The 57,671-nt window shown below is 43.4% G+C and carries 47 protein-coding genes (1 of these 47 only partly in view); 37 read left to right on the forward strand and 10 right to left on the reverse strand.

All coding sequences use genetic code 11. The features are described from left to right. Window positions 1–192: 192 nt before the first annotated feature. The 4 genes from tpx to HMPREF2832_RS01770 form a co-directional block, all read right to left on the reverse strand. The gene (gene tpx, locus HMPREF2832_RS01755) at window positions 193–687 is read right to left on the reverse strand and encodes a thiol peroxidase (RefSeq protein WP_013904526.1); all 495 of its coding nucleotides are present in this window, start codon (window positions 685–687) and stop codon (window positions 193–195) included. Between the two features lie 77 nt (window positions 688–764). After that, window positions 765–1,694 carry a metal ABC transporter substrate-binding lipoprotein/fibrin-binding adhesin FimA gene (fimA, locus tag HMPREF2832_RS01760; protein ID WP_013904527.1) on the reverse strand — a complete coding sequence of 310 codons (930 nt, stop codon included), beginning with the start codon at window positions 1,692–1,694 and terminating at the stop codon, window positions 765–767. A gap of 11 nt (window positions 1,695–1,705) precedes the next feature. Then, window positions 1,706–2,548 (reverse strand): metal ABC transporter permease, encoded by an 843-nt coding sequence (locus tag HMPREF2832_RS01765; protein ID WP_070505336.1) that lies wholly within the window; start codon window positions 2,546–2,548, stop codon window positions 1,706–1,708. Then, window positions 2,545–3,267 (reverse strand): metal ABC transporter ATP-binding protein, encoded by a 723-nt coding sequence (locus HMPREF2832_RS01770; protein WP_070505337.1) that lies wholly within the window; start codon window positions 3,265–3,267, stop codon window positions 2,545–2,547. The genes HMPREF2832_RS01765 and HMPREF2832_RS01770 overlap by 4 nt, the downstream gene beginning before the upstream one ends. A gap of 148 nt (window positions 3,268–3,415) precedes the next feature. On the opposite strand from HMPREF2832_RS01770, the gene HMPREF2832_RS01775 reads away from it, so the two are divergent. Beyond that, window positions 3,416–5,311: a M13 family metallopeptidase gene (locus HMPREF2832_RS01775; protein ID WP_061604404.1), complete on the forward strand. Its 1,896-nt coding sequence runs from the start codon at window positions 3,416–3,418 to the stop codon at window positions 5,309–5,311. Window positions 5,312–5,715: 404 nt separating this feature from the next. Beyond that, window positions 5,716–6,807: a glycerol dehydrogenase gene (locus HMPREF2832_RS01780; RefSeq protein ID WP_070505338.1), complete on the forward strand. Its 1,092-nt coding sequence runs from the start codon at window positions 5,716–5,718 to the stop codon at window positions 6,805–6,807. A gap of 58 nt (window positions 6,808–6,865) precedes the next feature. On the opposite strand, the gene HMPREF2832_RS01785 is transcribed toward HMPREF2832_RS01780, so the two are convergent. Beyond that, window positions 6,866–8,188, reverse strand: a complete 1,323-nt coding sequence (locus HMPREF2832_RS01785) for a DUF1958 domain-containing protein (protein WP_070505339.1) — start codon at window positions 8,186–8,188, stop codon at window positions 6,866–6,868. Between the two features lie 165 nt (window positions 8,189–8,353). On the opposite strand from HMPREF2832_RS01785, the gene HMPREF2832_RS01790 reads away from it, so the two are divergent. The 3 genes from HMPREF2832_RS01790 to HMPREF2832_RS01800 all read left to right on the forward strand — a co-directional run bounded on the left by HMPREF2832_RS01790 (window position 8,354) and on the right by HMPREF2832_RS01800 (window position 13,628). After that, on the forward strand, window positions 8,354–10,330 hold the full coding sequence (locus HMPREF2832_RS01790; RefSeq protein WP_070505340.1) for a peptide ABC transporter substrate-binding protein: 1,977 nt from the start codon (window positions 8,354–8,356) through the stop codon (window positions 10,328–10,330). A 123-nt stretch (window positions 10,331–10,453) separates the two neighbouring features. Then, window positions 10,454–12,955 carry a leucine--tRNA ligase gene (leuS, locus tag HMPREF2832_RS01795; protein WP_070505341.1) on the forward strand — a complete coding sequence of 834 codons (2,502 nt, stop codon included), beginning with the start codon at window positions 10,454–10,456 and terminating at the stop codon, window positions 12,953–12,955. A gap of 259 nt (window positions 12,956–13,214) precedes the next feature. After that, window positions 13,215–13,628, forward strand: a complete 414-nt coding sequence (locus HMPREF2832_RS01800; RefSeq protein WP_049498072.1) for a YjdF family protein — start codon at window positions 13,215–13,217, stop codon at window positions 13,626–13,628. A gap of 55 nt (window positions 13,629–13,683) precedes the next feature. On the opposite strand, the gene HMPREF2832_RS01805 is transcribed toward HMPREF2832_RS01800, so the two are convergent. The 3 genes from HMPREF2832_RS01805 to cbiM are packed head-to-tail and all read right to left on the reverse strand — an operon-like array spanning window position 13,684 to window position 16,186. After that, a complete protein-coding gene (locus tag HMPREF2832_RS01805; protein ID WP_049491035.1) occupies window positions 13,684–14,409 on the reverse strand; it encodes an energy-coupling factor ABC transporter ATP-binding protein in 726 nt (241 codons plus the stop codon). 12 nt (window positions 14,410–14,421) lie between these two features. Then, entirely contained in the window at window positions 14,422–15,210 is a 789-nt protein-coding gene (locus HMPREF2832_RS01810) for an energy-coupling factor transporter transmembrane component T (RefSeq protein WP_070505342.1), read from the reverse strand. After that, entirely contained in the window at window positions 15,203–16,186 is a 984-nt protein-coding gene (gene cbiM, locus HMPREF2832_RS01815; RefSeq protein WP_070505343.1) for a cobalt transporter CbiM, read from the reverse strand. The genes HMPREF2832_RS01810 and cbiM overlap by 8 nt, the downstream gene beginning before the upstream one ends. 256 nt (window positions 16,187–16,442) lie before the next feature. Between cbiM and HMPREF2832_RS01820 the strand changes: the two genes are divergently transcribed. From HMPREF2832_RS01820 to glmS, 7 genes are all read left to right on the forward strand, one after another. Next, window positions 16,443–16,892 carry a MarR family winged helix-turn-helix transcriptional regulator gene (locus tag HMPREF2832_RS01820; protein WP_049491032.1) on the forward strand — a complete coding sequence of 150 codons (450 nt, stop codon included), beginning with the start codon at window positions 16,443–16,445 and terminating at the stop codon, window positions 16,890–16,892. Between the two features lie 18 nt (window positions 16,893–16,910). Beyond that, complete coding sequence (locus tag HMPREF2832_RS01825) at window positions 16,911–17,765, forward strand: SDR family oxidoreductase (RefSeq protein WP_049491031.1); 855 nt, start codon at window positions 16,911–16,913, stop codon at window positions 17,763–17,765. After that, window positions 17,758–18,486: an ABC transporter ATP-binding protein gene (locus HMPREF2832_RS01830; protein WP_049491030.1), complete on the forward strand. Its 729-nt coding sequence runs from the start codon at window positions 17,758–17,760 to the stop codon at window positions 18,484–18,486. Before HMPREF2832_RS01825 ends, HMPREF2832_RS01830 begins: the two co-directional genes overlap by 8 nt. Then, window positions 18,479–19,999 (forward strand): ABC transporter permease/substrate-binding protein, encoded by a 1,521-nt coding sequence (locus HMPREF2832_RS01835; protein WP_049498070.1) that lies wholly within the window; start codon window positions 18,479–18,481, stop codon window positions 19,997–19,999. Before HMPREF2832_RS01830 ends, HMPREF2832_RS01835 begins: the two co-directional genes overlap by 8 nt. 178 nt (window positions 20,000–20,177) lie before the next feature. Further along, window positions 20,178–20,873, forward strand: coding sequence for a gamma-glutamyl-gamma-aminobutyrate hydrolase family protein (locus tag HMPREF2832_RS01840; protein WP_049498069.1), 696 nt, complete (start codon window positions 20,178–20,180; stop codon window positions 20,871–20,873). 134 nt (window positions 20,874–21,007) lie between these two features. Then, complete coding sequence (locus HMPREF2832_RS01845) at window positions 21,008–22,393, forward strand: glycoside hydrolase family 1 protein (protein WP_049498068.1); 1,386 nt, start codon at window positions 21,008–21,010, stop codon at window positions 22,391–22,393. Between the two features lie 380 nt (window positions 22,394–22,773). After that, window positions 22,774–24,582 carry a glutamine--fructose-6-phosphate transaminase (isomerizing) gene (gene glmS / locus HMPREF2832_RS01850; protein WP_049498067.1) on the forward strand — a complete coding sequence of 603 codons (1,809 nt, stop codon included), beginning with the start codon at window positions 22,774–22,776 and terminating at the stop codon, window positions 24,580–24,582. 203 nt (window positions 24,583–24,785) lie between these two features. Here the strand turns inward: glmS and HMPREF2832_RS01855 are convergent, their stop codons facing one another. Continuing rightward, window positions 24,786–25,643: a 5'-nucleotidase, lipoprotein e(P4) family gene (locus HMPREF2832_RS01855; RefSeq protein WP_003004374.1), complete on the reverse strand. Its 858-nt coding sequence runs from the start codon at window positions 25,641–25,643 to the stop codon at window positions 24,786–24,788. Between the two features lie 427 nt (window positions 25,644–26,070). Between HMPREF2832_RS01855 and HMPREF2832_RS01860 the strand changes: the two genes are divergently transcribed. From HMPREF2832_RS01860 to HMPREF2832_RS01925, 14 genes are all read left to right on the forward strand, one after another. Continuing rightward, the gene (locus tag HMPREF2832_RS01860) at window positions 26,071–27,081 is read left to right on the forward strand and encodes a uroporphyrinogen decarboxylase family protein (protein WP_371585269.1); all 1,011 of its coding nucleotides are present in this window, start codon (window positions 26,071–26,073) and stop codon (window positions 27,079–27,081) included. A 17-nt stretch (window positions 27,082–27,098) separates the two neighbouring features. Next, the gene (locus tag HMPREF2832_RS01865; protein ID WP_070505345.1) at window positions 27,099–27,299 is read left to right on the forward strand and encodes a hypothetical protein; all 201 of its coding nucleotides are present in this window, start codon (window positions 27,099–27,101) and stop codon (window positions 27,297–27,299) included. A gap of 98 nt (window positions 27,300–27,397) precedes the next feature. Further along, window positions 27,398–28,399, forward strand: coding sequence for a uroporphyrinogen decarboxylase family protein (locus tag HMPREF2832_RS01870; protein ID WP_070505346.1), 1,002 nt, complete (start codon window positions 27,398–27,400; stop codon window positions 28,397–28,399). Window positions 28,400–28,427: 28 nt separating this feature from the next. Next, window positions 28,428–29,306 carry a transporter substrate-binding domain-containing protein gene (locus HMPREF2832_RS01875; RefSeq protein WP_049474424.1) on the forward strand — a complete coding sequence of 293 codons (879 nt, stop codon included), beginning with the start codon at window positions 28,428–28,430 and terminating at the stop codon, window positions 29,304–29,306. A 66-nt stretch (window positions 29,307–29,372) separates the two neighbouring features. Then, entirely contained in the window at window positions 29,373–30,065 is a 693-nt protein-coding gene (locus HMPREF2832_RS01880) for an amino acid ABC transporter permease (protein ID WP_023919543.1), read from the forward strand. 3 nt (window positions 30,066–30,068) lie between these two features. After that, window positions 30,069–30,755: an amino acid ABC transporter permease gene (locus HMPREF2832_RS01885; RefSeq protein WP_070505347.1), complete on the forward strand. Its 687-nt coding sequence runs from the start codon at window positions 30,069–30,071 to the stop codon at window positions 30,753–30,755. A 19-nt stretch (window positions 30,756–30,774) separates the two neighbouring features. Then, window positions 30,775–31,539, forward strand: a complete 765-nt coding sequence (locus HMPREF2832_RS01890; RefSeq protein WP_070505348.1) for an amino acid ABC transporter ATP-binding protein — start codon at window positions 30,775–30,777, stop codon at window positions 31,537–31,539. A gap of 357 nt (window positions 31,540–31,896) precedes the next feature. Further along, window positions 31,897–34,026, forward strand: coding sequence for an AAA family ATPase (locus HMPREF2832_RS01895; protein WP_023919529.1), 2,130 nt, complete (start codon window positions 31,897–31,899; stop codon window positions 34,024–34,026). A 225-nt stretch (window positions 34,027–34,251) separates the two neighbouring features. Beyond that, complete coding sequence (locus HMPREF2832_RS01900) at window positions 34,252–34,497, forward strand: hypothetical protein (protein ID WP_003009969.1); 246 nt, start codon at window positions 34,252–34,254, stop codon at window positions 34,495–34,497. A 156-nt stretch (window positions 34,498–34,653) separates the two neighbouring features. Further along, window positions 34,654–34,980, forward strand: a complete 327-nt coding sequence (gene yajC / locus HMPREF2832_RS01905) for a preprotein translocase subunit YajC (protein ID WP_003004444.1) — start codon at window positions 34,654–34,656, stop codon at window positions 34,978–34,980. Between the two features lie 154 nt (window positions 34,981–35,134). Then, complete coding sequence (locus tag HMPREF2832_RS01910; protein WP_049498060.1) at window positions 35,135–35,884, forward strand: isoprenyl transferase; 750 nt, start codon at window positions 35,135–35,137, stop codon at window positions 35,882–35,884. 9 nt (window positions 35,885–35,893) lie between these two features. After that, window positions 35,894–36,697 carry a phosphatidate cytidylyltransferase gene (locus tag HMPREF2832_RS01915; RefSeq protein WP_023919527.1) on the forward strand — a complete coding sequence of 268 codons (804 nt, stop codon included), beginning with the start codon at window positions 35,894–35,896 and terminating at the stop codon, window positions 36,695–36,697. 36 nt (window positions 36,698–36,733) lie between these two features. Further along, the gene (rseP, locus tag HMPREF2832_RS01920) at window positions 36,734–37,993 is read left to right on the forward strand and encodes an RIP metalloprotease RseP (RefSeq protein ID WP_049482393.1); all 1,260 of its coding nucleotides are present in this window, start codon (window positions 36,734–36,736) and stop codon (window positions 37,991–37,993) included. 15 nt (window positions 37,994–38,008) lie between these two features. Continuing rightward, window positions 38,009–39,859, forward strand: a complete 1,851-nt coding sequence (locus HMPREF2832_RS01925; protein WP_003009975.1) for a proline--tRNA ligase — start codon at window positions 38,009–38,011, stop codon at window positions 39,857–39,859. A 53-nt stretch (window positions 39,860–39,912) separates the two neighbouring features. On the opposite strand, the gene HMPREF2832_RS01930 is transcribed toward HMPREF2832_RS01925, so the two are convergent. Beyond that, the gene (locus HMPREF2832_RS01930) at window positions 39,913–40,473 is read right to left on the reverse strand and encodes a hypothetical protein (RefSeq protein WP_049498059.1); all 561 of its coding nucleotides are present in this window, start codon (window positions 40,471–40,473) and stop codon (window positions 39,913–39,915) included. A gap of 486 nt (window positions 40,474–40,959) precedes the next feature. Between HMPREF2832_RS01930 and HMPREF2832_RS01935 the strand changes: the two genes are divergently transcribed. The 11 genes from HMPREF2832_RS01935 to HMPREF2832_RS01985 form a co-directional block, all read left to right on the forward strand. After that, complete coding sequence (locus HMPREF2832_RS01935) at window positions 40,960–41,247, forward strand: WXG100 family type VII secretion target (RefSeq protein ID WP_049498058.1); 288 nt, start codon at window positions 40,960–40,962, stop codon at window positions 41,245–41,247. Window positions 41,248–41,378: 131 nt separating this feature from the next. Continuing rightward, window positions 41,379–44,402, forward strand: coding sequence for a type VII secretion protein EsaA (gene esaA, locus HMPREF2832_RS01940; protein WP_049498057.1), 3,024 nt, complete (start codon window positions 41,379–41,381; stop codon window positions 44,400–44,402). Then, a complete protein-coding gene (gene essA, locus HMPREF2832_RS01945) occupies window positions 44,399–44,854 on the forward strand; it encodes a type VII secretion protein EssA (protein ID WP_049498056.1) in 456 nt (151 codons plus the stop codon). Before esaA ends, essA begins: the two co-directional genes overlap by 4 nt. Further along, the gene (locus tag HMPREF2832_RS01950) at window positions 44,855–45,097 is read left to right on the forward strand and encodes an EsaB/YukD family protein (protein ID WP_003013697.1); all 243 of its coding nucleotides are present in this window, start codon (window positions 44,855–44,857) and stop codon (window positions 45,095–45,097) included. It begins immediately after the preceding gene. Between the two features lies 1 nt (window position 45,098). Beyond that, entirely contained in the window at window positions 45,099–46,388 is a 1,290-nt protein-coding gene (gene essB / locus HMPREF2832_RS01955; protein WP_049498055.1) for a type VII secretion protein EssB, read from the forward strand. Between the two features lie 3 nt (window positions 46,389–46,391). Next, window positions 46,392–50,801 carry a type VII secretion protein EssC gene (essC, locus tag HMPREF2832_RS01960; RefSeq protein WP_070505349.1) on the forward strand — a complete coding sequence of 1,470 codons (4,410 nt, stop codon included), beginning with the start codon at window positions 46,392–46,394 and terminating at the stop codon, window positions 50,799–50,801. 63 nt (window positions 50,802–50,864) lie between these two features. Continuing rightward, window positions 50,865–51,545 carry a hypothetical protein gene (locus tag HMPREF2832_RS01965; RefSeq protein ID WP_049498053.1) on the forward strand — a complete coding sequence of 227 codons (681 nt, stop codon included), beginning with the start codon at window positions 50,865–50,867 and terminating at the stop codon, window positions 51,543–51,545. Beyond that, on the forward strand, window positions 51,542–54,124 hold the full coding sequence (locus tag HMPREF2832_RS01970) for an SA1320 family protein (protein ID WP_049498052.1): 2,583 nt from the start codon (window positions 51,542–51,544) through the stop codon (window positions 54,122–54,124). Before HMPREF2832_RS01965 ends, HMPREF2832_RS01970 begins: the two co-directional genes overlap by 4 nt. Window positions 54,125–54,320: 196 nt before the next feature. After that, the gene (locus tag HMPREF2832_RS01975; protein WP_239681864.1) at window positions 54,321–54,686 is read left to right on the forward strand and encodes a hypothetical protein; all 366 of its coding nucleotides are present in this window, start codon (window positions 54,321–54,323) and stop codon (window positions 54,684–54,686) included. Between the two features lie 9 nt (window positions 54,687–54,695). Continuing rightward, window positions 54,696–55,235, forward strand: a complete 540-nt coding sequence (locus HMPREF2832_RS01980) for a DUF3592 domain-containing protein (protein WP_070505350.1) — start codon at window positions 54,696–54,698, stop codon at window positions 55,233–55,235. 195 nt (window positions 55,236–55,430) lie between these two features. Beyond that, window positions 55,431–57,671, forward strand: partial view of a PolC-type DNA polymerase III gene (locus HMPREF2832_RS01985; RefSeq protein ID WP_070505351.1) — the 5' portion only. It continues 2,154 nt past the right edge of the window; only the first 2,241 of its 4,395 coding nucleotides appear in the window; it begins with the start codon at window positions 55,431–55,433; the stop codon falls past the right edge of the window.

Below are 57,671 nucleotides of genomic sequence, written 5' to 3' on the forward strand. Positions count from 1 at the left end.
AAAAGATAAGTTTTCCTAGAATCAAAAGATTCTGTGTCAAACTTCCTATTTTGACTTTATTCGCGAACGCCCTTTGTATCTTGCTAAGTCATGGAACTTCCTAGAAGTTCGCTGACGTCCGTACTCACTTAAGGAAAGGTTCTGAACAGATTTTGTAGATATAGAAAAGAGGTCGCAGACCTCTTTTTTCGTTTATCCAAGTACTTTGACGGCTTCGATTGCAGCGTCGTAATTTGGTTCGCTGTTGATGTTGTCTAGGTATTCAACGTATGTGACCTTGTTATCTGCATCTAGGACCAAAACAGCGCGCGCAAGCAAGTGCCACTCATTGATCAAGAGGCCGTAGGCTTTTCCGAAGGAATGGTCGTAGTAGTCTGAGAGCATGATAGCATTGTCGATCCCTTCAGCAGCACACCATTTACCTTGAGCGAAAGGAAGGTCGACAGAGACCGTCAAGACGACAGTGTCTTCCAAGTCCGATAAGGTCTTGTTGAAGTGACGTGTTTGCATCGAACAGATCCCTGTGTCGATGGATGGGATGATGCTGAGGACTTTTTTCTTCCCAGCAAAATCAGCTAAAGATTTCTTCTCCAGAGCTGGAGTAATCAATGAAAAATCATGGGCCATTTCCCCTACTTGAAGTTGAGATCCGGTAAAGGTAACAGGGTTTCCTAAAAATGTTGCCATAAAAAGACTCCTTTTTTGTTTTTATTGTACCTCAATACCGGAGGAGGGGCCACTGATTTGTTTAGAAATCTGAAGGGTTACTGACTCAATCCTTCTGCGATCTTGTCTAAGTTCCACTTCATCATGCTGTAGTAGCTATCGCCCTTTTCTCCTTCTTTGGCAATGGAATCCGTGAAGATCTTTGCATAGATTGGGATGTCGGTATCTTTAGAGACAGTTTTCATAGGACGTTCATCGACGCTGGATTCAACAAAGAGGGCCGGCACCTTGGTTTGACGGAGCTTTTCTACCAGTGTTTTGATTTGGTCAGGTGTGCCTTCTTCTTCCGTATTGATTTCCCAGATATAGGCAGATGGGACGCCATAGGCTTTTGAGAAGTACTTGAAACAGCCTTCGCTGGTCACAATCATCTTTTTCTCTTCTGGGATGTTATTGAATGCTTGTTTGGCTTTTTGGTCTAGCTTGCTGAGTTTTTCAGTGTAGGCTGCTAGATTTTTTTCGTAGAAGTCCTTATTTTTCGGATCTTTGGCGATCAATTGTTTGGCAATGTTTTTAGCGTAGAGGATCCCGTTTTCGAGATTGAGCCAAGCATGTGGATCTTCTTTTCCAGCTTGGTTTTGGCCTTCTAGGTAGATGACGTCGACTCCCTCGCTCACTGCGAAATAGTCCTTGTTTTCTACTTTATTGGCATTTTTGACCAACTTGGTAAACCAAGCATTTCCACCGGTTTCGAGGTTGATCCCGTTGTAGAAGATCAGGTCTGCTTGCGAAGTTTTTTTGACATCTTCTGGTAGTGGTTCGTATTCGTGGGGATCTTTGCCGACGGGAACGATACTGTGCAGTTCGATCTTATCCCCAGCAATATTTTTGGTCATATCTGCAAGGATGGAGTTGGTGGTGACCACTTTCAATTTACCAGAAGCTCCAGAAGAAGCCCCCTTGCTACAGGCTAGAAGGCCAAATAAGAGCGCCACAAAGAGGGCGAGGACAGAAGCGATTTTTTTCATGTGTTTCTCCTTTAATGAGATGAAAGAGCGTGCTTGTTCTTTCTCTGCTTAGGAGCGATAAAAAAGCTGATGAGAAAGAAGACGGCAGAAGTGAGGACAATACAAGATCCAACGGCGATGTTCAAGCTATAGCCAATAAAGAGTCCCAGAATGGATGCAAGAGCTCCTAGGCTAGAGGACAAAAGCATCATGGACCAGAGGTTATTGGCATAGAGGTAGGCCGTCGCAGCGGGTGTAATAAGCATGGCGACGATGAGAATGGTTCCGACACTTTGCATAGCAGTAACAGAAACCAATGTCAAGAGCACCATAAGGAGGTAGTGGTAGACCTTGACCCGGATGCCCATGGATTGAGCCAAAACTGGATCAAATGAAGTGAGAAGCAAGGGGCGAAAAAGCAGGACAATCACCAGCAAGACCGCCACCCCAATACCGATGGTCATCCACATATCCTGGTCTTGCACGGCCAAGATATTCCCAAAGAGGATGTGGAAAAGGTCGGTGGAACTTTTTGCGACTCCAATCAGGATGACTCCTAAGGCGAGGAAAGAAGAAAAGGTAATCCCTATCGCTGTGTCGCTCTTGATGATGGAGTTGCTCTTGATATAGGTGATAAGGATGGAAGCTAGAAGCCCAAAGACAATGGCGCCAATAAAGAAATTGATGCCAAGGATAAAGGACAGGGCCACCCCTGGAAGGACTGCGTGCGAGATAGCATCTCCCATGAGAGACATGCCTCGCAAAATAATGAAGCATCCGACAGCTCCAGCGACAATACCGATGGCAATGGCTGTGATCAGGGCATTCTGTAAGAAGTGGAATTGCTGTAATCCATCGATAAATTCTGCAATCATCTGATTTCACCTCCTATAAAAAGTTCATGACCGTAAGCTGCGTGAAGATTCTCTTTGGTAAAGGTTTCTTCTGTTTTCCCAAAAGCGATCAGCTTGCGGTGAAGGAGGAGGACCTTGTCAAAATAAGCTGGGACCTTGCTGAGGTCGTGATGGACAATCAGGATGGTCTTGCCTTCTTGTTTCAAGGTCTGGAGGGTCTGCATGATGATGTCTTCGCTGACAGAGTCAATCCCTGCGAAGGGCTCATCCAAAAAGATGACATCCGCTTCTTGGACTAGGCAACGGGCAATCAGCACCCGTTGGAATTGCCCTCCCGAAAGCTGGCCGATCTGGCGATCTGCTAGATCAAGAAGATTGACAAGTTTCAAGGCATTTTCCACTTTTTTGAGGTCCTCTTTGCTTTTTCGCTTGAAGATAGAAAGATGGGGATAGAGACCCAGTGAGACACACTCCCGCACCGTGATGGGGAAGTGGAAATCAATAGCGGATTTCTGTTCGACGTAGGCCACTCGTTGAAGAACTTGGCCGAGATCTTTTTGATCGAGCTGGACCTTTCCCGAATGGGGGAGAAGTCCTAGCATGGCCTTGATCAGGGTTGATTTCCCAGCTCCGTTGGGCCCAAGAATTCCTAGGATGGTTGGCCCCTGGATGGTGAGGGAAAGATCCTCCAAGGCCAGTGTTTGCTGGTAGGCAACACTTAGATGTTCAATTTGAATCATGATTTTGCTCCTTTAGTATTAATATACATGAATAAAAAAATTAAGTCAAGTTAATTAATAAAATAATTCAGCTTAAATCACTTGAAATCATTGAAAAAAGTTCCTATTTTTGATAAGGTTATTAGAAAAGAATGAAAGCGAGAAGATCATGGTACGTTTACAAGATGATTTTTATGATTACGTCAATGGGGAATGGGCTGAGACAGCTGTGATCCCTGATGACAAACCGTCAACTGGTGGTTTTATGGACTTGATCCAAGATATCGAAAACTTGATGTTGGATATCACTGGGAAATGGCAACGGGGAGAAGAGCTACCTGAAGACAGCATTCTGCAAAACTTTGTCAAATACCACAAAATGGTGGCAGATTTTGATGCGCGAGAAGCAGCTGGTGTGGCACCAGTCATGCCTTTGATCAATGAAATTAAGGCTTTGTCTTCTTTTGAAGACTATACCAGCAAGTTGGGTACCTATGAACTAGCTGGCAAACCAAATCTCATGCCATTTAGCGTATCACCAGACTTTATGAATGCCCAAATGAATGTCTTGTGGGGAGAAGCACTCGGTTTGATCTTGCCTGATACGACCTACTATGAAGAAGGCAATGAAAAAGGCCCAGAGTTATTGGCTGTTTGGCGTCAAATGGTTGAAAAGCTCTTGGCAAAATTTGATTTCTCAGAGGAGGAAATCAAAGACATTCTGGATAAAGTGATTGCGGCGGATGCAGAATTGGCCAAATATGTCTTGTCAAACGAAGAAAAATCCGAGTACAATAAACTCTACCATCCTTATGAGTGGGCAGATTTCAAGGCCTTGGTTCCAGAATTGCCACTCGATACCTTCTTTACAGAAGTGATCGGGCAAACGCCAGATACTATCATTGTTCCAGAAGAGCGCTTCTGGAAGGAATTTGCGCCAAAATACTACTCGGCAGCCAACTGGGAAACCATTCATGCCAAATTGAAACTCAGTGCAGCTCTTTCTTGGACGTCTTTCTTGACTGAAGAAATCCGTGTCTTATCTGGTGAGTATAGCCGTACGATTACAGGGACACCAGAAGCCCGTCCGAAAGAAAAAGCCGCTTTGGCTTTGGCAGAAGGACCTTATAGCCAAGCACTTGGCCTTTGGTATGCAGGAGAAAAATTCTCACCAGAGGCGAAAGCAGACGTAGAGCATAAAGTAGCGACCATGATTGAAGTCTACAAGGATCGCTTAGAAAAAGCAGACTGGCTCGCTCCTGAAACTCGTGAAAAAGCCATTGTCAAGCTCAATGTCATCACACCACATATCGGCTACCCTGAAAAATTACCTGAAACATACGCCAAGAAGATCATCGACGAAAGCAAGACCTTGGTGGAAAATGCTCAAAAATTGGCTCAAATTTCCATCGAGCATGTCTGGAGCAAGTGGAACCAACCAGTTGATCGGAGCGAATGGCACATGCCAGCTAATATGGTCAATGCTTACTATGATCCGCAACAGAACCAAATCGTCTTCCCAGCAGCGATTTTACAGGCACCTTTCTATGACCTTCACCAATCATCATCAGCCAACTACGGCGGAATCGGTGCGGTCATTGCCCATGAAATCTCCCACGCCTTTGACACCAATGGAGCATCCTTTGACGAGAACGGTAGCTTGAAAGACTGGTGGAAACCAGAAGATTACGAAGCCTTTACCGCTCGGACTCAAAAAGTCATCGATCAGTTCGAAGGCCAAGACTCTTACGGTGCCAAGATCAACGGGAAATTGACCGTTTCTGAAAACGTGGCAGACCTTGGCGGTATCGCTGCAGCCCTTGAAGCTGCTAAGAAAGAGGAAGATTTCTCAGCAGAAGAATTCTTCACCAACTTTGCTCGCATCTGGCGCATGAAAGCCCGGACAGAGTACATGCAACTCCTCGCAAGTGTCGATGTCCACGCACCAGGAAAACTCCGTACCAATGTCCAATTACCAAACTTTGACGAATTCTTTGAAACCTTTGATGTCAAAGAAGGAGATGGCATGTGGCGCGCACCAGAGGATCGTGTAATTATTTGGTAAATTAAGATACTAAGCCCGTAAAAAAAGCGAGAAGAAAATAGGAGATTGACCATGTGGGCCAGGCCCACCAGTCAATCTCTCTTTTTCTCGACGCTTTTAGGGCGAGTTCAATTTCGCGATACTAGTTTTGTTGATCAAAGGAAGTAGTCTCGACTTCAGTTAAGCCATTGATTGATTTTCTCAATGCTTGTAAAAAAATAAAAATCCCCAAAGTCAAGTTTCAACCTACTGAAACTAGCTTTGGGGATTTTTGATAATAAGATTCATCAAATAAAAACGAAGCGCTTCCAATGACTGCGTGAATAGATAAATTTAATTGATTAGAGCCTTGTATAATTCTTTGAATTTCATAGAAATAAATGCTACTATGAGTGTGAACTAAATAAATTTTAAAGGAGCAGACTATGAGAAATTTTGCAAGTCCGTCACGTTACATTCAAGGTGAGAATGCCTTATTTGAAAATGCGCAATCTATTTCAGAATTAGGGAATCACCCTGTTTTGCTATGTGATTCAGTGGTCTATGATATCGTAGGGAAGCGTTTTGAAGAATACCTTGGTCAAAATGGGCTCACGGTTTTGCCAGTCTTCTTTAATGGAGAAGCTTCTGACAACGAAATCAATCGTGTGGTTAGTCTGGCAGAAGAAAATGGCTGTAATTTGGTCATTGGACTTGGTGGAGGAAAAACCATCGATAGTGCAAAAGCTATTGCTGATCTTCTAAAATCACCAGTTGTGATTGCTCCGACCATCGCCTCTACAGATGCTCCCGTTTCCGCCTTGTCGGTTATCTATACGGATGAGGGTGCCTTTGAGCGCTATATCTTCTATTCTAAGAACCCAGAATTGGTCTTGGTGGATAGCAAAGTAATCTCTCAAGCACCAAAACGCTTGCTCGCCTCTGGTATCGCAGATGGCCTAGCAACTTGGGTAGAAGCGCGTGCAGTGATGCAAGCGAATGGAAAAACCATGTTGGGTCAACGACAAACCTTAGCGGGTGTCGCCATTGCACAACGTTGTGAAGAAACCTTATTTGCTGATGGTCTCCAAGCCATGGCTGCTTGTGAAGCCAAAGTCGTAACTCCTGCTCTTGAAAACATCATTGAAGCCAATACCCTTCTCAGTGGTATTGGATTTGAAAGTGGGGGATTAGCTGCTGCCCATGCCATCCATAATGGCTTTACAGCCCTTACTGGGGACATCCACCATTTAACTCACGGTGAAAAAGTAGCCTACGGAACGCTAGTTCAATTGTTCTTAGAAAACCGTCCTAAGGAAGAATTGAATAAATACATTCGTTTCTATCAACAAATCGGTATGCCAACCACTCTGAAAGAAATGCATCTTGAAACTGCAAGTTATGAAGATCTTCTCAAGGTTGGCCAACAGGCCACCATCGAAGGAGAAACCATCCATCAAATGCCGTTTGAAGTGAAGGCTTCTGATATTGCCCAAGCCATCGTAGCAGTAGATGCCTACGTTCAAGGTTTGGCCTAAGACGGCTTTGTCGACAAACCAAGAACTCCCATACCTTATGGTAATGGGAGTTCTGTTTCTATTTTCTTCTTTTTGGATCGGTTTGTTTAAAGATCAGGTATAAGATTCCGGCTGGCAAGAAGCAGAAGAGCCACATGGCATCTAGTCCCTTCTGTTTACTGCTAGAGTTTGTTGCTTTAGAATCGCTCACGGCCATTCCTGCCTTAATACTTGGAGATACCTGTTGCAAGCCGTTTTGGACGACCAGGCGGTTGTTTTCCAGTTTAATTGCTGGATTCGTGCCTTTTTTAACGGTTGCATAAAAGTCTTGCTTCAGCTGAATGGTCTTCCCGTCGATGGTGTGTTCCCCTGCAGAGAGAACTTTTTTGTATTGGTAATCCGCAAACATTTTCTCTGCTAAGGTATTTCCGATCTGATTGCGGTAGCTTTCGGCGATCTCGACATCGTAGTTTCCAACCCCCAAAATGACTTCAATAATCCGTTGTTTACCCCGCTTGGTTGTCGCGGTGTAGTTGTAGTCAGCAGTTGGGCTGGATCCTGTCTTAAGGCCATCTGTTCCTTTGAGGGCGAACTTTCCACCTTCGAGGGAAGTGTTGTAATTATCGTAGCTTTGCTCGTAAGGGGTTCCTTCCATGATAGTGGTGTGAGCTTGCTTGGTGTATTCCAACATTTCTGGCAGGTCGTTTACGATGTGATAAGCCAGAATAGACATGTCTCGCGCTGTGATTTCGTTATTGGCATTGACATCGTAGCGTTGCGGATTGTAGTAGCCTTGAAGCACCGAAATCATTGCCCCATTTGGATTGCCCCATTTGGTATGGCTCATCCCCATTTCTTGCGCGTACTGATTCATTAAGTCCAAAAACTTATCGGGATCATTGTCCGTAACAGCGTTTGCGAGCATGATCACAGCTGCGCTGGAAGAGGGAACAAAGAGCATCTTGATCAATTCAGATACCTTATAGTCCACACCAGCTACAATAGGTGAGTTACTTAACAAATTGTTTTCCGAAATAGCTTGATCAGCCTCTGTTGCTGTGACCACGGTATCGTATTTGATCTTACCTTCTTTGAGGGCCCGAAAGACTACATAGGCACTCATGAGTTTGGCCATGCTTCCTGAGTCCCGGACCGTGTCGATATTGTCTCCGTACAATATAGCTCCAGTATTGGCGTCGATGACGATGTCAGCCTTAGGCTTGTAAAAATCATCCAATACCAGTCCAGCATCAGCTGCGATTTTCATGACATCTTCTTGCTGGTAGATGTCGTCCGCAAAGGCAGTGGAAATAGGGCCTAATGTCAAGACTCCTACAAGGAGGGACAAGAGGCTGTGTTTTAGTCGTTTGTGTAAATGTCTCACATAATTCATAGATTCCATTATATCATACAGGCCAGGGATTCAACTTGAAAAAATTTTAGAAAAAGTAGAAATTGAAAAAATAAAGGAAAAATAGAATAATTTCGCAGTAAAAGCGTTTACATTTCCCTAGAAAGTGCTATAATTTAAATTGAGTATAACATTTTTTACAATGAGGTGATTTATATGAACAAAGGGAAGGTACTCTTAGCTACCAGCGCTCTGCTTTTATCAGCTGGTGTACTGGCAGCCTGCTCAGGAGGGAAATCTAGTAGCTCTGGTGGTCAGACATTTAGCTATGTCTATACCCAGGATCCGGATACCTTAGACTACTCGATTTCCAATAAAAAATCGACTTCCGAGTTTACAGGAAATGCGATAGATGGCTTGTTGGAAGTGGACAAGTACGGGAACTTGATCCCATCGCTTGCTAAAGACTGGACTGTTTCCAAGGATGGCTTGACCTATACTTATAAACTCCGTAAAGGGGTCAAATGGATGACTTCTGAAGGGGAAGAATATGGAGAAGTCAAAGCCCAAGACTTTGTCACAGGCCTCAAACACGCGGCAGACAAGAAATCACAAGCGATTTACTTGGTTCAAAAATCTGTCAAAGGCTTGGATGATTATGTTTCAGGGAAGACATCTGATTTCTCAACTGTTGGAGTAAAGGCTATTGATGATTATACCGTTCAATATACCTTGAGCCAACCGGAAAGTTTCTGGAATTCTAAGACTACGATGGGGATCTTGATGCCGGTTAACGAAGAATTCCTGAAATCTAAAGGAGATGACTATGGTCAAGGGACTTCTCCATCTAGTATCCTCTACTGCGGTCCTTATTTGATCAAGTCCATCACTTCTAAATCTTCTGCGACCTTGGAAAAGAACCCAACATATTGGGATGCGGATAATGTCAAGATCAGTAAAGTCAAGTTGACCTATTATGATGGACAAGATTCAGAATCCTTGATCCGTGGATTTGATAAAGGCGACTATACGGTTGCCCGTGTCTTCCCAAGTGGCTCTAACTATAAGAGTGTAGAGAAGAAGCACAAAGACGATATCGTCTTTAGTGACCAAGGTTCCTCAACCTACAACCTTTCCTTCAACATTGACCGTCAGTCTTATGAAATTACAGCCAAGACCACAGATGCTCAAAAGACTTCAACTAAGAAAGCAATTTTAAATAAAGACTTCCGTCAAGCCATTATGTTTGCCTTCAACCGTAAGGCATATGTAGCTCAGGCGAACGGGGAAGCTGCTGCCAATAAGGTCATCCGTAATACCTTTACGCCACCAAACTTTGTCCAAATCAATGGCCAACAATTTGGGGATGCAGTAGAAAAAGACTTGGAAGCTTATGGGGATGAATGGAAAGGGGTCTCTGTCGCAGATGGAAAAGATACCCTCTACAATCCAACCAAGGCCAAAGAAGAGTTTGCCAAAGCTAAGGCAGATTTGCAGGCTCAAGGAGTTGAATTCCCAATTCATTTGGACCTTCCAACTTCTTCAACTTATACAGAAGGAATCAAACAAGCCCAATCCTTCAAACAGTCGATCGAGTCAACTTTAGGAGCAGAAAATATTGTTATTGATCTGAAAATGATCTCAGATGATGACCTGCAACGGGTTACCTACTTTGCTGAAAATGCATCGCAACAAGACTGGGATTTGAACAATAATTTGGGTTGGGGACCAGACTATACGGACCCATCTTCTTACATTGATATCACTAGTGGTAAATCTGGCGAAAATGCCAATGCCTACTTTGGATTCGATGCTGGTACGGATAATGCGGCCGCAAAAGCAGCTGGTTTTGATGAATACGATCAATTGATCGAAGATGCGCACAATGAAACCAAAGATGTGAACAAGCGTTACGAAAAATATGCTGCCGCTCAAGCTTGGTTGACCGATAGTGCACTCTTGATTCCGATCCATTCAGATGGAGCTTCTCCAGGTGTTCGTAAGACTGTACCATACTCCGCAGCCTTTGCTTGGACAGGCCACAAGGGTCAATCCTTCAACTATAAATATTTGGAAGTTCAAGACAAGGTCGTATCGGCTAAAGACTACGACAAAGCGCGTGATCAATGGAAGAAAGAAAAAGAAAAATCCAATAAAAAAGCGCAAGAAGAACTTGAAAAGCATGTGAAATAGACTTTTCTTGAAGAAAACAGGAGAGACAGGTCCCGTATGGGACCTGTCTTTTTCTTTGTCTGAACCTTTAAAAATCGCCTAAAAATGGTATAATAGGAGCATCACGAAAATTGGAGAGACGCTATGAGTTTTTACAATCATAAAGAAATCGAGCCTAAGTGGCAAAAATACTGGGCTGACCATCACACTTTTAAGACAGGAACAGACGCTTCAAAACCTAAGTTTTATGCTTTGGACATGTTCCCTTACCCATCTGGAGCGGGTCTTCACGTAGGACACCCAGAAGGCTACACAGCGACTGATATCCTTAGCCGTTTCAAACGTGCCCAAGGTTACAATGTCCTTCACCCAATGGGATGGGATGCTTTTGGTTTGCCTGCAGAGCAATACGCTATGGATACAGGGAATGACCCAGCGGAATTCACAGCGGAAAACATCGCCAACTTCAAACGCCAAATCAATGCGCTTGGATTCTCTTACGACTGGGACCGTGAAGTTAATACTACAGACCCAAACTACTATAAATGGACACAATGGATCTTCACCAAGCTTTACGAAAAAGGTTTGGCCTATGAAGCGGAAGTGCCAGTAAACTGGGTTGAAGAATTGGGAACAGCTATCGCCAACGAAGAAGTCCTTCCTGACGGAACTTCTGAGCGTGGAGGCTATCCAGTTGTCCGTAAACCAATGCGCCAATGGATGCTTAAAATTACTGCCTATGCAGAGCGTTTGCTGACTGACTTGGATGACCTTGACTGGCCAGAGTCTATCAAAGACATGCAACGCAACTGGATTGGAAAATCAACTGGTGCCAATGTCACTTTCAAGGTGAAAGGAACTGACAAGGAATTCACTGTCTTTACTACTCGCCCTGACACCCTTTTTGGTGCGACTTTCACTGTTTTGGCTCCTGAGCATGACTTGGTAGATGCCATCACAAGTCCTGAACAGGCTAAGGCTGTAGCAGAATACAAACACCAAGCTAGCTTGAAATCAGACTTGGCTCGTACAGACCTCGCTAAGGAAAAAACAGGGGTTTGGACCGGTGCTTATGCCATCAACCCTGTCAATGGGAAAGAAATCCCAATCTGGATTGCCGACTACGTTCTTGCTAGTTACGGAACAGGTGCCGTCATGGCCGTACCTGCCCACGATGAACGTGACTGGGAATTTGCTAAACAGTTTGGCCTTCCAATCGTAGAAGTGTTGGAAGGTGGAAATGTAGCAGAAGCTGCTTACACAGAAGATGGCCTTCACGTCAACTCAGACTTCTTGAACGGTCTTAACAAAGAAGAAGCAATTGCTAAAATCGTGGCTTGGTTAGAAGAAAAAGGTTGTGGCCAAGAGAAGGTGACTTACCGCCTTCGCGACTGGCTCTTTAGCCGTCAACGTTACTGGGGTGAACCAATCCCAATCATTCATTGGGAAGATGGCACTTCAACAGCCGTTCCAGAAAGTGACCTCCCACTTGTCTTGCCAGTCACCAAGGATATCCGCCCTTCAGGTACTGGTGAAAGCCCACTAGCAAACTTGACCGACTGGCTGGAAGTGACTCGTGAAGATGGCGTCAAAGGTCGTCGTGAAACGAATACCATGCCACAATGGGCAGGTTCAAGCTGGTACTACCTCCGCTATATCGATCCACATAACACAGAAAAATTGGCTGATGAGGACCTCCTCAAACAATGGTTGCCAGTGGATATCTATGTGGGTGGTGCAGAACATGCCGTACTTCACTTGCTTTACGCTCGTTTCTGGCACAAATTCCTCTATGACCTTGGTGTTGTACCGACTAAAGAGCCATTCCAAAAACTCTTTAACCAAGGAATGATCTTGGGAACCAGCTACCGTGACCACCGTGGTGCTCTTGTGGCGACTGACAAGGTTGAAAAACGTGACGGTTCCTTCTTCCATGTGGAAACAGGGGAAGAATTGGAGCAAGCACCAGCTAAGATGTCGAAATCCCTCAAGAACGTGGTCAACCCAGACGATGTGGTGGAACAATACGGTGCCGATACCCTTCGTGTCTATGAAATGTTCATGGGGCCACTCGATGCTTCTATCGCTTGGTCTGAAGAAGGTCTAGAAGGAAGCCGTAAATTCCTTGACCGTGTTTACCGTTTGATCACAAGTAAAGAAATCGTTGCAGAAAACAATGGCGCTCTTGACAAGGTTTACAACGAAACCGTTAAAGCTGTCACTGAGCAAATCGAGTCGATGAAATTCAATACAGCCATTGCTCAACTCATGGTCTTTGTCAATGCGGCAAACAAGGAAGACAAACTCTATGTGGATTACGCCAAAGGCTTCATCCAATTGATCGCCCCATTTGCCCCTCACTTGGCAGAAGAACTCTGGCAAACAGTCGCAGCAACAGGCGATTCAATCTCTTACGTAGCTTGGCCAACATGGGACGAAAGCAAATTGGTTGAAGACGAAATCGAAATCGTTGTTCAAATTAAAGGAAAAGTCCGTGCGAAATTGATGGTCGCAAAAGACCTTTCTCGCGAAGAATTGCAAGAAGTTGCTCTGGCTGACGAAAAAGTCAAGGCAGAGATTGACGGCAAAGAAATCGTGAAAGTAATTGCGGTACCAAATAAATTGGTTAATATTGTTGTAAAATAACCAATTTATTTGCTGATTTCCAACCTCAAACAGTTTCCCAAACTGTTTGAGCCAACCAAACTTGTAAATATTATTATGAAATAAAATTAAAAGTCCTTCAGCGCTAAGTTCTGGAGGATTTTTGTATTGCTATATGCTATAATAGTTCCAACTAAGATAAAAACACAGTTCTGGTTGGTAGTCCAGACGTAGGCAAGCCTATCAGTAACCTTCCTCCTTGGTTGTCCATTCTTAGGGATAGATTTAAGGAGGTGCTGTCGTGGAAACAATTTCAATTGGATTGACAGTTTATTTTGAAGATGGATTTTGGCATGGTTTGTTCGAACAAGTGTATCGAGAAACTTATCAAGTTTGTCGTGTGACATTTGGTCAGGAGCCAAAAGATGATGAAATTTTAGAGATCTTACAGACTCAGTTTACTCAATTATCTTTTAGTCCAGAAGCTATAGTTAAGCAACATGTAAAAATCAAGAATCCTAAACGATTACAGCGAATGGTGAAGAAACAAGTAAATCAGAAAGTTTCTTCCAAGTCGAAAGAACTATTGCAGTTGCAGTATGAGGAAAGGAAAAAGATTTCAAAACATCAATCTAGTGTCCAAAAGCAATTGCTCAAACAAGAGAAATTTGAACGCAAACAGCAAAAACGAAGGGAGAAGCGTAAAGGACATTAACCCTTATCTCTTTCATCAAAAAAGCTTCGGTAGGAAGAACCCTACCGAGGCTTTTTTAACATGTTGAAAACGATTGTTGAATATCTGGATGATTTTCCCAATCAGCTCGATTGTAGCTTCCTGTAATGGTGTGCTCTTCAGAAAAGAGCAGAACCCGTTCCACAATCGGAGCGATTTGCTCGAAATGGTGGGAGGAAATAACAATCGTTTTTCCTGCTGTTTTGAGTTCTTGGAACAAGGCGACAATCAGCTTCTGGTATTTGGGGGAGAGACCGTTAAAGGGCTCGTCAAATAGCAAGAGACTAGGATTCATGGTGAGGACACTGGCAATGGCGACTAGCTTCTTTTCGCCACCAGAAAGATGGTAGGGAATACGATCTCTCAGGTGCTCAATCTCTAGAAGACCGAGCGTATCCTTAACGCGTTGTTCGACTTCGGTCTCGGCTAAGCCTAATTGGCGTGGCCCAAAAGCAAGCTCATCATAGACGCTTGTATTGAACAATTGGGTATCGCTGTTTTGAAAAATGAGTCCAACCTGCTGGAAGAGTTGCCCAGCACGATGGGGATCTTTCAAGAAGTCTTGGTCAATGGTCCAGTTCTTGAAGTGGTACTGACCAGAAGAGAGGGGCAGGAGTCCAACCAGAATTTTAAAGAGGGTAGATTTTCCCGCTCCGTTTGGACCCATCAGGCCAACGGTTTCCCCCTTTTGGATTTGGAGTTGAATATCATGGATTCCAGTCTCCTCTGTGTAGTGGTAATTCCCATCTTGAATGCGAATCATATGCTTTCCTTTCTAGCCAAGTAAGGTCGTGAAGGTCGTGAGAACCGCCAATTCCAATAGGAAAAAGACGTCTTCCTTCTTCCAGTGGAAGGCTTCTTTGCGCTTTGTATCCATACCGTAGCCTCTCAGCAACATGGCCTCGTAGACCTCTTTGGTATGGTTCTTCGTTGATAGATACAAGAGACCCAGAAGAGAGCCAAAGAGATGGAGGTTCACTTTTTGACCAACTGTCCGGAGTTGGACGCACTCAATTTGTTGGTGAAGGTGTTTTCCCAAAATATAACTATATTTCAGCGTAATATCAATGGTCTGGACAAAGGTCTTGGGGACATGTAGCTGCCTTAGGGCCTCAACCAGTTGGATGCTTGTGGTAGTGGCTAAAAAGAGAGAAATATTGAGGACAATTATCCCTGCGCGTAGCAAAAAGAGTCCTCCATTTTGAAATCCTTGAAATAAGATGCTAGGCAATATCACAATTGTTGAAATCAACAGCACCTTGAACAGGACCTTAAAGAGGTGGAGTAGGACCTCTCCAGGAAGCATGGCAATGTGCATTAACAAAAGGATACCGATCAACCACAGTTGGATGGGATGGTGGGCAGTCGTAATGAGAATGGCTAGAATTAAAAAGGAAACGAGCCGCATCCAAGACGAAGTTTTGGCCTTGAATGCGGGCGTCGTTTGTTTCATTTTGCCAAGAAAGTGGCGCAATGTTTGAAGATTCATTTGTAAATAGTGATGGCTTTTTGAAGCTTCTAGAGTCGCTTGCTCTTGATGAAGCCAGTCAGGGAGTTTACGCATGAGAAGTCTTTTCTCCGTTCATTGATCGAATGATTTTACTGATGATATAGAAAATGAGAACAGCTGTAATGGCTGATAGGATATAGCCAATCGCAATTTTTGTTCCAGGAATGGTGTAATCACTGAACAAGGCTTCAAAAGAGAATCCATTTTTGATCCCTGTTGGGACTTTGCCATGAAGCAGGCTACCCAATTCTTCAGTAGACCATTCACCAAAAGCTGTCCCATCTGCGAGGAGTCCAAGTGGGCTGAGGACGATCAAAGCAAGGAGTACCCAGCGAATTTTTTTAACAAATGAAGTTGTATTGACTGTACTTGGTGTGTACAACTCTGCAGGAGCAACTTGTTTTACAAAACGGTAAATCACAACGGTGAAGAAGGCTTCGACCCAACCTGCGACAAGGAGGTGAGCACCCAACATAGCAGGCACCGTGATACTCAATCCATAAGGATTATAGAGTGGCTGACCAGCTTCTGACGCGATGAGGGGTTGCAAGCCCAATTCAACACCAGCTAAGAAGGCAGCAGCATTGATCGAAAGAAAAGAACCGATAATAACGCCAAGCGTTTCCTGATGGTGCTTGCGGAACAAGTTATAAATAGCATAGCCAACAAAAGGCATCACAATGGCCATGTTGAAAATATTGGCCCCAAGAGCGAGAATCCCTCCGTCACCAAATAAGAAGGCCTGTAGGAGTAAGGCAACTGTCAGCGCTAGAGAGGCCGCATAGGGACCTATGAGAATGGCAAGAAGGGTCCCTCCGACAGCGTGAGCGGTCGTTCCACCAGGAACAGGAACATTAAACATCATCAATAAGAAGGACAAAGAAGCAGCAATCCCAAGCATCGGCGCTAGCTCTTTATTTTCTTTTAATTGGACCTTGACTTTTTTGATGGACAAGACAATAACAGGCGCAGCAGCAACCGCTAAAACTGCACAACTTGCAGGACTAAGGTAATTATCTGGTATATGCATAACAAATTCTCCATTAGTATGATTTAATTTCGTTAACAGATTACCACATTATAAAATCAGGTGTCGTTGCAAAACGAGTCCAACATTTGTTACACTTGCTAGAAAGAGGGAGAAGAAACTAGTTTGAAGGGCTAGAAAGGCTTTTTAAGGTGAATTTAGATAAAATTATTGGTTCTATATCGAAATAGTTGACAGATGTAACAAACAGTGATACAATGGCTGTGATATTTCGATATAGAAATAAAAAGGAGACAAAATGGACAAGATGCAAGGGGGCTACCAAGCTTTACAGATACGCTTGTTAAATGGGCGTATCTTTCAAAAACTGCTGAGTAAGGAACCAGATGCCCTATACCGAAATGAACAAGGGAAAATTTTAACGATTTTGTGGAAGCAAGAGTTGGAGTGCGCTACTGCGACCGATATCGCTCTTGCGACGGGTCTAGCCAACAATACATTGACCAGCATGGTTAAGAAATTGGAAGAACAAGGCTTGGTTACGATTCAACCTTGTACGCAGGATAAAAGGAAAAAATATATTTCTTTGACAGACCTCGGTTGGGCACAAAAGGAAATTGGGGATCGTGTTAGTAAGGAACTGGGTGAGATTTTCTATCAAGGATTTTCGGATCAAGAAATCCGAGAATTTGAGGAGTATCAAGAGCGGATTATCACAAATCTAAAAGCTAAAGAGAATGACATCTAGGGAAAGGAAGTAACAGTTATGATTGGTATTACAGGGGTAACAGGGAAATTAGGTTCTTATGTGGCGAATCTTGTCGATAGGAAAGGAATCGCTTCCGTCCATCTAGCACGAAGCCCAGAGCGTGCAAAGATCTATGCGTCAGCGGAAATTCGTAAAATAGTGTATGCCAATACACCAGAGGTGGTTGAAGCCTTAAAGGGGATCGATATCTTGTTGATGGTTTCTGCTCGGGAAAATCCAGAGCGTGTCAAGGAACACCAGGACTTTTTAGATGCTGCAAAGCTAGCAGGGGTAGAGCATATCGTCTATACCTCCTTTTATGGGGCAGATGAGAAGGCAACTTTCACCTTGTCTCGAGATCATGCCCAGACGGAAGCCTATATCAAGGAGTTAGGCTTCACCTACACTTTTTTGAGAGATAATTTTTACTTGGACTTCCTGATTGATATGGCGCTTGAAAATGGAGAGATTCGTGGTCCGGCAGGCAGTGGTCTTGTGTCAGCTGTTGCCCGTAAGGACACATCTAGGGTTGCAGCAGAGATTCTTTTAAATCCTAAGGAGTGGGAAAATCAAACCTTGCATCTGACAGGACCAGAGGATCTTTCCATGGAAGAAATCGTAGCGCTTCTCTCAAAAGAGACTGGTGACGCCATCGCGTATGTGGATGAAACAGTAGAAGAAGCTTATGAGTCACGGAAAAAATGGCCAGCACAAACTTGGGAGTACGATGCCTGGGTCAGCACTTATACAGCGATTAAAGCTGGGGAACAAGCTGGGGTTTCAACAGATATCGAAAAAGTCCTAGGGCATCCGGCAAGTAGCCTATTGGATACTCTTAGAGACAGAAAACTTATTGAGGAAGAATATGATTGAATATAAACATGTAGCCTTGCGCTACACGGATAAGGACATTTTAAAAGATGTCAATCTCCGTATTGAAGATGGTGAATTTATGGTCCTCGTAGGTCCTTCAGGATCTGGAAAGACCACCATGATCAAGATGATTAACCGTCTCTTGGAGCCGACAGATGGCAATATTTATATGGACGGGAAACGCATCAAGGACTATGATGAACGAGAGTTACGTCTGTCTACTGGTTATGTGCTTCAAGCCATTGCTCTCTTTCCTAATTTGACAGTTGCGGAAAATATCGCTCTCATTCCTGAGATGAAGGGCTGGGGCAAGGAGCGAGTGGCTTCCAAAACAGTCGAATTTTTAGAAAAAGTAGGCCTTCCAGCTTCTGATTACGCCGATCGCAAACCCCATGAGCTGTCTGGTGGGGAGCAACAACGGATTGGCATTGTGCGGGCCATCATCGGGGAGCCAAAGATTCTATTGATGGACGAGCCCTTTTCAGCCTTGGATGCCATTTCCCGCAAACAGTTGCAGGCTCTTACCAAAGACTTGCACAAGGAGTTCGGCATGACCACTATCTTTGTTACACACGATACCGATGAAGCCTTGAAATTAGGCGATCGGATTGCGGTGTTACAAGAAGGAGAGATTGTGCAGGTGGCGGATCCTGAGACCATTCTAGCCCAACCAGCCAACGACTTTGTTGCGGATTTATTTGGAGGTGCTCACCATGTCTAAACTATTTGCAACCTTTCAAGAACGCTTTGGAGACTGGCTCACTGCACTAGGGCAACATTTGCAACTGTCATTACTGACCCTGCTCCTTGCTATTTTTCTAGCTGTTCCATTAGCTATTTATTTAAGTACACGCAAGAGAGCCAGCAACTGGGTTTTACAGGTAGCTGGGATCTTCCAGACCATTCCTTCCATGGCCCTTTTGGGGCTCTTCATTCCCATCATGGGAATTGGAACACTTCCGGCCTTGACAGCTCTCGTCATCTATGCCATTTTCCCCATCCTTCAAAATACTATCACCGGTTTGCAGGGGATTGACCCAAGTCTAGAAGAAGCAGGGGTCGCCTTTGGGATGACTAAGTGGGAGCGCTTGAAGAAGTTTGAGATTCCCTTGGCCATGCCCGTCATCATGTCTGGGATTCGGACAGCAGCTGTGATGATTATCGGGACGGCTACTCTAGCTGCTTTGATTGGAGCTGGGGGACTCGGTTCCTTTATCCTTCTGGGGATTGACCGCAATAATGCCAGTCTGATTTTGATCGGTGCCCTGTCTTCTGCCTTCTTAGCCATCGCCTTTAACCTTCTTCTCAAATGGATGGAAAAGGCTAAATTGCGGACCATCTTTGCGGCTTTTGCGGTCATGATCCTGGGATTGGGAGCTAGCTATACACCAAGTCTTCTTCCCAAACCGGAAAAAGAAAACCTGGTCATCGCTGGGAAGTTGGGTCCTGAACCGGAAATTCTAGCCAATATGTACAAGATTTTGATCGAAGAAAACACAGACATGACAGTGACTGTTAAACCAAATTTTGGAAAAACCACCTTCCTCTTTGAAGCTCTGAAAAAAGGGGATATTGCTATCTATCCAGAGTTTACAGGGACCGTGACCGAAAGTCTCCTCAAGCCGGCGCCGCAAGTCGGCCATGATCCAGAAGCAGTCTATCGAGCGGCTCGAGATGGGATCAAGAAACAAGACGACCTGGCCTTGCTCAAACCCATGGCTTATCAGAATACCTATGCTGTCGCGGTGCCTAAGAAAATTGCCCAAGAGTATGGCCTCAAGACCATTTCAGATTTGAAAAAGGTGGAAGGACAACTCAAGGCAGGATTTACCTTGGAGTTTAATGACCGAGAGGACGGGAACAAGGGCTTGCAGAAGGTTTACGGACTCCATCTACAAGTCTCCACCATGGAGCCAGCCCTTCGCTACCAGGCGATCCAGTCCGGTGACATCCAGATCACAGATGCTTACTCAACGGATGCCGAGCTGGCTCGCTATGACCTGGTGGTCCTTGAAGATGATAAGCAACTCTTCCCACCTTATCAAGGGGCGCCCCTCATGAAAGAAGCTCTTCTTAAGAAACATCCAGAATTGGAAGGCATTCTAAACAAGTTAGCTGGTAAAATCACAGCAGAGCAAATGAGCCAGATGAACTACCAAGTCGGAGTAGAAGGCAAGTCAGCTAATCAAGTGGCACGTGACTTTTTGGTAAAAGAAGGGGTTATTAAAAATTAACAAATAATTCTCAAGTCTTCGCACTTGAGGATTTTTTGATAGAAAGCAATTTTAACCCTTTTCAGCAAGCTTTTGTTATAGAGGGGGAGACCTTCTCTTAAAAAACTCTCCATTGAGTCTAGCTTAAAATTGTGTTACAATAAGCCTTGAAAACGAATGAAAGTATATGGAAACAAGTATGAAAAAAAGACCAGTGATTGGAATTACAGGAAATGAAAGACCCTTCCCAGATGATCCAGACGCGAACATGAGTTATGCGGCGACTGGTTTTGTCGAAGCGGTCAAAGAGGCGGGAGGAATTCCCTTGATCTTGCCAATTGGAGATGCGGACATGGCCAAACACTATATGTCGATGATTGATAAGCTCATCATTACTGGTGGTCAAAATGTCTTGCCCAAGTTTTATGGAGAAGAAATCACCATTGATAGCGACGACTACCTCTTAAAACGTGATCTTTTTGAGTTGGCCTTGATTGAGGAAGCGCGAGCGGCTAAAAAAGCTATCTTTACAGTCTGTCGTGGGACCCAACTCTACAATGTTGCATTGGGTGGAACTTTGCATCAAGATATTGAGGATCATTGGCAGGACAATCCAGGTCAGTACACCAGCCAAGAGCTGGTGACTAAGGATCAGACGGTTTTACAAGAGATCTATGGTAAGACCAGTCGCATCAATTCCTTTCACCATCAAAGTATCAAAGACTTGGCAGATGGCTTAGAAGTAATTGCGCGGGATCCCAAAGACGACGTCATAGAGGCGGTTCAATCCACAGATGAGAGTCGTTTTCTCGGCGTTCAGTGGCATCCGGAACTGCGTTTTGACAAGAGTCCTGCAGACCACAAACTCTTTGAATATGTTGTGAATGACTTATAATGAGGACCAGCTCTCTTAGGAATTTTTCTAAGGGAGCTTTTTCTTTAATCTGCGTAAGAAAGACTGTAAATTGTGCCTAGGTTTTGGGGGAGGATTCGCTACAATAGAGCTAGTAGAATGAGGAGGATTAGAACATGTTTCAATTTCCAAAGGATTTTTTATGGGGGAGTTCGACCTCGGGTCCACAGACAGAAGGGCGTATAGATCAGGATGGAAAAGGTGACAATCTCTGGGATTACTGGTATAGGATCGAACCCAATCGCTTTTATCAAGGGCAGGGACCAGAGAAAACATCCACTTTTTATGAACACTGGGAAGAGGACCTGGATCTCTTGTTAGAAACCGGTCACACAGCTTTTCGGACGTCTATTCAGTGGTCCCGCATTTTCCCAGAAGGCCGAGGGGAGATCAATCAAGCGGGTGTCGATTTCTACCGTCGTGTCTTTGAAAAGATTAAGGAAAAAGGGATTCACCTCTTGGTCAACCTCTATCATTTTGATTTGCCGATGGCTCTCCAAAAGCAGGGCGATGGTTGGGAAAACAAGGAAACCGCCTATGCTTATCAAGAATATGCGCGTTTTTGTTTCAAGACCTATGGGGATCTGGTCGACCAGTGGATCACTTTTAATGAACCCATTGTCCCTGTGGAGTTTGGTTATTTTTATGATGCCCATTTTCCTCATAAGGTAGATGCAGCTGCAGCTGTAAAAGTAGCCTACCACACCCAGTTAGCAAGCTCTCTAGCGGTCAAGACCTGTCACGAGGTGGATCCCAATTCCCGGATCGGGATTGTGCTCAATCTGACACCAGCCTACCCTCGGAGCCAGCATCCAGAAGATGTTAAAGCCGCTCGTATCGCCGAGCTCTTCCAAGCCAAATCTTTTTTAGATCCTTCCGTTCTTGGCCATTATCCTCAAGAATTAGTGGAGATCTTGCGGGAGCGTGATCTCTTGCCAGATTATGATCCATTTGAGTTGCGCTTGATGGAGGAAAATACCGTCGACTATCTAGGTGTTAACTATTACCAACCACTCCGTGTGGCAGCTCCTCGTTATACTCCGAATCCAGCTTCTCCCCTACTCTTTGAGCAATTTTATGAACCCTATGTCATGCCAGGCCGCAAGATTAATCCCCACCGTGGTTGGGAAATCTATGAGCAAGGCCTGTATGACATTGCCCAAAATATCAAGGAAAACTATGGCAATATCGAGTGGATCCTGACAGAAAACGGGATGGGGGTCGAAGGCGAGGAAAAATTCCGCAAGGATGGAGTGATCCAAGACGACTACCGGATTGACTTTGTCAAAGACCATCTTCGTGAGCTCCACCGGGCTATTCAAGATGGTGCCAATTGTAAAGGCTATTTGATCTGGACCTTTATTGATTGCTGGTCTTGGCTCAATGGCTACAAGAACCGCTATGGTTTAGTTGAATTGGATCTTGAGAGTCAAAAACGTACCCTCAAAAAATCCGGCCATTGGTTCCGTGAGTTAAGCCAGCAGAATGGATTTGAAGAATAGAAAAACAGAGAGTGGGACAGAAATCGGTCATTCGTTAGAATTCGATTTCGTCGTCCCGCCTCCGCACAGTTGAGTAAGGCTGTAAAAGCTGATGAAATCAGCGTAGTATATCCTACTCAACCACTGCATCTTGCTTGACAATCTAAAAACAATTAAGAGGCTAGGACTTTTGTCTCAGCCTCTTTTCTTAACCCTTTCTTAACTAGACCAATTTTCTTATATTTCCTAGTTGACAAACTGGAAGAAGCATTGTATACTGACTCCGCTGGTTACTTTTTTGGTAAATTAGACTAGACCAATTTCAAAGTAACTGAGAAATCGACCATGGGTCGTTTGACTAAGTAAAGGGGAAAGTATAGCAAGGCTATATCGTAAAGACTATGTGCGGAATCGTTGGTGTTGTAGGAAATACAAATGCAACTGATATTTTGATTCAAGGACTTGAAAAGCTCGAATACCGAGGCTATGACTCTGCGGGTGTTTTTCTGGCTAGTGAAGGCAAGAGCCAATTGGTAAAGGCAGTTGGTCGCATTGCAGAATTGTCAGCTAAGGCAGAAGGTGTCGAAGGAACAGCTGGGATCGGACATACCCGTTGGGCCACTCATGGAAAACCAACTGAAGACAATGCCCACCCACACCGTTCGGAGACAGGTCGTTTTGTTTTGGTACACAATGGCGTCATTGAAAACTACCTTGAAATCAAGGAAGAATACCTAGCTGGTCACCATTTCAAGGGGCAAACCGATACAGAAATTGCAGCCCACTTGATCGGAAAATTCGCTGAAGAAGAGGGCTTGTCTACGCTTGAAGCCTTCAAAAAAGCCCTCCACATCATCCGAGGAGCCTATGCTTTTGCTTTGATGGATGCGGAAGATCCAAGCACCATCTATGTAGCAAAAAATAAATCACCACTCTTGATTGGTCTTGGGGATGGTTACAATATGGTCTGCTCAGATGCCATGGCCATGATTCGTGAGACCAACCAATATATGGAAATCCATGACAAAGAGTTGGTCATCGTCAAAGCAGACAGCGTTGAAGTCCAAGACTACGATGGAAATCGTCGTGAGCGCGCTAGCTACACGGCTGAACTTGACTTATCAGATATCGGTAAGGGGACTTATCCATACTACATGCTCAAGGAAATTGACGAGCAACCAACCGTGATGCGTAAACTCATCCAAGCCTATACAGATGAATCTGGTCAAGTAGTGGTAGACCCAGCTATCATCAAGGCTGTTCAAGAGGCAGACCGCATCTATATCCTTGCAGCCGGTACCTCTTACCATGCAGGGTTTGCGTCTAAAAAAATGTTGGAAGAGTTGACGGATACCCCGGTAGAACTCGGTATCTCCTCTGAGTGGGGCTACGGCATGCCACTTCTCAGCAAAAAACCACTCTTCATCTTTATCAGTCAATCTGGTGAAACAGCGGATAGTCGCCAGGTATTGGTCAAAGCAAATGAAATGGGCATTCCAAGCTTGACAGTAACCAATGTTCCAGGATCTACTCTTTCACGTGAAGCAGACATGACTATGTTGCTCCATGCGGGTCCTGAAATTGCGGTCGCTTCCACCAAGGCTTATACGGCTCAAATCGCAGCCCTTGCCTTTCTTGCCAAAGCTGTTGGAGAAGCCAATGGCAATGAAAAGGCCAAAGCCTTTGATTTGGTGCACGAATTGTCTATCGTTGCCCAATCGATCGAATCAACCCTTTCAGAAAAAGAAGTCATCGATGAAAAAGTCCGTGGCTTGTTGGAAACAACCCGCAATGCTTTCTATATCGGACGTGGCCAAGATTACTATGTTGCCATGGAAGCCAGTCTGAAACTAAAAGAAATTTCTTATATCCAATGTGAAGGCTTCGCAGCGGGTGAGTTGAAACACGGTACCATTGCTTTGATCGAAGACGGTACACCAGTTATTGCCCTCTTGTCTGATCCAGTCCTAGCCAGCCACACACGTGGAAATATCCAAGAAGTGGCAGCACGTGGGGCTCATGTCTTAACCATTGCAGAAGAAAATGTCGCTAAAGAGACGGATGATTTAGTCTTGACAGCGGTTCACCCTTACCTCTCTCCAATCTCAATGGTGGTGCCAACCCAATTGATTGCTTACTTTGCAACCCTTCATCGTGGACTCGATGTCGACAAACCACGGAACCTTGCTAAGTCTGTAACGGTTGAATAAACTTGTCTATATAGAAAAAACGAGGCTGGGACAAAAGTCCCAGCCTCTTAATTGTTTTTGGATTGTCTAGCAAGACGCAGTGGTTGAGTGGGCTCTACTACGCTGATTTCATCAGCTTTTACAGCCCTACTCAACTGTGCGGAGGCGGGACAAAGAAATCGAATTCCAACGAATTACCGATTTCTGTCCCACTCTCATTTGTTTTATTTATCAAAACCTTGCAAGGCTTTGAGGCGTTCTTCTGTTTGTCCCTTGGCATCTAGTTTTTTACCTTGGTAAACAGCAGATTCCCATGATCCGTACATTGGATTTGGGAAGATGATGAATTTTTCACCAAATTCTTTTTGCAATTCGTCCAATTTCTTGTCGCGATCAGCTTCGGATGTCTTAGAGAAGTCTGCAAAGTCCACTAGGTTGTCCCCAAAGAGCAAGACAAGATTGGTCTTTTCTTGCACAGCTTGGCGACGGCCTTCTTTTGATTTGACACCATCTTCTAAGAACATGAGGTGGTCACGTCCTTGAACCGGAATGCCTTCTTTTTCAAGATTCTTGATGGTATCATCTACTTGAGAGGTTGTACGGTCAGAAATGTAGTAGATTTGAACCCCGTTTTGATCCGCATATTGAAGGAAATCTTTAGCACCTGGCACCGCTTTTGCGGCTGCTTTTTTCACCCAAACATCCCAATCTTTAGGGTTGAAGGCTGTACCATCTTTGACGTTTTGAACTTGGTAAGGGCTGTTGTCTAAAACAGTTTCATCCAAGTCTAATACGATTGAGTATGGCTTATCAGAAGGCGTTTGGAGGATCTCTTTCAAACGGTCAGTAGCGACATTGTAGCCTTGTAAATACAAAGCCTTGGTTTCTGCTGCCTTTTGGTACCAGAGAACAGACATGGTATTTTCTTGTGAGCGCTGCTGATCATAGGTCATCGTCACCTGATTTTTAGTGCTGCTTGCTTTTGTCTCTTGCGTTTTAGTGGTGTTGCTTCCACAACTCGTCAGTAAAATGACAGAAGCAAGAGCAGAAACGATGGTAAAGGTGGTTTTTGTTGTTTTCATAAACCGTACACTCCTTAAATTTATTCTATAAAAATTATACTCCTTTCAATCTTGTATGACAAGAAAGAGGGGAAGGGGAGCCAGGAAATGGTGGAATGAATAGGAAGAAAGAAATGTTGATATGAAGGGCTTTTTCATCTCAATAGATTCCATTTTTCATCTTAAAAGGAGGGGTATAGTTTTATATTATAACCGGATCAAGAAAAGATCAAAGAGGTTCTTTTTTTCTAAAATGAAACAATCGAGAAAGATACTCGCAAGTCCCTATTTTCAAGGGCTTGCGTTTTTTTGATGATTTTCTTAATAAAGAAATTTTAAGGCTTTGATAGGGAAAATATATTAGTCAGCTACTTTTCGAGGTGATATCATGGTTACAAATTCCAGAAGGGAAGCAGTCAATCTTTCTTTTGGAGAAAAGATGAGGAGGATGTACAGTATGAGTAAAAAAGAATTGGTTCTTCGTGCCATTCGAGGCGAAGCAGTAGAGCGAATCCCTGTAGGATTTTGGCTCCATTATGTGACCCAAGAAGAAAAAGAATTGGGGCTAGACAATCCAGCTGTAGTAGAAAAAAGTATTAAGGGTCACCAACACTATGTTGAAGAAATTTCACCTGATTTTGTCAAGATCATGAGCGATGGCTTCTTCCGCTATCCGAATGTCCTTTATTCGAGAGAGATCACATCGATCCAAGAATTAAAGGACATTCAACCGATTGGAGAGCATCATCCTTGGATTGAAAAACAGATTGAAGTGGTCAAGGAGATTCGTTCCCATTTCCATGAAGAGATTGCTTCTTTCTACAATATCTTCTCGCCCATTTCTTACTTGAAACGCTGGTTCCGTACGGATCAATCCCGTGGAGACCAAGTGATTGCAGACTTTATCAAGGAAGATCCAGAAACTTTAGCTCATGTCCTTGACGTGATTGCAGGAGACATCGCCATTCTTAGTCGCCGCTTGATCCAAGAAGCAGGAGTGGAAGGCATTTACTTCTCAACCCAGCAGGTTCAAGATGAGCGCGTGACAGAGAAAGAATACCGCAAGATCATTGAGCCAAGCAACATTGCCGTTCTAGAAGCAGCCAATGAAGCGGGTGGAATCAATATCCTTCATATCTGTGGTTTTGAAGGGGCCAGCAATGAAGTGGACCTCTTCAAGGATTATCCAGCACAAGTCATTAACTGGGCGACCCATCATGAAGGCCTGAGCCTAGCAGCAGGTCGCAAACTCTTTGGGGATCGTGCTGTCCTAGGTGGCTTTGTCAATGGTAAGAAAGGCTTACTCTATCAAGGGGAACGAGCAGCTATCGAGCAAGAAACCCGTCGCCTGGTCGCAGAAGCGGGAAGTCGTGGTTTGATCCTTGGAGCAGACTGTACCGTACCAGACGATTTCCAATTGGAACGCTTAGACTGGGTGCGTCAGGCGGCCGTCTTGTAAGAAGAAAGGAGAGGGAGATGAGAAAGATTCATGTGTGGTGTATGGGGCTGGTAGCTTTATTCTTAGTCCTAGGACTCGCAAAAGCTACTGCAGCAAGCAGTCATGGGATTGTACGGAAAGATCCGGACATCGAAAAATTGGAGAAAATTCCAGCCCATAGTCTCTCTCTCCTTCGCCCATCTGATATAGCAGGAATTTTACTTCTTGAAGATCAGTGATAAAAAAAGATGAAGAGCTTGATAAAAAATATATATTAGTCAAAGCATAATTGAAGTGATAAGATAACAAACAAGAAAAGATGGAACGAGGTAAGAACATGTCAGCAAAAAGAGAATTAGTGTTAAAAGCTTTTAAAGGAGAAGCAGTTGATCGTGTGCCAGTTGGATTTTGGCACCATTTCACGACAGAAGAAGAGTGGCTAAAAGGATTTTCAAATCCTGAAATTATTGAAAAAAACCTGAAGGGTCATCAAAACTTCCTTCACAAGGTCCAACCAGACTTTGTTAAACTTATGAGCGATGGTTACTTTGCTTATCCAAATCCAGCCATTCACAAAGGCCTTGAAAACATCTCTGACTTAGCAGGAATTGAACCTCTCGGAGCCGATCATCCATGGATCACAGAGCAGGTAGAGCTTGTGAAAAAAATCCGTGCCGGTTTTGAAGAGGACATTGTAGCCATCTACAATATCTTTGCTCCAGTAACTTACTTTAAATGGTTGGTCGGAGAAGTTTCAGGAGGAGATGACTTGATCGCAAACTTCATCGATCAAGATGCTGCAACCCTTAAAAAAGTATTGGATACGATTGGTCAAGATATTGCAAGTTTGAGCCAACGCATCATTAAAGAAGCAGGAGCAGACGGGATCTACCTCAGTGTTCAAAGTATCCAAGATGCGCGCGTGAGCCAAGAAGTTTATAAAAATAGTATTGCACCGAGTGAACTCCATGTCTTAGAAGCAGCCAATGAAGCAGGTGGGGTAAATATCCTTCATATCTGTGGCTACGAAGGGGCTCGCAATGATATCCATCTCTTCACAGACTACCCAGCTCAAGTCATTAACTGGGCAGTTGGACCAGAAGGAATCAGCCTAGCAGAAGGACGCGAAATCTTCGGTGGACGTACGGTTCTTGGTGGCTTTGAAAATGGCAAAAATGGTCTTCTCTATACAGGAGACAAGGCTGCGATTCAAGCAGAAACTAAACGCATCATCGCAGAAACTGGAACCACAGGCTTGGTCATCGGTGCGGATTGTACGATTCCAAGTGACATTGATGAAGAGCGAATCGAATGGGTTCGTGAAGCTGCAGCAGAATAAGAAAAAATAGAATCAGGGAGAACAGAGTATGAGTAAAAAAACATGGATTATCGGTGGGGTGGCCGTTCTTGCCATTGCAGGTGCAACCATTCTTGGACGGAGCTTGAACCATGCAAACGACAGCAAAGGCTCAACGGGATCGAACAAGGTAACAACCTTGAAAGTAGCCCACACGCAAAACTATGTACCGTACGATTTCGTCGATGAAAAAGGAGAATCAGATGGTTATGAAGTAGCTGTGCTCAAAGCTATTGACGAAAAATTACCAGACTACAAGTTTGAGTACACTGGAACAAGTGACGATGACCTTTTGATCGGTCTAGAATCTGGTAAGTATGATATCGGAACCAAAGGAGCTTGGTATACCGAAGAACGCGCCAAGAAATTTATCATTCCAAAAGAACCAATCGGAGCAAGTATCATCGGATTTACCGTACGAAAAGAAGATGCGGATAAATACAAGAACATTGATGACTTTGCGAAAGAAAAAGGGAAATTAGTTCCAATTTCACCACAAAATGCGCAATGGAATGTTATTAAAGAATACAATGAAAAGCATAAGGACCAACAAATCGAATTAACAGCTGCCGAATCGTTCAAAGTCGCAGATGCTTATGCTTGGGTACTTGAAGGTCGTTACGATGCCTTCTTTGACATCAAACTTTCCTTTGAAAAAGCTGTCACAGATAAAGATGGTTCTTACCACCAATACGCAGACAAACTCAGCTGGTTTGCCTACAAAGGAATTCCAACTTATCCATTGATCCATAAGGATAAGAAAAACGAAAAATTTGCGGAAGAATACAGCAAGGCCATCAAAGAATTGGAAAAAGATGGAACGCTTGCGAAATTGTCGAAAAAATATTTCGGTGAAGATGTCTTCAGTTATGTAGATAAAGAGAAATAAGATGGAACTGGGTGCGCATAGCCCCAGCTTCCTTATTTCTATACGGATACAGAAAGGAAAAGAAACATGGTCTCATACGACATTTCCAAGGTCTGGTCATTTCTTCCAACCTTGGTCCAAGCTCTACCAGCGACCTTAGCTTTGATGGTGTTAACGACGCTTCTTGGTTCTGCATTTGGCTTGGTTTTGACTTGGGCACAAGTATCAGAAGAGAAGGTAGGAGCAGGTCTGGCAAAAGGCTATGTCTTTACCTTGCGTTGTACCCCTCCGATTGTCTTGCTCTTTTTGGTCTTTTATGGACTACCCCAATTTTTGAACTGGTGGTTGGGCATTGATATTGACCACTGGTCCAAGTTTGTCTTTGTCCTTGTGGCCATGTTTCTTCTCTTTGCGGCGATGATCTCTGAGGTCTTCAAGGCAGCCTATTTGGCCATTCCCAAAGGCCAGATGGAAGCGGGCTTGAGTATCGGATTGACACCAGCTCAGACCATTTGGCGGATTGTCCTTCCCCAAGCCTTTCGTGTGGCTCTTCCAAATATGACGACGGCCATCTTGAACCTCATGCGCGATGCCGCTTTGGCTTATACCATTGGCTTTATCGATATCATGGGAGCAGGAAACAACTTGATCAGTCGCAACCTTGGGAATTATTCCCTCGAGACTTATACAGCCGTAGCAGTGATCTACTGGGGAATTGCTCTTGTGATCTCCTTCTCCGCTCAATTGCTTGAAAAACGACTCAGCGTAACAGAAAGGTAGCTTATGGATTTCAATTTTATTAGTAAAACATTTCTAGCCACCTTGGGTGGTGTTCCAGTGACCCTTCTGATCATGGTCGTATCGATTCTCTTGAGTTTTTTTCCAGCCCTCTTTTTGGCGCTCGGTCAGATCTATAAGGTCAAAGGGGTTCGCAGTTTCTCAGTGGTTTACTTAGCCTTTATTCGCGCGACGCCTCCGATTCTCTTGATTCTCTTCTTTTATAGTCTCTTTCCTAGCCTCTTGAATAGCTTTTTTAAGAGCATAGGCAGTCACTTTAATGTCTTTGAGATCAATCCCATTTACTATGCCTTTATCATCTTTAGCTTGATGACAACGGGGAGTCTTGCAGAAATTCTCCGGTCAGCTATTCTGACTGTGGATAAGGGCCAGCTAGAAGCAGCGCAAGCCATTGGTTTGACCAACCGCCAAGCTTATATCCGAATTGTTTTTCCTCAAGCCTTGCGTTCAGCCCTTCCTAATTTGTGTAACCTGGTCATCAACTTGGTCAAAGGAACTTCCCTTGTCTTTGTCATGACGATCAAGGATATCACCGCCATTGCCAAGGTCGAAGCCTCTTATGGTTATCAATATTTTGAATCCTATCTCGTGATTTTTATTCTTTATATTATCATTTGTGGGGTGATTCAGTGGGGATTCAACCTCTTGGAAAAACGCCTGACACTCGCATAGAAGAAGGAGAAATAAGAAGATGTTAGAAGTAGAACACGTATCGAAAAAATTTAAGGACCACCAAGTCCTGGTAGATGTTAATCTCAAGGTCAACCAAGGGGATGTCGTCGTTATTTTGGGTCCATCTGGATCAGGAAAAACAACCTTCCTTCGCTGCCTCAATCACTTAGAAAAGGCAGATACAGGCCACCTAACCCTAGGTGGAAAAGCATATGACCTCTCAAAACTCAGCAAAAAGGAAATTTTAGAAATTCGTCAAAAGACAGCCTTTGTTTTTCAGCATTACAATCTATTTGCCAACAAAACAGCACTTGAAAATATCTTGGAAGGATTGATTGTAGCTCGTAAGATTCCAAAAGAAGAAGCCATCCAACGGGCAGAATCCGCCCTTGAAAAAGTTGGTCTCCTCGCTTACAAGGATTACTATCCTTCTCAATTGTCAGGTGGTCAGCAGCAGCGGATCGGAATCGCACGTGCTATCGCAGTAAAACCAGACGTGATCTTGCTGGACGAGCCGACTTCAGCGTTAGACCCAGAATTGGTTGGGGATGTCTTAGATGTCATGAAACAGCTAGCCCAAGAAGGAGTGACCATGGTTGTCGTAACCCATGAGATGGGCTTTGCGCGTGATGTGGCCAACCACGTTATCTTTATGGACGGCGGACACATCATCGAAGAAAACGAACCCCATGAATTCTTCAATAGTCCAAAGGAAGAACGGACCAAACAATTCCTTTCACGGATTTTATCTGATGCTACTTATAGCGTCGAATACATGATTTAACAAGAGACACACCTATGTAGGGTGTGTTTTTTGGATTCTGGAAAAATTTTTTAAAAAAATGTAAAAAATTATGTAAAAAGTGTTGACAAAGAAATCAGTCTGCGTTATAATAATTTATGTAAACAAAAAGAGGTTGGAAAAACCTACTGGTTTACAATATCAATAGTGGAAAGGAGATGGTGATATGCTATTTCCAGAATTAAGACAACTAATTGATAAAAGGAAAAATAGAACTGTTAGCCTGTAGGGCTATTATTAAATAAATGAATTAAAATTATGTAAACAATCAAACAGCAGCCAATTGGTCTGCTAATTTTCAAGAATGAATTAAAATTATGTAAATTAGAGGTATACAATATGAATAACAACTTTAACAATATGGATGATCTTTTCAATCAACTAATGGGAAACATGGGTGGTTTTCGTTCTGAAAGCCGTCGCTACATGATCAATGGTCGTGAAGTAACACCTGAAGAATTCGCCATTTACCGCCAAACTGGTCAACTTCCAAATGAAGGAAGCGAGCAAGTGCAACACCATCAAGGTAAAGGAATGAAACAAGATGGGATCCTTGCAAAACTTGGTCGCAACTTAACCGAAGAAGCTCGTGAAGGAAAATTGGATCCGGTCATCGGACGTAATAAAGAAATTCAAGAAACTGCTGAAATCTTGTCTCGTCGTACCAAGAACAATCCTGTTCTTGTAGGGGATGCCGGTGTTGGTAAAACAGCAGTTGTAGAAGGTTTGGCACAAGCTATTGTGAACGGGGATGTTCCAGCTGCTATCAAGAACAAAGAAATCATCTCGATTGATATTTCTGGTCTAGAAGCTGGTACGCAATACCGTGGTAGCTTTGAAGAAAATATTCAAAATCTGATCCAAGAAGTCAAGGCTATGGGAAATGTTATTCTCTTCTTTGATGAAATCCATCAAATCCTTGGTGCAGGTAGCACAGGTGATGGTCAAGGCTCTAAAGGTCTTGCGGATATCATCAAACCTGCTCTTTCACGTGGGGAATTGACAGTTATTGGGGCAACTACTCAAGATGAATACCGTAACACCATCTTGAAGAATGCGGCTCTTGCTCGTCGTTTCAACGAAGTGAAGGTCAATGCTCCATCAGCTGAAGATACTTTCAAGATTCTCCAAGGGATCCGTGATCTTTATGAAAAACACCACAATGTCATCTTGCCAGATGAAGTTTTGAAAGCAGCGGTTGATTATTCGATCCAATACATTCCACAACGTAGTTTGCCTGATAAGGCCATTGACTTGGTCGATGTGACAGCTGCTCACTTGGCAGCCCAACATCCTGTAACAGATGTCCACGCTGTGGAACATGAAATTGAAGAAGAAAAAACCAAACAAGAAGAAGCTGCGGCTAAAGAAGATTACGAAGCAGCTTTGAAAGCAAAAGTTCGCATCGAAGAACTTGAAAAGAAAATTGAAAACCATACGGAAGACCATAAAGTAACAGCAACAATCAACGATGTGGCTGAATCTGTAGAACGGATGACGGGTATTCCAGTATCACAAATGGGTGCAACTGATATCGAACGTTTGAAAGATATGGGTCACCGTTTGCAAACTAAGGTTATCGGTCAAGATAAAGCCGTTGAAGCAGTGGCACGTGCTATCCGTCGGAACCGTGCAGGATTTGACGAAGGGAACCGTCCAATCGGTAGCTTCCTCTTTGTAGGTCCTACTGGTGTCGGTAAGACTGAGTTGGCTAAACAATTGGCTCTTGATATGTTCGGTACCAAAGATGCCATTATCCGTTTGGACATGTCAGAATACAGCGACCGCACAGCCGTTTCTAAATTGATTGGTACAACAGCTGGTTATGTTGGTTATGATGACAATAGCAATACTTTGACAGAACGTGTTCGCCGTAACCCATACTCTATCGTCCTTCTTGACGAAATTGAAAAGGCGGATCCTCAAGTGATCACCCTTCTCCTTCAAGTCTTGGATGATGGTCGTTTGACAGATGGTCAAGGGAACACGGTCAACTTCAAGAACACTGTGATTATCGCAACTTCAAACGCAGGCTTTGGTTACGAAGCTAACTTGACAGAAGATGCGGATAAACCAGAACTCATGGATCGTTTGAAACCTTACTTCCGTCCAGAATTCTTGAACCGTTTCAACGCTGTGATTGAATTCTCACACTTGAGTAAGGAAGATCTTTCTAAGATTGTTGATTTGATGTTGGTAGATGTCAATAAGACCCTTTCTAAGAAAGAAATCGACTTAGCAGTGAGCGATGCAGCTAAAGAATACATGACTGAAGAAGGTTATGATGAAGTGATGGGTGTTCGTCCACTCCGTCGGGTAGTTGAACAACAAATCCGTGACAAAGTCACAGACTTCCACTTGGATAACTTGGATGCCAAACATCTCGAAGCTGACATGGAAGATGGTGTCCTTGTGATTAGAGAAAAAGACACAAAGAAGGAAGAAAACACTGATAAACAAGCAGACTAAGGCGAATTAGTTTGTGAAAAATAGAGGCTGCTATAATATAGCAGTCTTTATTTTTTCTTCCCACCTGGGGGAAATTATTCGCCGTATAAGGCCAAAATCCTCCTATTTGGGGTAAAAAAACATCAATAATTAGTGAAATTAATCCAATTTGAGCAAAATTATTAATAAATAAAGAAAATAAGTATATAATCTATACAAGAATAAAATTTGAGGAATGGAAGTAAGATGAGCAATACAATTGATATCTACTCAACTCCCGAATACAGAAAAGTGGAAGCCGTTGTTCAACTGATGGTTGACGGTCGCTTGACGAGCTATCGTGTCGCAACTGAAACAAACATCAGCAAAATGAGCCTAGCGACTTTGACGAAGGGAACGAGTAAAATCAAAAATATTACCTATCAAACGGCTTTGGCCTTGATTGATTGGTATGATGAGAATCATGAAAAGTATGGCATTACGATTGACTAGTCAGTAGCCCACTTTTCGTGGTTTTTTTCTTTTTCATCAAAACTTGCCTCCTCTCTGAGACTGGAGTCTGATTTTACTTGAAGAGGATGGGAAAACTTGAAAAGACGGGCGAAATTTGATATAGTATAGCATATATGAAAATTAAAGGAGAAACATATGCAAGGCGGAAGTTTGCTAATTATGCTCGTTCTTATGGTCGGTTTGATGTACTTCATGAGCCGTAGCCAAAAGAAACAGTACCAAAAACGGATGGAAAGTTTGAATAAACTTCAAAAAGGAAATGAAGTCATCACGATTGGTGGCTTGTACGGAACCATCGATGAAGTCGATACAGATCGCAAGACCGTTGTCTTGGATGTTGATGGTGTCTACCTGACCTTTGAATTGGGAGCGATCAAAACAGTTCTTCCTGTATCAGAAGGAATCTCAGCTACTGCTACAGAAGGTGCTAGTTCAGATGCCGATTCAGCCATCGAAGAATAATCATCAAAGAAGAGGCAAGGGCCTCTTTTTTGGTGGGCAAATAGGACGATGTGATGAAGGAAAGCCTTGCTGGTTCAAAAAAGAGGCCAGAGTCCCTATTTTATGGGGATTTATGGTATAATGAAGCGATAAATATTGAAATAGGTAGAAAAACATGTTTCGTTTTAAGAAAAAAGAAAAAATCGAGATACCTTTAGAAGTCCCGAAACACATTGGGATCATTATGGATGGCAATGGTCGCTGGGCGAAAAAGCGGATGCAACCGCGTGTCTTTGGTCATAAGGCGGGGATGGAAGCTCTCCAAGAAGTGACGATTGCAGCAAAAAATATGGGGGTTCAGGTCTTGACTGTCTATGCCTTTTCTACGGAAAACTGGACACGCCCTGAAGATGAAGTCAAGTTCATCATGCACTTGCCGGTCGAGTTTTATGATCGTTTCGTCCCCGAATTGCATCGCAACAATGTCAAGATTCAAATGATTGGTGACACTAAGAAATTACCAAAAGAAACGCTGGAGGCTTTGGAAAGAGCAGAAGCGATGACCCACCTCAATACGGGTTTGATCTTGAATTTTGCGCTTAACTATGGTGGACGTGCAGAGATCACCCAGGCTGTGAAGCAGATCGCCCAAGAGGTCTTGGATGCGAAGTTCAGTCCAGAAGATATCACAGAAGAGATGATCGCAGATTCTCTCTATACTGAGAGTTTGCCACGTGTCCTAAGGGATCCGGATTTGATTATCCGTACCAGCGGAGAGATCCGTTTGAGTAATTTCCTTCCTTGGCAGGCTGCTTATAGCGAGTTGTATTTCACAGATGTGATGTGGCCAGATTTTGGAGATGAAGCACTACGAAGTGCCATAGTAGAATATAGCCATCGCCATCGGAGATTTGGTGGTGTTTAGGAGAAGATGATGACGAAAGATTTACAAAAACGTGTGATTTTTGGAGGAATTGCCCTGCTCTTTTTCATTCCAACAGTAATGGTTGGAGGAGTGTTCTTCCAGATTGTGATTGGCTTGATCGCCATGCTAGGGGTTCATGAATTGCTCAAGATGAAGGGGCTTGAGACAGCGACCTTTGAAGGAGCGCTAGCCATGTTAGCGGCCTTCGTTTTGACCTTGCCGATCGAGGACTACCTCCCTTACCTTCCAGCAGATGGCAATATGATTGCTTATGGTTTGGTTGTCCTGATTCTCATGGGAACAACTGTTCTTGCTCAGAATTACAATTATGAAGACGTGGTCTATCCCATTGCCTCTAGCTTTTATGTTGGACTTGGTTTCCATTCCTTAGTAGATGCGCGAATTGCTGGTATTGATAAGGTCTTATTGGCCCTCTTTATTGTCTGGGCTACAGATTCAGGTGCTTATCTAGTAGGAAGTCGGTTTGGGAAACGCAAGCTCATGCCTGCGGTTTCTCCTAATAAAACGATTGAGGGCAGTCTTGGGGGAATCTTGTCTGCAGTTGCGGTAACTGTGATCTATATGATCGTGGATCGTTCTGTGGCGGGTGGACATGGTTTTCTTGCTATGATCTTCTTTACCATCCTCTTTAGCATTGCAGGTCAGTTTGGCGACCTCGTAGAGAGTGCGATCAAACGCCACTTTGGTGTCAAGGATTCTGGGAAATTTATCCCAGGACATGGTGGTGTTCTAGACCGCTTTGATAGTTTGATTTTTGTCTTTCCCTTGATGCATTTCTTGGGCTTGTTCTAAGACAGAAGAAATAGAAAGGAAACCACGTATAGAACGATGCAATTTATTGCCTTTATTGTTATTTTTGGAGTGATCGTTCTCGTTCACGAGTTTGGTCATTTCTATTTTGCAAAAAAATCGGGCATCCTGGTGCGAGAATTCTCGATCGGGATGGGTCCCAAGATCTTTGCCCATATTGGTCAAGATGGAACAGCTTATACCATTCGCATTCTACCTTTAGGTGGCTATGTTCGTATGGCTGGCTGGGGTGAGGACACAACTGAGATTAAAACCGGAACGCCTGTCAGCTTGACGCTAAATGAGGCTGGTAAGGTCGTCCGGATCAATCTTTCAGGAAAGAATCTGGATCAGACAGCCCTTCCCATGAATGTCACCCAGTTTGACTTTGAAGATAAACTGGAAATTACGGGCTTGGTTCTCGATGAGACCAAGACCTATAGTGTTGATCATGATGCGACCATCGTTGAGGAAGATGGGACAGAAGTGCGGATTGCGCCGAGAGATGTTCAGTATCAGAATGCCAGCATTTGGGGACGATTGATTACCAACTTTGCGGGTCCTATGAACAACTTTATTCTCAGTATTGTCGTCTACTCACTTCTAGCTTTTATGCGTGGTGGTGCGATTGACTACTACAGCAACAATGTTCAGGTGGCACCTGATGGGGCGCTGGCTAAGGTCGGTGTCAAAAGCAATGTTCAGATCCTTCAAGTCAACAACGATACCGTTAGCAACTGGGATGAACTGACAGATGCTGTCGAGAAAGCAACCAAGGACAGCAAGACGGCTCCTGAATTGACCCTGAAAGTCAAAACAGACGGCCAAGAAAAAGAAGTCAAAGTGAAGCCAACCAAGTCAGGGAATCGTTACTATCTGGGTGTGACAAATGGCCTTAAGACAGGATTTGTGGATAAACTCTTGTCTGGTTTTACAGATACCTGGAATACAGCGACACGAATTTTGGGAGCTTTGAAAGATATCATTTTCCACTTTAGTCTCAATAAACTGGGTGGTCCGGTTGCCATCTACAATGCCAGCTCACAAGCTGCTCAATTAGGGATTCCAGCAGTCTTGTCTCTTATGGCTATGCTCTCTATTAATATTGGGATCTTCAATCTAATCCCGATTCCGGCTTTGGATGGCGGGAAAATCTTGATCAATTTGATCGAGGTCGTCCGGAGAAAGCCATTGAAACAAGAAGTAGAAACCTATATGACGCTTGCAGGTGTAGCTGTAATGGTTATTTTGATGATTGCTGTCACCTGGAATGATATTATGAAATTATTTTTGAAATAGAAAAGGATATTGTCCATGAAACAAAGTAAAATGTTGATTCCAACGCTTCGCGAAATGCCAAGCGATGCCCAGGTCATTAGCCATGCTTTGATGTTGCGTGCAGGTTATGTTCGCCAAGTATCAGCTGGTGTTTATTCTTATCTGCCATTAGCCAATCGAGTGATTGAAAAAGCAAAAGGCATCATGCGCCAAGAATTCGAAAAAATTGGAGCAGTAGAAATGCTAGCTCCAGCCCTTTTGAGTGCAGATCTCTGGCGTGAATCTGGTCGTTACGAAACTTACGGGGAAGACCTTTATAAGTTGAAAAACCGTGAAGGCTCTGACTTTATCTTGGGTCCAACTCACGAAGAAACCTTTACCGCTATTGTGCGCGACTCAGTAAAATCTTACAAACAATTGCCGTTGAATCTCTACCAAATTCAACCAAAATACCGCGATGAAAAACGCCCACGGAACGGTCTTCTTCGGACCCGTGAGTTCATCATGAAAGATGGTTACAGCTTCCATGCGAACTACGATAGCTTGGATGTCACTTATGATGAGTACAAAGCAGCTTATGAGCGGATCTTCACCCGCAGTGGCATCGACTACAAAGCCATCATCGGTGATGGTGGTGCCATGGGCGGAAAAGATAGCCAAGAGTTTATGGCTGTTACACCTGCTCGTACAGACTTGGATCGTTGGGTTGTTTTAGACAAATCAGTGGCTTCCTTTGATGAGATCCCAGCAGAAGTCCAAGAAGAAATCAAAGCAGAATTGCTCAAATGGATGGTCTCTGGGGAAGATACCATTGCCTATTCAAGTGAATCAACCTATGCTGCCAACTTGGAAATGGCTACTAACGAATACAAGCCAAGTAACCGTGTTGTGGCGGAAGAAGAAGTGAAGCGCGTGGAAACACCAGGTGTCAAATCGATTGATGAAGTAGCTGCATTCTTGAATGTTCCAGAAGAAGCTACTATCAAGACTTTGGTTTACATCGCAGATGGTGAGCCTGTTGTTGCCCTTCTCGTAGGTAATGATCAGCTCAATGAAGTGAAGTTGAAAAACCACCTCGGCGCAGACTTCTTTGAACCTGCAACCGAAGTGGAAGTAAAAGAATTATTGGGAGCTGATTTTGGCTCTCTCGGTCCAGTTGATCTTCCTGAAAATGTTAAGATTATCGCAGACCGCAAGGTCCAAGACAGCCGTAATGCAGTAGTCGGTGCCAATGAAACAGGCTACCACTTGACTGGTGTCAACCCAGGACGTGACTTTACTGCAGAATACGTCGATATCCGTGAAGTTCGTGAAGGCGAGATCTCACCAGATGGGAAAGGAGTCTTGAACTTTGCGCGTGGAATCGAAATCGGTCACATTTTCAAACTCGGCACACGCTACTCCGCTAGCATGGGAGCAGATGTTTTGGACGAAAACGGTCGTGCGGTTCCAATCATCATGGGCTGCTATGGGATCGGTGTCAGTCGTCTTCTTTCAGCCGTTATGGAGCAACATGCACGCCTCTTTGTCAATAAGACTCCAAAAGGGGAATACCGTTATGCTTGGGGAATTAACTTCCCTAAAGAATTGGCGCCATTTGATGTGCATTTGATTCCAGTCAATGTCAAGGATGAAGCGAGTCTTGCTTTGACCGATCGGATCGAAGAAGCCTTGGTGAATAAAGGCTACGAAGTCTTGGTGGATGACCGAAATGAACGCGCTGGTGTCAAATTCAGCGATAGTGATTTGATTGGACTTCCAATCCGCGTAACAGTTGGTAAGAAAGCAGCTGAAGGCATCGTTGAAGTGAAAATCAAAGCGACAGGAGATACCATCGAAGTTCATGCGGACAATCTCCTTGAAACCCTTTCAATCTTGAACAAATAAGAAAAAGCTTTCTGAGATCTCACCATTGTGGTGACGATACTCAGGAAGCTTTTTTATTTTTCTTCTTTTAGTCCTTGATCTTCGATGTAAGTAAAGAAATCTTGTGGTTTACCATTGAGATATTTCTTGAACTCGGCTGTTTCTTCCTCCCCTTGATCTCCGTAGATGGAAGCAAACTCATCTTTCTTGATTTTTGAGAAGTCAGCATGTAAGACCTTAGCATAGGATTGTTTATCTTTCGAAATTTGAATGCGGAAGCTAAGTCCAGGCTTGCCATTTAAGCTTTTATAGATATCGCTCTGTTCTAATTCTTCTTGGTAGATTTCCTTTAATTCGGAAAGATCCAAGTCTTGCAAATCAGAGGAAATGGGTTCAAAACTAAGAAAAGTAAAAGAGACAATTTCTTCTTTTTTGTAGCCGACTTGAATTTTGTTTTGATGGTGATCGTTAAGTTCTGTGGAGAAAATTTTGGTTCGAACGTTCTCTTCTTTTTCTTTTTTCACTTGGGAAGTTCTTTGGCTAGATGTTGTTGAAGTTTTACCTTTTTCTGCTTGGCCTTGGCTACATGCGGTGAGAGCTAGGAGGCAGACAGAGGTCAATAATATTTTTTTCATAAAAACTCCTTGTAGGTTTTAGTAGTGTTCGATCTTGCATAAAACAAGTTCTATACAGTCTTCATTATACCATAAACCAACCTCAAAGTCATTTATATGAAAAAATATACAATAATAGCGTAAATTATTGTTTAAGACATTTAATATCAACAATATTTATAAAAGTGTCAAGTTAATGTTAAGATACGGAGTGTCTAATTTTGTTCATGAAAATAATACTATGTAAAGACTACTGGGGCAAAGGTTTTAGGAAAAACATTACAATTTCATGACAAAACATTTCGAAACTGTGACAAAGTTACAAAGTTTTATCAGTTAGCCCTTTAAACTTGACTTTCTTGCAATATTTCATTAAGATATTTTTAAGTAAATGATACAAATAGGGAGTAAAAGGTAAAATATACAATTATCTGGAATTTTACTAATTCGTACTAAATGTGTTGTTTATGAAAAATATAAGGGTATCAGCCCAAAAAGGAGAAACATATGACTCAAATTAAATTAACTCCAGAAGAACTACGTCAATCAGCACAACGCTATGCACAAGGTTCTCAAGAAATCGATCAAATCCTTAACACTTTGACACATGAACAACAAGTCATCGACGCAAACTGGGATGGATCTGCATTTGATAGCTTTGAAGCACAATTCAACGAATTGTCTCCAAAAATCAAACAATTCGCTCAATTGTTGGAAGATATCAACGGTCAATTGATCAAAGTTGCTGATATCGTTGAACAAACTGACCAAGATATCGCTGCACAAATCCACTAAGATAGTCTTGGAGGTGATCTTACTTCTTGTAGGTAGATCACCCTTTTGTCTTTTGATATATAGAAAATAGGGGTTAGATTCTTAATTCCTAACCCCTATTTTGTATCTATGAATTAGAAAAAGGAAAAGGTATGGAAGTTAAAAATAAAAAATGGTTAAAATACATCGGTCAGAGTGCGGTTGTGCTCCTTTTGATGGGATCTGTCGTGGGTCTTTATACCACTGTTCAAAAGGACCAAAAGCAAAACGAAGCAAAGACCGTGCAAACGACAGAAAACACCAAGCTCAACATTGCGGTTGTCAATGAAGACAAGGCGGTCAAACTGAATGATAAAGAATATAACCTTGGGGCTAGCTATGTAAAGAATATCGAACGGGATAATTCGCAAAACTGGTCTGTACTCCCTCGTGGAGCTGCTGAGTCAGGGCTTGCAGATGGCAAGTACCAGTTGATGATCGTCATTCCAAGTGACTTCTCAGAGAAGGTCTTGGAAGTGAATGCGGTTAATGCAGAGAAGACCACCGTTACTTATAAGGTCAATGCTGCTGGAAATTCTCAAGTTGAAAATGAGGCAACTAAAGTTGCCAAGGATATTGTTTCAGACTTGAATAGCCAACTGGTCGATATGTATATGGTCAGCATTTTAAGCAATCTTTATACAGCTCAAAAGAACGTAGAGACAAGCAATAAAATCCAATCGACCAACATTGGTTCTTACCGGAGTAACTTGTTGGAATCGGCTTTAGATTCCAAGAATATCTTCCCAGGTCTCTATAGCTTGTCTACCTCATCCGTTGAGTCCAACAATGCTCTGAAGACAGCCCTTGAATCCTATACACAGGCCTTTGATCAATTGAGCCAATCTCAAGATCAGTACGGTCAAAATTTTGATTTGTTGATTAAGCAACGTTCTGCGGATAAGATCAGCCATGAAGAATTCATGAACCAATTGATGGCTATGAATCAGTCTGTTGTCAGTGAAAAAACTCAGGACTTGTACAAGAGGTTGCAACAAAATCAAGAAGCGATTACCAAACAATTGAGTCAGCCGGCGGAGGGTGAAGGAGATCCTTCAGCTACCAAGACTTATGCAAGTTTGACTAAGGATGTGAATGATCGTGTGGCAGACCTCGAAAAAGGGATCAAGGCAGAACGCGACAAATTAGATGATCACGAAAAGAACATCGAGTCTTCTGTAAAAGCGAAGATCCTTGACTACTATGGTCTAAAAGAAGGAGACAAAGTCACTCTTCGTACCTTGCTTGGAAAGACGACTATCAAGACCTTAAGTGAGGCACGTGATAAGGCAGATGCGGACATTCGTAACGCAATTGAAAAACTTCCGTCTTTAGATCCTGCTAGTCTGAATTTGAATAAGTATGGAAATCTCAACGCAGCGATTAATTTTGATAGTGCTTTTGCTGGAACAAAGGCGCATCCAAAAGGGAACGCCGGTGACTTGAAACGATTGGCTACTGAAGTGGATGCCAAATCAACGGCAGTTGCGGATGTCCTTAATGCTAAATCTGGAAAACAGAAGGTTAGCATCCAAGTGCCAGCAGGAGTCAAGGTTGATACTTGGACCTATGATGGACATACTTATGCAGGTAGCGGCGATCAGGAAGTCGAACTGAAAGATGGCAAACAAATTCAAATTCACCTTGTTGAAGATGGAGGAGCCATGCCAAGCGCGATTGATGTTGAAGTCCTTGTCAATGGGGTTTCTTCAACCAGTGTGACGGTATCAGCAGAAGATTTGAAAACAGCTGTCGCTAACTATGCATCGAAAGCTAGTGAAATCGCCTTGGATTATCAACGCGCAGGAGCATTGATCGATGCCTACTATCCAGAAGATGACAACCATGTTCGTCATTCACTCTATGATCCAATCGAAGATATGGATTTGACAAACGCTTTGGTCGACATCGTGAAGGCTGCTGTTTCAAGTAACATGAAGGACTACCGTAAGAGTATTGAAACGGATGAATCTGGGGATGCAACGAAGAGTGTGAAAGCCCAGTTAGATGGTACACTCCAACAGTTGCAAGAGTTGGGACCACAATTGCAGGCCAATCTTCAAGCAATCGAAAACACCAACAAAGATCTGACCCAAAATATCAACGATCAATTGGCGCAGTATGCAGACCTTCAAAAACGCTTAGAAGCTATCTCAGCTGCACAAGAAACAGTGACACAGGCTCAAACCAAGACCGATGCAGATTTGTCAGCTCTTGGTTCTGAATACACGTCATTATTGAGCTCGACAGAAGGCGTCAAGAGCTCGTCTCGTAGCAATGTAGAAGCTGCTAACTCTACCAATGAAATCTTTAGCCAATTGAACAAAGAATTGGAAAAAGCCCAAGGCAATACAGAGAAATTGTCTAGTAATGCGGAAAGTTTGATGGGTGAATTCGACAAGGAATTGTCTGAAAACGGGAACTTCGTCGAAGCCTTCCGTAAAGTCTTCAACAATGCCTATGAAAACGGAGTACCGAATGAAGTCTTGCTCGACTTCTTGTCAAATCCAGTTGCAGAGAAATCTTCTTCTGTGAAAGCGACCATCAATGTCTACCGTCCATTTATCTGGATCTTTATGTTGGAAGTCTTGAGCCTCTTTACAGCTTATCTCTTTGCGACGCAACCAATTATTCGCAAGGTGAAAGACCGTTTCAAATTGAATCGTTTGCAAGAATCGGATCTCTTAACTGTCGGTGTCCTTGTAGGACTTTCCCTTATCCTTGGACTTGTGATCGGAATGATTTCAAGTATCCAACTCTCTGTTGGTCGTGAATATGTTCCTTCGTGGGTGTTACTAGCAGTATTGGCGGGGTTTGTATTGGTACAACTGCAATACCTTCTCTTGAAACACTTCCGTGTGATTGGAATGGGACTGGCCTTCTTCATGTTGATCAGCTATGTCTACCTATCAAGCGCGATCGGAACGACTGCGACCTTGTCGGGCCTTCCAGCATTTGTGAAAAATATTAACCTCCTCTCTATTCTAGAAGGACAGTTTGCGGGTTACTTTGATGGACAAACAGCTGGATTTACCGTCTTCTTTGGATTGTTGGTTTTCTTCGGCCTTTTGACTGTTGCCAACATCTTCCTTCCAAAGAAGTTTACTCAAACAAAGGAAATTGAATCAAGCTTATGAAAAAAATGATGTATCTTCTCTTTGTCTTTAGTCTCTTGCCAGTAGCTGTTGTTTCTGCAGATGATTTTATTGATAATCGTCTGCAGGTCAACAACTCACGTCTTGAGACAGAAGAGGAAAAGACACTTGGTGGCCAATTGGATGCCACTGAGTCTCTTTTCAATGAGAAGGATCAGAAAAAATTAGCAGATGAAAAACGCAAGCAAGAGAAACAATTGACCGATTCAGACGGCCAGTTGTTTTCTGCTATAAAGGGAAAGAAAAAAACAGAGCCTGAAGCGGACCTGTTCCAGCCTGAAAATCAAAAATTATCTAAATTCGAGTCCAATGTGGGGGACAATTCGGCCAGCTTGGCGGATTTTATTCCAGCCTTGCAAATGCTGGCTTGGAGTGCCCTTCTCTTTGGGATTGCTGGCTATATTTCCTATCGAATCTATAGAAAAGAGGCCTAAATGGACCAACATATCAATGTCACCTTCCGTATGAATGGTGCAAGCCATGACCTCCGAATCCCAACGCGGATGGAGGTGCGACGCTTGATTCGGGAATTGGATCAGATCTTTGGATCTGCCATGGAGCCTAGAAGCAAGTATCAGTTGCGCGTGGTAAATAAAGGCATCTTGCTGGATGAAGGCAAGGTGGTACAAGAGTATCCGATCACGAGTGGTGATCTGATCGAAATTGAGGAGTGGTAAGGTGAAAGAAGAACAATTTACACTGGAAGAACAAGTCTTCCGTTTTGAAAAAGAAGAAACGAGCTGGCGGCTGGACCTCAAGCGTTCAGAAGTGGATAGCCAGGATTTACGCAATTTATGGATTTTGGATCTCCATCATCCCTTGTTTTTAGAGCAAAGCATGACAGCGGATCAAGACCAGATTCATCTGACCTATCAGACTGATGCGCTAGGCTTGAGTGCTGAAGAAATCAAGAAATTACCGGTTTCAGACCGTCTGCGTCTAGCTATCAATGTCTTGGATTTGGCGCCAGCCTTGGAGCTTCCGGTGACCTTTGTGGTGCATCCCATCAATTTGTTTGTGACCAAGGATGCGCAAGTCAAGATCGCTTACCGTGGAGTTCCGGGGATGATGGTGCCACGCAGGTGGGATCAAGTGGAATTCTTGCGTCAGGCCAAGTGCTATGCGGTCACTCTTTTTGGGGACTGGGATTTCATGGAGCTCTATCAAGGGACACTTGAATTAGAAGATCTACCTGATTTCTTGGTGGAAATTCGTGATGCTGCGAGCTTAGAAGAGATGAAAGTTCTCTTAGAGAAAGCCTACAAAGAACGCAAGGAAGAGGAAGAAAAGACCTTGACCTTGGTTTCAAGCCGTCAACACCGAATCTTTAAGTTGGCAACAGTGTGGCTTTCAGCTGTAGTGGCCCTCTTACTCTTGCCTTTGATTTATTTGGTCTTTTTCCAAGCACCCTTTAAAGAAAAGTTGCTTCAAGCGGATACAGCCTATCTCAAGGTAGATTACACCGGTGTGATCGATGAGTTGGAGGGAGTGGCTCCAAGCAGTCTTCCAACGACACAGAAATATGAGTTGGCAACGTCTTATTTACAAGGCTTGAATTTCTCAGAGGAGCAAAAGAAGGTCATCCTTAACAACGTCACACTCAAGTCAGATAGCCTCTATCTCCACTACTGGATCTATATCGGCCGTCATGACTTTACCCAAGCGCTGGATACAGCCAAGCGGATCGACGATTCAGACTTGATCATCTATGCCCTTCGTAAAGAAATCAAGGCGACACGTGATAGCGAAAAACTCTCTGGTGAACAGCGCGAGAAGAAACTCTCTGAGTTAGAAGGCGAATACAAGAAATACTGGGATGCCCGCTCTAAACTCTTGGAAGCAGAGACAGATGAAACCAAAGTTTCCACTAGCAGCTCAACAACGGCTTCGTCTACAGAAGGCTCCTCAACAGAAAGCTTGTCTTCTACAACTGCAAGCTCGACTGAGTCTAGTGACCATAAGGAGTAGTCTATGAAAAAACGTATCATACTCTATAAAAAAGGTTTTCGCTATGAGCTAGCGCTAGAAGAGGGAAAAACAGCGACCGTATCGAATCAAGAAACAGCTCAGTTGACCCTGGCTTCGCAAGAAAATCCCCTTCATTTCCAATGGAGTCAAGGGGAAATCTCCTACCAGTATGGTGAAGACAAGGGCGTGCTTGAAAATAGCAAGATCCTTGGGGATGTGGTCTGCTACTTGGCGACAGGTGAAGTCCATACCTATGAACTGCTAGACAAGGAAGAAATCCTCGTAGCAGATGAAAAGGGTGCGGATGTGCGCTTGCACTATCCAGTACGCTTTCTCCTTGTGAAAAAAGAGCAGACTTGGACTTGTCAGCTCTTATCTGGAAAACTCTACCATAACCATAAACTCGTCAGTGAAGCGACTTTTCCACTGGCCTTTGGGGATGAGCTGGCCATTGGAGATGTGACCTTTAAGCTCTATCCAGAAGAATTTGGCGTGGAAGGGGCTGTAGAAGTAAGTCCTTATCTAGTGCCGCGTTTGCATTCACGCTATGACTTCTACAAGGACTATCCAGAGTACCACCGTTCTCCGCGGATCATCTACCGGAGTTCGGAAGACAAGATCTTGATCAATCCTCCGGGAGCGGAGCCTCAAAAGCCATCAGATGAACTCTTGAAGTTGATCATGCCACCCCTCATCATGGTTGGGGTGACTCTCTTGATCACCATTTTCCAACCGCGGGGTCTCTATATCATCGCGACAGTATCCATGTCTGTGGTTAGTGTGATCTTTTCGGTTCAAGGATTCTTCAAGAATCGTAAGAAATACAAAGAAGACAAGAAAGAGCGTGTGGAGCTCTACCATCTCTATCTCAAGGATAAGGCCAAGGACTTGGAACAGCTATCTCGGAAACAACGAGAAGGCATGTTTTACCATTTCCCAGCGATTGAAGACTTGACAAAGATGGTCAAACGCTATGATTCGCGGATCTACGAAAAAACACCCCTTCATTTTGATTTTTTGGCCTATCGCTTGGGCTTGGGCAAGGTTCCAACCAGCTATGAGCTCAAATATGGTCAGGAAGAGCGTAGTGGGAAGAAAGATGCCTTGGAAGAAGAAGGCTACGCTCTTTTCCAAGCTCACCAAAAGATCGACAATCTTCCGATTGTAGCTAGCCTTAATCGGGGACCTGTAGGGTATGTCGGTCCTCGTCCTATCGTGTTAGAGCAGTTGCAACTCCTCGTTGCCCAATTGGCTGTCTTTCACTCTTATCATGATCTGACCATTATTCCGATCATTCCAGAAGAAGAAAAAGAAAGCTGGGATTGGATGCGCTGGTTGCCTCATGCAACTCTGCAAGACATGAATGTCCGTAGCTTCGTCTACAATCAGCGGACACGCGATCAGGTCTTGAACAGTCTCAACCAGATCCTCAAGCTCCGCAAGGCGCAAAAAGAGGAAGAAAAAGCCAATGATACCAAGATCTTCCATCCTCACTATGTGGTCCTCATCACCGATGAGACTTTGATTTTGGACCATGTCATCATGGAGTTCTTCCGTGAGGATCCGACAGAGCTCGGCTGCTCCATCATCTATGTGGCAGACGTGCTCTCATCACTTTCTGAAAATATCCAAACCGTTATCTCTATCAAGGACCGTAACCAAGGGCAATTGCTCTTGCAAGAAGGGGTTCTTCGGGAGCTTGACTTTCAATTGGATCACTTCCCTGAAGGCTATGACAAGGAAGCCATCTCGCGCGGCCTAGCCCCACTGAAACATATCCAACAGCTCAAGAGCTCGATTCCAGACTCGGTGACCTTCCTTGAAATGTACCAAGCGGAAACTTTCAATGACCTCAAGGTCTTGAGTCGTTGGGAGAGCCATGCCCCTTACCAAAGTTTGGCCGTGCCGATCGGTCTGCGCGGGAAGGACGATTTGGTCTACCTCAATCTCCATGAAAAAGCCCATGGACCACACGGCTTGATCGCAGGGACAACCGGTTCCGGTAAGTCTGAAACCATTCAGTCTTATATCCTGAGCCTTGCTGTCAACTTCCATCCACATGATGTGGCTTTCCTCCTCATCGACTACAAGGGTGGGGGAATGGCCAACCTCTTCAAGGATCTGCCTCACTTGCTTGGGACCATCACCAACTTGGATGGTGCCCAGTCTATGCGGGCCCTAGCCTCTATCAATGCGGAGATCCATCGTCGGGAGCGGCTCTTTGGTCAATATGGGGTTAACCATATCAACCAATATCAAAAGAAATTTAAACTGGGTGAAGCGACAGAACCGCTACCTCACCTCTTCTTAATCAGTGATGAGTTCGCCGAACTCAAGGTCAACCAACCTGACTTCATCAAGGAATTGGTCTCTATCGCGCGTGTCGGGCGTTCCCTCGGGGTACACTTGATCCTTGCGACGCAAAAACCTTCTGGGGTCGTGGATGACCAGATCTGGTCCAACTCCCGCTTCAAGCTAGCCCTCAAGGTGGCAGACCGTGGTGACTCTATGGAGATGCTGCGGACGGCAGATGCGGCTGAGATCACCCAAACCGGTCGTGCCTACCTCCAAGTCGGAAATAACGAAGTCTATGAACTCTTCCAAACCGCTTGGTCAGGAGCAGACTATCAGCCTGAGAAAGATCAGCTAGGGATCGAAGACCATACCATCTATTTGATTAATGAACTGGGCCAATACGAAGTCCTCAACCAAGACCTATCCGGTCTGGATATGGCAGAAGAAATCAAGGAAGTGCCAACAGAGCTGGATGTCATCGTGCAGGAAATCAACCACTTGCACCAACAAGAAGGGATCGCAGCTGTGGCCCAACCGTGGTTGCCACCGCTCAAAGAGCGGATCACGCTGGATGAGTTGGACAAGGTCGTGCCGATCGAGGCTTGGCAAAAACGGACAGCTCCAAGCGTCCTAATCGGGGTCGCCGATATCCCGCAAGCGCAAAAGCAAGAAGCTGTCGCTATCGACCTATCAAAAGATGGCAATATCCTCCTTTACGGAAGTCCAAGTACAGGAAAGACCACTTTCCTACAGACTGCCGCAATGGATCTAGCTCGTAAGCAGAGTCCAGAAAACCTGACCATGTACCTGCTGGATTTCGGGACCAACGGTTTAGCACCCTTGACTCAATTGCCGCATGTGGCCGATAGCCTCTTGCTGGATCAGACGGAGAAAATCCAGAAATTCATCCGAATCATCAATCGCGAGTTGGATCGCCGTAAGAAGCTCCTCTCGGAGCATGGTGTCGGCACCATCGCCCTCTACCGTGAAGTGACCGGTAAGCAAGAGCCAACCATGGTCATCCTCATGGATAGTTATGAGTCTATGAAGGACGAGCCTTATGAGACAGACCTCTTCAAGCTCTTCATGCGGATCTCCCGTGAAGGTCTCAGCATCGGTGTGCACTTGATCATCACAGCTAGCCGTCAGAACAACCTACGGGCTCAACTCTATTCAAACTTCAAGCACCAGCTGACCTTGCCACAAAATGATTTCTCTGAAGTCCGCGGTATCGTGGGAGCAACCCCACTGGCGTCTACTATGGAAGACATCAAGGGACGCGCTCTCATGAAGCGTGACGAAGTCGATGTCGTCCAGTTCGCCCTACCAGTCGCAGGGGACAATGATATCCAAATCATCAACAACCTCCGAGACCAAGTCCAAAGTCTTAAAGAGATGTGGACAGGCCGCACACCAGCAGGCATCCCAATGGTGCCAGATGAGTTGACAGAAGCAACCTTCTATGGACGTGAGGATGTAGCAGCCTTGCTGGATGAAGGAAAAGTGCCACTCGGATTGGATCTGGAAACAGTTGAGCCTGAGACATGGGATCTCAAGAAAGGCAACCTTCTCTATCTGACAGACAAAGAAGAGCAGATGACACAATTCGTTAAACAAATTGCTCGCAGCAAGCAAAAGGTAATTGTGTTGGCGCCACAATTTTCTAAACTAAACTTAGAAAGATTTGATAAGAAAGTTATCTGTGAGAATGTAATACAAGATATAGAAAATAGGTTGGAACTACTTGAAAATGAGATAAATAAACGTATCCAAGAAGGATTGACGGAACAAGTAGCTACTATTGTTCTTTATAATGTAACGGAGATCATTGGAAATCTAACACCTATTGCACAGAAGAGACTAGAGTTTATCTTTAAACAAGGTCTATTTGTTGGCTATGCATCAATTGTAATAACGAACCAAAGTATTTCTCGTAATATCGAGGCACCGTTGCGCTTAGCAAAAGGTTTCAAACAAGCCTTGGTAAGCATGAGACTCAATGATCAAACCGTTGTACCTGTTGCAAAGAAACCTCTACGAGAGTCTATATTAGAAAAACAAGTCCATTATTTTATTTGTGAGAGTACATACATTAAGATCAAGGGATTGATGCGCTAAACGCATGATTAAAGACGCAATCACGAGTCAATAGTGAACATTGTAATCGCGGAGTAAAGAAAGATGAAAAAAATAAAAATAATTTTATGGCTACTGATAGGAGGAGTTATACTTATGACAGCATCGTTATTAAATGGATGTAGTTTGGGTGGTGAAACTATTCCCAAAAACAGAACAAAGGAACAGTACGAATTTGAAAAAACGTTTGAACCTATGTTTGAATTTTTGGAAAAAGACAAGAAAGAGTTTAATGGGTTAAAGCTTTACAAAAATAGTATTTATATAGAGAGTGGAAACGTAGTAAAGGATTATAAAGTATTCTTAGATACTAGCCAATCTGACATTAAGGGTGAGTATACAATAAAAATTGGGGATAATGAAGAAACAGTTCCTGTTACTTACTCTAATGGGAGATTACAGTACGAATCGAAGTTAGAACCTTTGTTTGACGAAGAAATTCTTAATTTGGTAGTACAAAGAGATTATTTCGCTTCCTTGAATATAAAAGAAACCTTTAAGAGTGCTGAAACTGAATTGAGCGATATTATCTACCAGCCTGAAAATCATTCTGACCTCTATAAATATCTTAAAAATAAGTACGATATGCCAGAAGATACGACCTGTCGAATAATATTAGATTACTCTAGTGGAACAATCTATGGAATTTCAATACTAATGGAATCTAAGGATGAGGCTGTTCAAATAGATTTAACTATATTTAAACAACGGGAGGATAATCAATGAATGAAATTGAAAAAAGTAATCGTCGAGTTGAAATGTCAGCCGTCTTATCTGATGCTGTATATAAATACGAGATAGCCTATACTGCTGGTCGTAAAAATCCAACAGAGATGGCTGTAGGGGTTTTGGATGATGCTGGCGTGGATAGTAGTAGTTATGAAATCGTAGACTGCATGTACGATAAAGATTCGGGAGTTGCCGCAATTGCTGTATATGATAAGTTTACAGAAGAAACCTATATCTCTTACGCAGGAACTAACTATAAAGCTGACGGTCATAAAGATATTATTGTAGATGCTGCAATTGGTATCAATGATTCGTTATATCTTAAAAAAAAGAACAAACCTGCACTTGATTTTTATGATAGAGTAGAAGCAAAAGGAAACTATATCACAACAACAACGGGACATTCCTATGGAGAATTTCATAGCGGACGAGTAGCATTGGAGAGACAAGTACCCTATAATTTCGGGTATCAGGGGGCTCCTCAGTCAGTAAATGGGAAAACAGCTCAGCAGATGATTAAGGACGGAGATTCTAAATTATTTAATGAAATTCTAGTAAATAAAGATTTTGATCATTTCAAAACCATGGTTGAAGTGAAAACTAATCAAACAGGGCTGAGTATGCCAAGTGATAAAGTGCTTAAGCAATACTGGACCTACTTTTCATCTTTAAAGAATATTTCTCCTGAAATGTTAAAATCCTCGGAAAAAGAAGCTAAGCGGATAGAAGAATTAAGGAAAAATTACAAGGGACAATCAATTACTTTTTCCTCAACTCGTGATGTATTGACTAATTTAGTATGGAATCAAAATAAATTAGAAATTCAATTTGAAGGACAGGCACTAGATGGAGCATTTTTGCAATGGTTGTTAGATGCTAATACTCCAGGAATACTAGATTTTACTGGAATAAGCATGGAAACAAAATATCCAGGGAGAGTTGTTGCAATTGATTTACCAATTTATCATAATATGACAGCATATAGAAAAAATGAAGAAGCTATGCAATATACAAAGCAAATAGTTCTAGAACAATTATTTACTGTTGATATAGAAGGAGATGGTATTCTTGATTTTGCGGTCACTCCTGAAAATACAACTACCAGAGATTTATTACCAAAAAGTGGAGATTCACTACAAGTTAAAATAGATACTACATCTATGACAATTTTGATTACTAATTTAAAAGTATGTTTAAAACAGGCACAAAATTTAGCATCAGTTACTCAACAAACTCTTCAAGCAAATGAAAATGTTCTGAATAATTTGTCGAGTCGCACAAATAATCTTAAGGAGGTGGTCTTCCAACATTTACAATCGATAAGTTTAATTGAAGCTATCCAAAAGATAGACAAGGCTTATAGTCACTATAATAGTATTACAGGAACTTTTGATACACTTAGTAACTATGATTCATACGAGTTTTCAAGAAAATTTGATTGGAGAGGTTCCAGTATATTTTATGATTATTTAGATAGTGCTGGAAATGTATTTAATCATGGAGCAATTACTTCTAAGCTGAATGGCATGAACTCAAATGCTTTAAATATAGAGGCAGATATCAATATGCATAAAATAGCTTCTGAAGGGAAATACGGGAATATATGGCCTCAAGCAAACATGTATACGAAATTTGGAACCAAAGGTGCAGAACTTGTGAATTCATTTGAGGATATGATTGAAAAAAGTACAAATGGATTGGCAAATCGCTCTCATTTTGGTGATGGAATTCCACAAGCTGTTGATGAAATTTTAAAAGTGTTAGCACAAAATATTCAAACAATTATCTCTTGCATTTCATATACTATTTCAGTAGCTGAGCTTATTAAATCAGCTTTAGAAGAAACTGATAGAGGATTGGCCAGAAATATTGACACTTTAAATTTCAGTTCGATTCCAGATGTAAATATTAGTGTTTCACAGGATTATAATGCTTACTTAGAGGAGAGTGGTATATTCGATGATCGTGATGTAATTAGTGCTTTTGACGATCAAATAGATGTTAAATCTGAGGCTTTAGCCAATCAAATGTCTCCAGCATTTAGTGATTATCTTGATAGTGTAAAAGCTGCTGTTGAACATACAAACAAGGTGATGACCACTGCTAAATATGATCTCCAAACAATTGTTAATGAATTTCCAACTAAAATATACTACAAGTTAAAATCTGATGATAAAAATAAGAAAAAACTTTATAGTACTGTAGAGCCACTTATTTCGGTATCAGGTGTAATTCGAACTGCTATTTCAGATATTGATTCTGTAGATTTAGATTTGACCACAGCATCGACAACAATTAATACGGTATTAACTATGTTAGGAGGTTTTAAAACGGTATTTAGAAATGGGATGGAGGATGCTTTTTATGGAGCTGCTCATTTGCAAGGTATTGTTCGTGCTCAAAAAGCAGTTGCGACGGTTATTAAATCGTTACAAATTCGATTTGTTAACTTGAAAGGAGATTTGGAAAGTTTATCTTCAGGTGCCGCATCAGATGCGCTAGGATACAAACTTGGAGATATGACGAATCTGATGGGGAATGTATCTCATGTTATTGATGATTGTTTTGGAAATTGATAATGATTAATATTTTTTAGAGAGAGCCCCTTTGAACTGTACCTCAAAAGTTAGACAGAAAAATCTAACTTTTGAGGTGTTTTTATTATGACATTGATATTGAGAAAAAAGTTCAGAACCTTGAACATAGAAAACAAGAGGCCTTTAATTCTTACAGTACTTTTAACCACTACTGAAAGGAAAAACATCGGATTTGATGGAACTGGGGAAGAAGTTAGTTAAGGAGCATCCGGAAGTTGGCGATCAAGAGGATGTCACTGTATATTATACAGGGAACACTTATACTGTAGAGCAACAAGAATATGCAGTATTTATGTTGGTCAATAAAACGACAACGAATATTGATCGTGATGCAACTTTTAAAATTAGCTGGAGTTATGATGGGCAATCTGTTTACCAAGATCAAGTAGTCCAGTATAGTCTATCGAACAACCCTAAGTTACCAACGCAATCAGCGACCCTCTTGTTGCTTCCTTTGACGAGCGAACAAAGCTCGATCGTAGAGAAGATATCAGATGAAACGAAGATGAGTCTGAGTATCACAGACATTTTGATGAAGTAGGTGATGGGGATGCCTGATATCAGAATACTTCTAGTCATTGCTGTGGCTGTTATTGGATTTCCTTTGTTTGTCGTACTCTTTTTTGGACATTTCTATAGAAGAGAAGTTAGGATTAAAACCCTCTCGTCAAAGAGCGTTGAGGGAGTGGTAGTTGGCTATAAGCGGGCACAAATTGTAGCGGCTTCAATTGTAGAATATAGAGTGGATGGTCAGACCTATCGAAATAGCCTGAAATATTATCGGGTGGTGCGAGTGACCCTTCCTTGGAAAACGAATCAAGCGGCTAGCGACATCGATTTGATGGCGCAAAGGATAACCATTTACACCAATTCTACAGTCTCAAAGGGCAATCTTTTTCAAGATGCTTTTCCACTGGGATCGAGCATGACGGTCTGGTATAATCCAGCCTGTCTAAAAGAATCATACGTTGAACGCTATGGTGGATTAGACGGGCTTTTTAAACGGCAGATGTGGATTGGAATCTGGATGTTAATTTTATTTCCTATTTTGGCAGTTGTGGCCATTGTCATGGGGATGAAGTATAAATGATGGATCAGCTCTAACTGAATAAAAGATGAAGAGAAATCACCGTCCTATAGGTGATTTTTTCGTCTTCACTTCTCCCTCGAATTAATCCTTAAATTGTGATAGAATAAGGGTTACGAATGTTTTTGAATGGTCTGTTTTTTCTTAGAGTCAGGCCACTCAAAAGCGAGCAAAAGAATCAAGATCAAGGGAGAAACAATGTCCAACACCTTTGAAATTTTAATGGATCAGCTGGATATGCCGCTGGAGATGCGATCTTCCAGTGCCTTTTTGCATGCGGAGATTCAAGAAGTCGTGGTGCACAAGGTCAGTCGGGTCTGGGAGTTCCGCTTTGCTTTTGCGGAAGTCTTGCCCATTGCTTTGTTTAAGGAATTGCGCCAGCGCTTGAAGGACGAATTTTCAAAGACGGGAAACCAGGCGACCTTTACCATCCAAGTGGCCAATCAGAATTTTTCTACGGAATTATTGCAGGCCTACTACCGTGAGGTCTTTGAGGAAGGACCTTGTGCTAGTCAAGGCTTTAAGGGACTCTACCAAGACTTGCAGGTGCGCGCAGAAGGGCAGGAATTGATCATCTCAGGGCCTTCTTCGGTTGATACGGAGCATTTTCGTAAGAACCATTTGCCCAATCTTGCTAAGCAGTTGGAAGCCTTTGGTTTTCCGCATTTCACCTGTCGAGTGGAGTCTGATGAGGAGTTGACAGAGCAAGAAGTGGCGCAATTTGAGCAGGAAAATGAAAAGATCTTCCAAGCAGCCAATGAAGAGACCTTGCGGGCTATGGAATCCTTGGCCCAGATGGCTCCGCCACCAGCGGTTGAAGAAAAGCCAGTTTTTGACTTCAAGGCTAAGAAGGTGGCAGCTAAACCTAAGCTAGACAAGGCCGAGATCACTCCGATGATCGAGATCACGACAGAAGAGAACCGGATTGTCTTTGAGGGTGTAGTCTTTGACGTGGAGCACAAGGTGACACGGACCGGTCGGGTCTTGATCAGCTTTAAGATGACCGACTATACCTCGAGTTTTTCCCTTCAGAAATGGGTCAAAAATGAGGAAGAAGCCCAGAAGTTTGACATGATCAAGAAGAACAGCTGGCTCCGGGTGCGGGGAAATATCGAAATGAACAATTTCACGCGCGACTTGACCATGAATGTCCAAGATATACAGGAAGTCGTGCACTACGCCCGCAAGGACCTGATGCCAGAAGGCGAGCGCCGGGTGGAATTCCACGCGCATACCAATATGTCGACGATGGATGCCCTGCCGGAAGTCGAAGAGCTGATCGCCAAGGCAGCTGAGTGGGGCCACAAGGCGGTGGCTATCACTGACCATGGCAATGTGCAGAGCTTCCCACATGGCTTTAAAGCAGCCAAGAAAGCTGGGATCCAGCTGATCTATGGGATGGAAGCCAATATCGTAGAGGACAAGGTGCCCATCACCTATAATGAGGTGGACCTGGACCTTAATGAAGTGACTTATGTGGTCTTTGACGTGGAAACGACGGGACTTTCAGCCATCTACAATGACTTGATCCAGGTCGCTGCTTCTAAGATGTACAAGGGCAATGTCATTGAGGAGTTTGATGAGTTTATCGATCCGGGCCATCCTCTGTCCGCCTTTACGACCCAATTGACAGGGATCACCAATGAGCATGTTCGGGGTGCCAAGCCCTTGGTGCAGGTCTTAAAGGAATTTCAGGCCTTCTGTGAGGGAACGGTTCTCGTTGCCCACAATGCTACCTTTGACGTAGGCTTCATGAATGCCAACTATGAGCGTCATGGCCTTCCCAAGATCACCCAGCCGGTCATCGATACCCTGGAATTTGCCCGTAACCTCTATCCAGATTTTAAACGGCATGGATTAGGGCCATTGACCAAGCGCTTTGGAGTAGGCTTGGAGCACCACCACATGGCCAACTACGATGCGGAAGCAACGGGGCGCCTGCTCTTTATCTTCATCAAAGATGTCGCTGAAAAGCATGGGGTGACCAATCTCAAGGACTTGAATATCGATTTGATCGATGAGAATTCTTATAAGAAAGCGCGGGTCAAGCATGCCACCCTCTATGTCAAGAATCAGACCGGCCTTAAGAATATGTTTAAACTGGTCTCACTTTCTGGGACCAAGTATTTCGAAGGAGTCCCACGGATTCCAAAGACCGTGCTGGATGCCCACCGCGAGGGCTTGATCCTTGGATCGGCCTGCTCAGAAGGGGAAGTTTTTGATGCGGTCATGTCGCAAGGTGTAGATGCGGCAGTCGAAGTGGCCAAGTACTACGACTTTATCGAGGTCATGCCGCCGGCTATCTATGCGCCCCTCATTGCCAAGGAGCAGGTCAAGGACATGGACGAGCTCCAGACCATTATCAAGAGCTTGATCGAAGTGGGAGATCGCCTCGGCAAGCCTGTTCTTGCGACAGGAAATGTCCACTATCTGGAACCG

Origin of the sequence: Streptococcus sp. HMSC073D05 (assembly GCF_001812015.1) — a bacterium.
Classification (GTDB): domain Bacteria; phylum Bacillota; class Bacilli; order Lactobacillales; family Streptococcaceae; genus Streptococcus; species Streptococcus parasanguinis_D.

What these genes read in the sequence shown, in the direction of transcription:
- essC (WP_070505349.1), top strand. Translation starts at nt 46,392, where the DNA reads ATGAAAAAACGTATCATACTCTATAAAAAAGGTTTTCGCTATGAGCTA.
- HMPREF2832_RS01855 (WP_003004374.1), bottom strand. Translation starts at nt 25,643, where the DNA reads ATGAAAACAACAAAAACCACCTTTACCATCGTTTCTGCTCTTGCTTCT.
- HMPREF2832_RS01925 (WP_003009975.1), top strand. Translation starts at nt 38,009, where the DNA reads ATGAAACAAAGTAAAATGTTGATTCCAACGCTTCGCGAAATGCCAAGC.
- HMPREF2832_RS01970 (WP_049498052.1), top strand. Translation starts at nt 51,542, where the DNA reads ATGAATGAAATTGAAAAAAGTAATCGTCGAGTTGAAATGTCAGCCGTC.
- HMPREF2832_RS01790 (WP_070505340.1), top strand. Translation starts at nt 8,354, where the DNA reads ATGAACAAAGGGAAGGTACTCTTAGCTACCAGCGCTCTGCTTTTATCA.
- HMPREF2832_RS01840 (WP_049498069.1), top strand. Translation starts at nt 20,178, where the DNA reads ATGAAAAAAAGACCAGTGATTGGAATTACAGGAAATGAAAGACCCTTC.
- cbiM (WP_070505343.1), bottom strand. Translation starts at nt 16,186, where the DNA reads ATGCATATACCAGATAATTACCTTAGTCCTGCAAGTTGTGCAGTTTTA.
- HMPREF2832_RS01975 (WP_239681864.1), top strand. Translation starts at nt 54,321, where the DNA reads ATGGAACTGGGGAAGAAGTTAGTTAAGGAGCATCCGGAAGTTGGCGAT.
- fimA (WP_013904527.1), bottom strand. Translation starts at nt 1,694, where the DNA reads ATGAAAAAAATCGCTTCTGTCCTCGCCCTCTTTGTGGCGCTCTTATTT.
- HMPREF2832_RS01780 (WP_070505338.1), top strand. Translation starts at nt 5,716, where the DNA reads ATGAGAAATTTTGCAAGTCCGTCACGTTACATTCAAGGTGAGAATGCC.
- essA (WP_049498056.1), top strand. Translation starts at nt 44,399, where the DNA reads ATGAAAAAAATGATGTATCTTCTCTTTGTCTTTAGTCTCTTGCCAGTA.
- HMPREF2832_RS01965 (WP_049498053.1), top strand. Translation starts at nt 50,865, where the DNA reads ATGAAAAAAATAAAAATAATTTTATGGCTACTGATAGGAGGAGTTATA.
- HMPREF2832_RS01835 (WP_049498070.1), top strand. Translation starts at nt 18,479, where the DNA reads ATGTCTAAACTATTTGCAACCTTTCAAGAACGCTTTGGAGACTGGCTC.
- HMPREF2832_RS01935 (WP_049498058.1), top strand. Translation starts at nt 40,960, where the DNA reads ATGACTCAAATTAAATTAACTCCAGAAGAACTACGTCAATCAGCACAA.
- HMPREF2832_RS01950 (WP_003013697.1), top strand. Translation starts at nt 44,855, where the DNA reads ATGGACCAACATATCAATGTCACCTTCCGTATGAATGGTGCAAGCCAT.
- rseP (WP_049482393.1), top strand. Translation starts at nt 36,734, where the DNA reads ATGCAATTTATTGCCTTTATTGTTATTTTTGGAGTGATCGTTCTCGTT.
- HMPREF2832_RS01885 (WP_070505347.1), top strand. Translation starts at nt 30,069, where the DNA reads ATGGATTTCAATTTTATTAGTAAAACATTTCTAGCCACCTTGGGTGGT.
- HMPREF2832_RS01890 (WP_070505348.1), top strand. Translation starts at nt 30,775, where the DNA reads ATGTTAGAAGTAGAACACGTATCGAAAAAATTTAAGGACCACCAAGTC.
- HMPREF2832_RS01930 (WP_049498059.1), bottom strand. Translation starts at nt 40,473, where the DNA reads ATGAAAAAAATATTATTGACCTCTGTCTGCCTCCTAGCTCTCACCGCA.
- HMPREF2832_RS01820 (WP_049491032.1), top strand. Translation starts at nt 16,443, where the DNA reads ATGGACAAGATGCAAGGGGGCTACCAAGCTTTACAGATACGCTTGTTA.
- leuS (WP_070505341.1), top strand. Translation starts at nt 10,454, where the DNA reads ATGAGTTTTTACAATCATAAAGAAATCGAGCCTAAGTGGCAAAAATAC.
- HMPREF2832_RS01870 (WP_070505346.1), top strand. Translation starts at nt 27,398, where the DNA reads ATGTCAGCAAAAAGAGAATTAGTGTTAAAAGCTTTTAAAGGAGAAGCA.
- HMPREF2832_RS01915 (WP_023919527.1), top strand. Translation starts at nt 35,894, where the DNA reads ATGACGAAAGATTTACAAAAACGTGTGATTTTTGGAGGAATTGCCCTG.
- HMPREF2832_RS01910 (WP_049498060.1), top strand. Translation starts at nt 35,135, where the DNA reads ATGTTTCGTTTTAAGAAAAAAGAAAAAATCGAGATACCTTTAGAAGTC.
- HMPREF2832_RS01765 (WP_070505336.1), bottom strand. Translation starts at nt 2,548, where the DNA reads ATGATTGCAGAATTTATCGATGGATTACAGCAATTCCACTTCTTACAG.
- HMPREF2832_RS01900 (WP_003009969.1), top strand. Translation starts at nt 34,252, where the DNA reads ATGAGCAATACAATTGATATCTACTCAACTCCCGAATACAGAAAAGTG.
- glmS (WP_049498067.1), top strand. Translation starts at nt 22,774, where the DNA reads ATGTGCGGAATCGTTGGTGTTGTAGGAAATACAAATGCAACTGATATT.
- HMPREF2832_RS01895 (WP_023919529.1), top strand. Translation starts at nt 31,897, where the DNA reads ATGAATAACAACTTTAACAATATGGATGATCTTTTCAATCAACTAATG.
- HMPREF2832_RS01875 (WP_049474424.1), top strand. Translation starts at nt 28,428, where the DNA reads ATGAGTAAAAAAACATGGATTATCGGTGGGGTGGCCGTTCTTGCCATT.
- HMPREF2832_RS01830 (WP_049491030.1), top strand. Translation starts at nt 17,758, where the DNA reads ATGATTGAATATAAACATGTAGCCTTGCGCTACACGGATAAGGACATT.
- HMPREF2832_RS01770 (WP_070505337.1), bottom strand. Translation starts at nt 3,267, where the DNA reads ATGATTCAAATTGAACATCTAAGTGTTGCCTACCAGCAAACACTGGCC.
- HMPREF2832_RS01980 (WP_070505350.1), top strand. Translation starts at nt 54,696, where the DNA reads ATGCCTGATATCAGAATACTTCTAGTCATTGCTGTGGCTGTTATTGGA.
- HMPREF2832_RS01785 (WP_070505339.1), bottom strand. Translation starts at nt 8,188, where the DNA reads ATGGAATCTATGAATTATGTGAGACATTTACACAAACGACTAAAACAC.
- HMPREF2832_RS01825 (WP_049491031.1), top strand. Translation starts at nt 16,911, where the DNA reads ATGATTGGTATTACAGGGGTAACAGGGAAATTAGGTTCTTATGTGGCG.
- HMPREF2832_RS01865 (WP_070505345.1), top strand. Translation starts at nt 27,099, where the DNA reads ATGAGAAAGATTCATGTGTGGTGTATGGGGCTGGTAGCTTTATTCTTA.
- HMPREF2832_RS01845 (WP_049498068.1), top strand. Translation starts at nt 21,008, where the DNA reads ATGTTTCAATTTCCAAAGGATTTTTTATGGGGGAGTTCGACCTCGGGT.
- HMPREF2832_RS01880 (WP_023919543.1), top strand. Translation starts at nt 29,373, where the DNA reads ATGGTCTCATACGACATTTCCAAGGTCTGGTCATTTCTTCCAACCTTG.
- tpx (WP_013904526.1), bottom strand. Translation starts at nt 687, where the DNA reads ATGGCAACATTTTTAGGAAACCCTGTTACCTTTACCGGATCTCAACTT.
- yajC (WP_003004444.1), top strand. Translation starts at nt 34,654, where the DNA reads ATGCAAGGCGGAAGTTTGCTAATTATGCTCGTTCTTATGGTCGGTTTG.
- esaA (WP_049498057.1), top strand. Translation starts at nt 41,379, where the DNA reads ATGGAAGTTAAAAATAAAAAATGGTTAAAATACATCGGTCAGAGTGCG.
- HMPREF2832_RS01810 (WP_070505342.1), bottom strand. Translation starts at nt 15,210, where the DNA reads ATGCGTAAACTCCCTGACTGGCTTCATCAAGAGCAAGCGACTCTAGAA.
- HMPREF2832_RS01805 (WP_049491035.1), bottom strand. Translation starts at nt 14,409, where the DNA reads ATGATTCGCATTCAAGATGGGAATTACCACTACACAGAGGAGACTGGA.
- HMPREF2832_RS01775 (WP_061604404.1), top strand. Translation starts at nt 3,416, where the DNA reads ATGGTACGTTTACAAGATGATTTTTATGATTACGTCAATGGGGAATGG.
- HMPREF2832_RS01860 (WP_371585269.1), top strand. Translation starts at nt 26,071, where the DNA reads ATGTACAGTATGAGTAAAAAAGAATTGGTTCTTCGTGCCATTCGAGGC.